Genomic DNA, 57,671 nt, shown 5'->3' with positions numbered 1-57,671 from the left:
TCCTTGCGCAGAAAAGAGAAAGAGACCGCATGGGAACTGGGATTTGGATCCCAGAAATGGTACTGCGTGGAGCGCTTGGTTGCGCGCAGCATCACGCCAGAGCAAAGAAATGGCGGCGCCGACGGGTTGGCCCGACACATCGTAATCAGGTTGTTATATGCCTCCGTCAAATAGGCTGCTATTTGCGCCCCGGTTGCGAAAGGCACTCGGCTTTGAGGGGGGGGCGGCTCATGAGTTGCACACCCGGCAAAAAGCAATGCAATCAGTACCCACGAAAATATCTTCATTACTGTGATGCCCCCCGATCACTGGACTTTTAAAATCGATGGCTGCTCTTGGCCTGATTTAAAGAACCATTGGTCTCTGATGGATGTGAATGTTTTAGGCCTTGTCACCCTAATCAAGATCAGGATTTTTCACACCTGTCGGAAATGACAGTCACCCTCGTTTATTCAATACGTATTTGAGATTAAAACCGTCCAGCTTATTTCCGCACTTGGCTGCAAACAAACGTTCGAAAAATCGACACGGAGGGAACATCAGCCTGTCACGCAGGTCGGTTACACCCGTGACCGAGCGCTACCGCACGACGGAAGCGTGCAAAAACGCGACATTTTTTGTTGATCTCGGGCCCCTCACGCCCTAAAGTTCGCGCCGAACGTCCATGCTGGAAACGATCCATCCGGCTCAAGTACTGACGACGAGACAGCAAGGCCAAGGGCTGCGACCCCAGATCGTTTGAGCGTAGCGAGCGCAGGCAAGACAAGGCGGAAAAGGCGAGGAAGCGGAGTTTACTGGTTGTAAATGAGCACTCCGAGCCTCTTCCCAACGCAGTATTGCCAGGCGCAGTAGCTCTCGAACGATCTGAATGGCCTTTTTGCTTTCGGCGCCATTGCCTTGGGAAGTAGGCGAACCAAAGTGGGGATACGGAGGACGTTCATTTGCACCCATTGATTACTAACGTTTGCCAGTAGGAGCTCCCAGGTATGTCGATCCAGGTCGAAGACTATTTCGCGCGCGAAACCTTTCAGAAAATGAAGGCGTTCGCCGACAAACAGGAAACCCCGTTCGTGGTGATTGACACCGCGATGATCGCCCAGGCCTATGATGACCTGCGCGCCGGTTTCGAATTCGCCAAGGTCTACTACGCGGTCAAGGCCAACCCGGCCGTCGAGATCATCGACCTGCTCAAAGAGAAAGGCTCGAGTTTCGACATCGCTTCGATCTACGAGCTGGACAAAGTGCTGAGCCGTGGCGTCAGCCCGGACCAGATCAGCTACGGCAACACCATCAAGAAATCCAAGGACATTCGCTACTTCTACGAGAAGGGCGTGCGTCTGTTCGCAACCGACTCGGAAGCCGACCTGCGCAACATCGCCAAGGCCGCACCGGGCGCCAAAGTCTATGTGCGCATCCTGACCGAAGGCTCGACCACCGCCGACTGGCCACTGTCGCGCAAATTCGGCTGCCAGACCGACATGGCCATGGACCTGCTGATCCTCGCCCGTGACCTGGGCCTGGTGCCTTACGGCATCTCGTTCCACGTCGGTTCGCAACAGCGCGACATCAGCGTCTGGGACGCCGCGATCGCCAAGGTCAAAGTGATCTTCGAGCGTCTGAAGGAAGAAGACGGCATCCACCTGAAGCTGATCAACATGGGCGGTGGCTTCCCGGCCAACTACATCACCCGCACCAACAGCCTGGAAACCTACGCCGAAGAAATCATCCGCTTCCTCAAGGAAGACTTCGGTGATGACCTGCCGGAAATCATCCTCGAGCCGGGCCGTTCGCTGATCGCCAACGCCGGCATCCTGGTCAGCGAAGTGGTACTGGTTGCCCGTAAATCCCGCACTGCCGTCGAGCGTTGGGTTTATACCGATGTGGGCAAGTTCTCCGGCCTGATCGAAACCATGGACGAAGCAATCAAGTTCCCGATCTGGACCGAGAAGAAAGGCGAGATGGAAGAAGTCGTGATCGCCGGCCCGACCTGCGACAGCGCCGACATCATGTACGAAAACTACAAGTACGGCCTGCCGCTGAACCTGGCCATTGGTGATCGCCTGTACTGGCTGTCGACCGGTGCGTACACCACCAGTTACAGCGCCGTTGAATTCAATGGTTTTCCGCCGCTGAAATCGTTTTACGTGTAACACGCACAGCGCATAAAAAAACCGTGCCCAGGCACGGTTTTTTTATGCAGCAAGTTCCAAATAACAACAAATAATAAACAACAACAGGTCACACTAAACCCATACCCGCCAGCCAAAAAACAGGCTTACGCTTAGAACTCGAACAACACTTTAAAAGGAACTAAAAGTGCAACCGAGTTCAAACCCGTTCGTCACCACAGACGACATCAGAAAAATCAAAAACTACATATCCGCTGCCAGGACGCTGCCGCGCAGTATCGAAGCTGTGGAAGCGCAACTAAACACCAAGTCCACCGGCATTTCCGGCCTTGAGGTGCTTGACGTTGTCGAACTCAATCACCTGATCATCAATAACGCCAACGCCTGGAACGACATTGAATACTCGATGAAACGCGTGGCTGGAAGTCTGTCGACGTTTTCAGAAGATCTGGAGAATTTCGGTCAGGATATTATCGACGCCATCGTGAGCATGCCGGGCTACATAAACTACCTGGGCACCATCGACTCGCTGTCCGAGGAAGAGATCGCCAGTCTCCCGCCATTGGAGATCGGCAAGACCGAGAAGAACCGTTTCGGCTCCATTCAAGAATCGCTGGCGTTCATTGCAAGGTCGATCGGAGAGAAAAAACTCAGCAGCCAGGACGTCAGCGAACGCCTGAAATACTTCAAGAGCGACCTTAACGACAAGGTTGCCATCGGTATTGGTGAAAAACTGCGACTGGCCAGTGATGCGCAAATCAACCGACAGCTCACCGAGCTGAATGCCGCCATTGATCAGGCCCAAAAAAGCATTGATGAAAAGACCAGGGAAACCGAGCCGAACTTTTTCGAACATATCCTTGGCTTTATCGTTGGTTACAGAGGCGGTTCATCGACCTGGTACCAGCACCTCGAACTTCAGCAGAAAATCCACTTGCGCCCTCTGATTGATCAACGAGATTTATTGGTCGAGCAGGTCAAGCAAAAGAACATCCTCGCGGGCTCGCTCATGGAGTTCCAGACGGGATTGAACAGCATGTCGATTTATGTAGAGGGTGCCATCCAAAGCACCTCGCAACTTGAAACGCTGTGGATCTCCATTACGGACTACATCAACGCCTCGCAAAACAAATTAATGGGGATCAACGAATTCCTGACCCTGAGAAGTTTCGTCTCGAGTTTGAAAGTTGTTCTTAAGAACTGGAAGACCGTTCAAACCAACTCGGAACAACTTATCAAAGCATTCGACTGACTCGATCATTTCAATCAAGAAGAAATCATCATGACAAAAATTTCCTATGTCGTTCCCGACCTTGGCCGCATTCAAGAAAGCCGTGAGGCTATTCGTTTTCAGGCAATCATTGGCTCCGCCAATCTGTATATCAAAGCCTTGAGCGATGAACTGGTTCGTTTGAATGCAGCCATCAGCGAACTGGATCTTGTCGCTGCCAACACCATCGCATCGGCAATGACAGCGCTGGACACGGATGATCTGAACGAAAACCTGCAGGCACTGGCCATCCTCAATCAACGTGAGTCGAACAGTCAGGCTGAGCATGCACGCAAGCTCTATTCGCAAATCGTCGAGCAACTGATCACACTGTGCACCGTACAAATGACAACGCTGCATTCGTCGCTGCACGACAGCGTCTTCACTGTTGAGAGCATTGCCATCAGTAACAACCGTTTCAGGCTCGAAGAGCTGGCGAACGCCAGAGTCAACCTGGATCGGGAATACCAAACCGAGACAGTCCCGCTGACTGAATTGAAAGCCGACGAGGCGGTGCTGAATCTTGCGATTGCCGAGTTTGAAAAGCTGACATTCATCGACCGGATCAAACCCTTGCTCGAGCAACTGGCGGCAATGATCGGCAACAGGCCCAAGTCGCCTGCAGCTGCAGCACTCGAAGCCGGGCTGATCGTCGCCAACAAGTTTCTGGACGAGGCCAACGAGCTGATCAAATACAAGGATCTGATCGAAGCACGACGAATCATCCAGACGCGCCTCGTGCAACGGGAAGAACGCCTGGCCTCCCTGGAGAAACAATTGCGCGACAACGACGACAAGACTCGCCAGTTGAACGACACCCAGAAAGTCGTGCCACACCAACAAGCCTACGTCAGAGAGACACGCAAATTATCGGATGCCTTCTCCGCGTTTCTTGACGCCCTCACGGCTACGCTCCATGAAGACATTCTGCTGCGTGGCGAACGAGTGCTCGAACACAGCCAGGCCCTGCGCAGTTACCTGATTCCCCTTAAAAGCCGCTGGTTGCGCGGCTGATCGATCACTCCAGCCCTTCATGGTCGATGAAGGGCTGGAGACTCGGTCTCGAGTGCACAGAGGCGTTGACGATAAGCTCCCCCCATGGCGCGGATCTTTGCGTGCGGGGAAGCGAGCAGCGCCTCGCTGGCAACCCTCAAGAAATTCATATTGCCGTGAACCAGCGCTTTATCTAGCCAGTGCAGGGCATCGGTGATTCGCCCAGCTTCGGCCAGAATCGCTGCATGGCTGAACTGACCACGAAAATCCCCGCCCTCGGCTGAACGCCGATACCAGTCGTGAGCCGCTGCCAGGTCTTGGCGGCACACCTGCCCCTCCTCCAGATAACGCCCCAACAGGTTCATCGACTTGGCGTGGCCAGCCTCGGCAGCGCGCCGGTACAAGTCCAGCGCCTGAAGATGATCTGCCGCCACTCCTCGCCCGGTGGCCAGCAGGTTGGCGAAGTTGTACATCGCCCAATCCAGGCCGGCTCGAGCGGCGATTCGATAGTGCCCTGCCGCAGCCGAGGCATCCGCGGCACAGCCCCAGCCATGTTCATGACAACGACCGAGCATGTTGCGCGCCATCAGATGACCCTGCCCCGCGGCGATTTCAAACCAGCGCAAGGCCAGCGGCTGATCCTGAGCGATCCCGTGACCGTCCAGAAGAATCTGCCCCAGCAGCGCCTGAGCTTCCAGCACGCCCTCACCTGCTGCGATAAGAATCGCCTGAGCTGCACGGGCCGGGCTTTCTTCGAGCATGCCCTTGAGACGTTCGCCGTCGAGGACTTCTTCGCGGCGCAAACGAAAGTCCGCCACTTACACCTCGACCCAGCGGCGCAGCAAGTTGTGATAAGTGCCGGTAAGGCGGATCAGCGAAGGGTGATCGGGCATGTCCTGAGTCAGTTGCTGGATCGCACCGTCCATCTCGAACAGCAAGGCACGCTGGCTGTCTTCGCGCACCAGGCTTTGAGTCCAGAAGAACGAGGCATAACGCGCGCCGCGAGTCACCGCGTTGACCTTGTGCAGGCTGGTGCCGGGGTACAGCACCATGTCGCCGGCAGGCAGTTTTACCCGTTGAGTGCCGAAGGTGTCCTGGATTTCCAGCTCGCCGCCGTCGTAGTCCTCGGGCTCGCTGAAGAACAGCGTGGCCGACAGATCCGTGCGTACCCGCTCGATGCTGCCCTTGGGCTGGCGCACGGCATTGTCGATGTGAAAATCGAAACTGCCGCCCGCCGTGTAGCAGTTGAGTAACGGCGGAAATACTTTGTGTGGCAGCGCGGCAGACATGAACAGCGGATTTTTCCACAGGCGCTCCAGCATCGCCGCGCCGATTTCCTTGGCCAGTGGATGGCCTTCCGGCAATTGCAGATTGTGCTTGGCCTTGGCCGACTGATAGCCGGCAGTGATCTTGCCATCGGCCCAGTCGGCCTGCTCCAGCGCCTCGCGAATGCGCTGCACTTCGTCTTTCTCGAACAGCGCGGGGATGTGCAGCAACATGGCGAAGTCACCGGATGACAAAGGGATGCCAATGGTATTGATTCTTATTGACTGTGTAAAACCCGCTAGACGAATGAACCGGCAAAAACCGTAAGGTTAAATTGTAAAGAATGTAAATTTGTCGCGAATAGTAATGTTTCGCAATTGATACGAATACCTGTTTACCCTATATTCCGCCGCCTCAAATCCTTGGGGAGGGGAATAAAAATGGCACGTCAACCCGCACAATTACCGGTCAGTTCACCACGTCTGCTCGCTTCCGCCATCGGCGTGGCAATTACCGCCGGCTCCGCAGGCCACATGGTGTTTGCCGCCGAAAAAACCGACAGCAAGGCTTCCGGCAATGCCATCGCCCTGGACGCTACCGCCATCACCGGCGAAGCTCAGGAGTCAACGTCCTACCAGGTCGAGAAAGCCTCCTCGCCCAAGTACACCGCGCCGCTGGTCGACACGCCGCGCTCGGTCACCGTTATCCCGCAACAAGTTCTGAAAGACACCGGCGTCCTGAACATGCAGGACGCGCTGCGCACCGTGCCGGGCATCACCTTCGGCGCCGGTGAAGGCGGCAACCCGCAGGGCGACCGTCCGTTCATCCGCGGTTTCGACGCCCAGGGCGACACCTACCTCGACGGCGTGCGCGACACCGGCTCCCAGAGCCGCGAGATCTTCGCCGTGGAAAACATCGAAGTCAGCAAGGGTCCGAACTCCGCCATCGGCGGTCGCGGCGCAGCCGGCGGCAGCATCAACCTGGTGAGCAAGAAAGCGCACCTGGGCAACTCGTTCGACGGTGGCTTCACCTGGGGCTCCGACCAGACCCAGCGCTACACGATGGATGGCAACTACCAGTTCAGCGACACCGCTGCCGGCCGTCTGAACCTGATGAGCCACGAAAGCAACGTCGCCGGTCGCGACAAGGTCGATTACGACCGTTGGGGCATCGCGCCGTCGCTGGCCTTCGGTCTGGGCACCGACACCCGAGTCAACCTCGATTACTACCATCTTGAAAGCAACGACACGCCGGACTCGGGCATCCCTTACACGATTCCGGCCGGCGGCTCGGCAGCACGTACCAAGTCCAACCCGGACAAACCGTACGCCGGCGGCGATCACAGCAACTTCTACGGTCTGGACCGCGATTTCCGCAAGGGCCGCACCGACACCGCGACCTTCGCCATCGAGCACGACCTGAGCGACTCGTTGACCATCAAGAACACCCTGCGTCACGGCACCAGCATGCAGGATTACATCCTGACCCAACCGGACGACAGCAAGGGCAACGTCAACAACGGCAGCGTCTGGCGTCGTGCGAACACTCGCGTGAGCAACACCGAGACCACCACCAACCAGACCGACCTGTTCGGCAACTTCTACGTTGCCGGCTTCAAGAACAGCTTCTCCACCGGTGTCGAGTACACCCGTGAGGAAAGCCAGAAGTCTTCGTACAGCGTCAACACCGACACCACGCCGCGCACCTCGGCCGTGACCAACAACTGCAACCCGGGCCTGATCGGCGCTGCCAGCGGCTACAACTGCACCTCGCTGTCGAACCCGACCCCGAACGATCCGTGGAACGGCGCGATCTCGCGCAACTACGCCGGCACCGACACCCAGTCCGATACCTACGCGCTGTATGCGTTCGACACTCTGGAGCTGTCCGAGCAATGGCTGGTGAACATGGGCCTGCGTTACGACCACTTTGAAACCGGCTACAAGACTTACAACAACGCTGGCCGCACCACCTCCAAGGGTTCGGACACCAGCGAGTTCGTCACCGGCCAGTTCGGCGTCGTCTACAAGCCGGCGGAGAACGGCAGCATCTACGCGTCCTACGCCACCTCCGCCACTCCGCCGGGCAACACCCTGGGTGAAGGTCAGGAAGGCAACCCGCTGGGCGGCACGCCGGATCGCAACGGCAACCTGCTCAAGAGCGACATGGAGCCGGAAACCACCAAGAACTACGAAATCGGTACCAAGTGGGACCTGCTGAACGATCGCCTGTCGCTGACCGCCGACATCTTCCGCACCGAGAAAGAAAACGCGCGTGTCCAGGTGGATACCACCTCGTACGAAAACGCCGGCAAGACCCGCGTTCAAGGTATCGAGCTGTCGGCCAGCGGCAAGATCACCGACAAATGGCAGGTGTTCGCCGGTTACGCCTACATGGACAGCGAGCAAGTGGACGGTGGTGACCTGCCGGCCAACAAGGCCAACAACGGTAACGAGCTGCCCAACACGCCGAAACACAGCGCCAGCCTGTGGACCACTTACCAGGTCACGCCGAAGCTGACCATCGGTGGCGGCGCCTTCTACGTGGATGACGTATTCGGCAACGTGGCCAACACCACCCTGGTCGATTCCTACGTTCGCTACGACGCCATGGCGGCGTACAAGCTGAGCAAGAACGTCGACCTGCAACTGAACGTACAGAACCTGACCGACGAGACCTACTACGACAAGGCTTTCTCGACCCACTTCGCCAACCAGGCGGCGGGACGTACGGCATTGCTGAGCACCAACTTCCACTTCTGACAGAAGCCGCAAGCATCGGGCCCCGTTCATTCATTTGAGCGGGGCTTTTGTGCGTAATAAAGAACGTTTCTCGATAGGCCACGGCATAATGCACGCCGTGAACACAACCTCCGAACGGACAAGGCAAGCAACGTGTTGAAGAAAACCCTGTTCCAGTTGCACTGGTTTTTTGGCATCACTGCCGGGCTGGTGCTGGCCCTGATGGGCATCACCGGCGCTGCCTATTCGTTTCAGGACGAAATTCTCAAAGCCCTCAACCCATCCGTGTTGCGGGTGGAGAAACAGGTCGCCGGTGTGCTGCCGCCCGCCGATCTGGTGGCGCACATCGAATCCGCCTCGGGCAAGAAAGTCTCGATGCTCTCGGTCGAAACCGAAAGCGGCAGCGCCGGCCGCGTCTGGTTCACCCCGCCCAAAGGTGAGCGCCGGGGCGAGATGCGCTACTTCGATCCCTACACCGCCGAGTTCAAGGGCGAGGCCACTGGCCAGGACTTCTTCGGCCTGATGCTGCAACTGCACCGGTTCCTCGCCATGGGCGACACCGGGCGCAACATCACCGGTGCCTGCACCCTGATGCTGCTGTTCTTCTGTCTGTCCGGCCTGTACCTGCGCTGGCCCCGCCAGTGGCGCAGCTGGCGCGTGTGGCTGACCCTCGACTGGAAGAAAAAGGGCCGCAGCTTCAACTGGGATCTGCACTCGGTGTTCGGCACCTGGTGCATGCTGGTGTACCTGTTGCTGGCACTGACCGGACTGTCCTGGTCCTACGAGTGGTACAACAAAGGCCTGACCAAACTGCTTTCCGATGCGCCGCAAAACGAGCGTGTACGCGGCGGTCGTGGCCCGGCGCCTGAAGGTCCGGCGCCGACTGCCGATTACGCCGCGATGTGGGTCAGCATCTACAGCGCCGCGGGTCCGGGCCTGGCCTCCTACAACATCCGCATGCCACCAGTGGCCGGCCAACCGGCGACCGTGTTTTATCTGCTCGACAGCTCGCCCCATGACCGCGCGCTGAACCAGATCACCCTCGACCCGGCCACCGGCGTCGTCAAACGCGTCGAGCGCTACGCCGAGAAAAGCTTCAAGGCGCAATTGCTGACCAGCATTTACGCGCTGCACGTTGGCAGTTATTTCGGTCTGGTCGGGCGGATCATCGTCACCGTCGCAGCCGTCTTGATGCCACTGTTCTTCATCACCGGCTGGCTGTTGTACCTGGATCGCCGACGCAAGAAAAAGCAGATCAAGGATGCGCGCAAAGGCCTCGACCAACCGGCTGGCGATACCCCCGCGTGGCTGATCGGCTTCGCCAGCCAGAGCGGTTTTGCCGAGCAACTGGCGTGGCAGACCGCCGGCCAATTGCAGGCCGCCGGATTGCCGGTGAAGGTGCAGCCGCTGGCGAATGTCAGCGAGCAGGATCTGCGCGAGTCGAACAACGCGCTGTTCGTGGTCAGTACCTTCGGCGACGGCGAAGCGCCGGACAGCGCGCGCGGTTTCGAACGCAAAGTGCTGAACAACGCCTCGACCCTCGACAGCCTCAACTACGCCGTACTCGGCCTCGGCGACCGTCAGTATCAACACTTCTGCGGCTTCGCCCGGCGCTTGCATCAATGGCTGAGCGAGCACGGCGGCAAGACCCTGTTCGCGCCGGTGGAAGTCGACAGCGGCGATCCTTACGCCCTGCGTCACTGGCAGACACAGCTGGGCCACATCACCGGACAAGCGCCGGTCGACACCTGGCAGGCGCCGAGCTACGAGAACTGGACGCTGGTGCGCCGCGAGCTGATGAACCCGGACAGCGCCGGCGCACCGGTCTATCTGCTGGGTCTGACCGCGCCGACCTCCCGCAGTTGGCTGGCCGGCGATCTGGTGGAAGTGCTGCCGCGCAACTGCCCGTGGGCGATCGAGCATTTCCTCGACGGTCTCGGCATCCGTGGCGAAACCAGCGTCAAGGTCAACGGCCTGCAGGAGCCGCTGGAAGTGGCCCTCGCCAGCCGCCAATTGCCCGAGCACCGCGCCCATCTGGTCGGCCTGCACGCCCAGGCGCTGGTGGATGCGATGGTGCCGCTGGCCATGCGCGAATACTCGATCGCCTCGATTGCCGCCGACGGCGTGCTGGAGCTGATCGTGCGTCAGGAACAGCATGCCGACGGCAGCCTCGGCATCGGCTCCGGCTGGCTGACCGAGCATGCGCAGATCGGCGGCAGCATCAGCCTGCGGGTGCGCCGCAACAGCGGTTTCCATCTGCCGAACGCGCCGGTGCCGATGATCCTGCTGGGCAATGGCACCGGTCTTGCCGGGCTGCGCAGTTTGCTCAAGGCGCGGATCGCGGACAACCAGCAGCGTCACTGGCTGTTGTTTGGCGAACGCAATCGCGAGCACGATTTCCTCTGCCGCGCAGAGCTGGAAGAGTGGTTGATCAACGGTGATCTGGAACGCCTCGATCTGGCGTTCTCGCGGGATCAGGCCGAGAAGATTTACGTGCAGGACCGCCTGCGCGAATCGGCCGGCGAGCTGAAGAAATGGCTGGCGGACGGTGCGGTGATCTACATCTGCGGCAGCCTTCAAGGCATGGCGTCAGGGGTGGATCAGGTGCTCAATGAAGTGCTGGGCGCCGCCGAAGTCGAACGCTTGATCGAACAGGGTCGCTATCGCCGCGACGTTTACTGATTCACCTTGGGCAACTGTGGGAGCAACCCTGCTCCCACAGATTCAACACTGGATTCAGACGGGCTGCAGTTTCTGCTCAAACACCGCCACACCCTCCAGATCCCGCAACACCACGCTCATCTCCCCACTCTGCCCCTCGATGTTCACCTCGCCGAAAAACTGAAAACCGGCAAACGGTGAAGCGTTCTGCGTCGGTGGAGCTTTCTGAAACACCACTTGCGGGCCGAAGGTCTTGTCCAGCGGATTGGGTCCGAAACTGCCGGCGTTCAACGGCCCTGCGACAAACTCCCAGAACGGTTCGAAATCCTGGAACGCCGCGCGATCCGGGTGATAGTGATGCGCCGCGCAGTAATGCACGTCCGCCGTCAGGAACACGAAATTGCGCACCTGCTGCGCGCGCAAGAAGCCCAGCAGCTCGGCGATTTCCAGCTCACGTCCCTGGGCCGGGCCGGGGTCGCCGTTAGCCACTGCTTCCCAGCGCGCAACCCCGGGACTGACCTCGCCATCCGGCACGCCGAGACCGATCGGCATGTCGGCGGCAATCACTTTCCACTGGGCTTTCGAGGCCTTCAATCCACGCTTGAGCCAGTTCAGTTGCTCGCGTCCGAGGAACGGTTTTTCCGCCCCGAGATTGTCGTCGTTGGCCCCGCGATAACTGCGCATGTCGAGCACGAACACATCGAGCATCGGCCCGTAACTCAGCTTGCGATAAATCCGCCCGCCGCCATCGGCGGCCTGTAAACGCATCGGCGCATATTCGAGCCAGGCCTGACGTGCGCGGCCGACCAGAGTGTGGATATTTTTTTCCTGATAGCGCTCGTCGAGCTGTTTGCCCGGCGACCAGTTGTTGACCACTTCATGGTCATCCCACTGCCAGATCTGCGGCACTTCGGCGTTGAAGCGACGGACGTTTTCGTCCATCAGGTTATAGCGGTAATTGCCGCGATAATCGTCGAGGGTCTGGGCGACCTTGCTCTTGGCCTCCGTGGTGAGGTTGCGCCAGATCCGGCCACCCTCAGTGGTCAGTTGCGCCGGCACCGGGCCGTCGGCGTAGATGGTGTCACCGCTGTGGATAAAGAAGTCCGGCAAGCGCATGCGCATGGCTTCGTAGATGCGCATGCCGCCGATATCGGGGTTGATGCCGAAGCCCTGGCCGACGGTGTCGCCGCTCCAGACAAAACGGATATTGCGCCGCGCCGTCGGGGCACTGCGCAAATGGCCGAGCCACGGTTCGCTGGAAACACCGGTGCGGGCGTCCTTGAAATACACGCGGTAGAAAATCGCCTGATCGACGGGCAACCCGGTGAGTTCGACGCGGGCGGTGAAATCGCTGCGGGCATCGGCCAGCGCCGAGACCACCCGGCGCGGGTGGCGGAACTGGCTGCGGGTGTCCCACTCCACCACCATCTGCGCCGGGCGGTCGGCGCGGCTCCAGATCATCGCCCGGTCGCCCTGCAGGTCGCCGGATTGCACGCCGTCAGTGAGTTGCGGTCGATCCTTGACCGACGCGATCACGGCCGGCGCCAGCCCCGGCATCAGCAGTCCGGCGCCGACGGCTTGCATCACGCGCCGGCGACCGGGATTGAAATCGCTCATGGTGTTCTCCCTGAAAAAAGGAAAACTTAAGCACCGCTAGATGAAAAGGGTGTGACACCTCACGCCTTCGCCGGCTCCAGCGCCAGTTCCAAGGCTTCCGGCCGCTTGACCAGCGCATACACCACGGCCGTCAGCAGACTGCCCGCGACAATCGCCAGCAGGTACAGCAGCGCATGGTTGATCGCGTTCGGAATCGCCAGCACGAACAGGCCACCGTGGGGCGCCATCAGTTTGCAGCCGAAATACATCGACAGCGCACCGGTCAGCGCACCGCCGGCGATGCTTGCCGGGATCACCCGCAACGGGTCTTTCGCGGCAAACGGAATCGCCCCTTCAGAGATGAAACACAACCCGAGCACCAGTGCCGCTTTACCGGCTTCGCGCTCGGTCTGGGCAAACTTGCGCCGAGCGATGAACGTGGCGATGCCCAGACCGATCGGCGGCACCATGCCGGCGGCCATGGTCGCGGCCATCGGTGCGTAACTCTGCGAGGCCAGCAGCCCCACCGAAAACGCATAAGCGGCCTTGTTGATCGGCCCGCCGAGGTCGACGCACATCATGCCGCCCAGCAGCACACCGAGCAGGATCGCGTTGGTGGTGCCCATGCTGTCGAGGAAATGGGTCAGCGCCGCGAGCATCCCGGCCACCGGTTTGCCGACCACATAAATCATCACCAGACCGGTGAACAGGCTGGCGAACAACGGGATGATCAGAATCGGTTTCAGCGCCTCCAGACTTTGCGGCAGCACCACATACCGACTGATCGCCTTGGCCGCGTAGCCTGCGATAAACCCGGCAACGATCCCGCCGATGAAGCCGGCGCCCAGGGTGCTCGCCAGCAAACCGCCGATCATGCCCGGCGCGAGACCGGGGCGGTCAGCAATCGACCAGGCGATGTAACCGGCCAACAGCGGCACCATCAATTTGAACGCGGTCTCGCCACCGATCTGCATCAGCGCCGCCGCCAGCGTGCCTTCCTCCTTGAACGCGGTGATGCCGAAGACGAACGACAAGGCGATCATCAGACCGCCCGCCACCACCATCGGCAACATGAACGACACACCGGTCAGCAGGTGTTTGTAGACGCCGCTTTTCTCTTGTTTGGCCGGGGCCTTGCCGTCGCCGGCAGCGTTTTCCACGACACCTTCGGCCAGGGCCTTTTTCAGCGTGGCTTCGGATTGCTTCAACGCAATCCCGGTGCCGCAGCGGTAGATTTTCTTGCCGGCGAAACGCTCGGTGGCGACTTCAATGTCAGCCGCCAGCAGCACCACGTCTGCCTCGGCAATCGCGGCTGCGCTCAGCGGATTTCGCGCGCCGACCGAGCCCTGGGTTTCGACTTGCAAGTCGTAGCCCAGACGCTTGGCGGCTTGCTGCAGGGCTTCGGCGGCCATGAAGGTGTGGGCGACGCCGGTCGGGCAGGCGGTGACGGCAACCAGACGCGGCACATTGGCGCTGGCAGCCACGGGCGGTGCTTCGGCAGCGATGTAAACCTCGGCCTCGACGGCGCCACGCCGCAGCACCTCCTCGACATCCTGCAGGGCTTGCGCCGGCGCGATCCGAAAGACTTTCTTGCCGATGAACCGGGTCATGTCCACCGATCCCGTGGCCACCAGCAACACCCACTCGGCGGCCTCGATGGTGGCCGCCGACAACTCGCGTTCCGGGTGCGCGGCATCCACCACTTCGACGCTGGTGCTCCAGCCCTGACGCTGGGCCGCGGCATCCAGCAACCGGGCGCACAGCACACTGGTGACCATGCCGTTCGGGCAGGCCGTGACAATGGCTAACTTCATGACAAACCCTCTTATTGTTCTGTCAGGGGGCGCACACGCACGCCCTGTTCGAGCCGCGTCAGTTGCGCAGCATCGTGAATACCGAAACCGATCTGGGTCACCGCCTGCGCCGCAATCGCGGTGGCCGTGCGCAGAGTCTGTTCCGGCGTGTCGGCGCTGAGCAGACCGTGGAGCATGCCGGCGAGCAACGAATCGCCGGCGCCGACCGTGCTGGCCACGCTGACTTTCGGCGGCGTCGCATGCAGCGCCGAGCCGACGCTGAACCAGTTCACCCCTTCGGCGCCGTGGGAAATCACCACATGCTCGATGCCCTGCGCGTGCAAACGATCGGCCGCTTCAGCCTGAGACGCATGGGACAGCACTTCACAGCCCAGCGCTTCGGCCAGCTCTTCGGTATTCGGCTTGATCAGCCACGGACCGGCCTTGAGCGCTGCGCGCAAGGCGTCGCCACTGGTGTCCAGGGCGACTTTCAGGCCCAGCGCCTTCAAGCGCTCGACCAACTCGCGCAGCCACTGCGCACTGACCCCGCGCGGCAAACTGCCGGCGACCACCACCGCGTCATGCCCCGGCGCAATCTGCACCAGTCGATCCAGCAACGCTTGCTGCGCCACTACACCGACCACCGGCCCCGGGCCGTTGATGTCGGTGATCCGTCCGTCCTGCTCCGCGACTTTGATGTTGCTGCGGGTCTCGCCGGGCACCCGGATAAACGCATCGGCGAAACCGCGTTTGCCGAACAGGTTTTCGAAGGCCTGCAGATTGTCTTCGCCGAGAAAGCCGCTGACCGTCAGTTGATGACCGAGGTCGGCCAGTACTTGCGCGACGTTGACGCCCTTGCCGGCGGCGTGGGTGTGCATCTCGTCACTGCGGTTGACCTGACCGGCCTCCAGGCGTGGCAACTGCACCGTGAGGTCCAGCGCCGGGTTGAGGGTCAGGGTAAGAATCTTGGCCATTACAGGGCCTCCACTAATGCGCGCACTTCGTTGGCGCTGCCCACGGCCAGGGCTTGTTGAGCAAGGGTTTGCGTCTGGGTCAGGCTGAGTTCGCGGATGCGTGCCTTGACCTCGGCGATGCTGCGCCCGGACACACTCAGTTCATCCACACCGAGGCCGACCAGCACCGGCACCGCCAGCGGATCCGCCGCCAGCTCGCCGCACACACCGACCCATTTGCCGTGGGCATGGGCCGCGCGCACGGTGATGTCGATCAGTTGCAGCACCGCCGGGTGCAGGCCGTCAGCCTGGGCGGACAGGGTCGGATGACCACGGTCGATGGCCAGCGTGTACTGGGTCAGGTCATTGGTGCCGACGCTGAAGAAGTCGACCTCTTTGGCCAGCACCGGCGCCAGCAACGCGGCGGACGGCACTTCGATCATGATCCCCAGTTGCAGGTCGGCGACCGGGATTTCCAGACGCAGGCGTTCGGTCATGTCGCGGGCCTGACGCCATTCTTCGACACTGCCGACCATCGGGAACATGATCCGCAATGGACGGTTGTCCGCCGAACGCAGCAAGGCGCGCAGCTGCGCTTCCATGATCTGCGGACGCTGCAAGGTCAGGCGAATCCCGCGCACGCCGAGGAAGGGGTTTTCTTCCTTGGCGATCGGCCAATACGGCAGCGGTTTGTCGCCACCGACATCGAGGGTGCGCACCACCAGCGGCCGACCGGCGAGGCCGTCGAGGACGCGGCGGTATTCGGCTTCCTGAGTCGCCTCGTCCGGCGCTTGCGGGTGGGCCATGAAAATCAGCTCGGTGCGCAGCAGGCCGATGCCTTCGGCGCCCTGCTCCACCGCGCTGATGACGCCAGCGCTTTCACCGATGTTGGCGAACACTTCCACGGCGTGGCCGTCGCGGGTGTGCGCCGGTTGATGGCGTTGTTCGGCGGCGGCTTTCAGGCGTTGTTCGCGGCTTTCGCGCTCTTCGCTGGCGCGTTGCAGGGTCGCGGCATCCGCGTCCACATGCAGGCGACCGCGCTGGCCATCGAGCAGCAACGGCGTACCCGGTTCCAGCAGTAACACCGCAGCGCCCGCACCGACCAGCGCCGGAATCCCCAGCGCACGGGCCACGATGGCGCTGTGAGCGGTGGCGCCGCCACGGGCGGTGAGAATCCCGGCGACCCGCGCCGGATCCAGACGCGCGACGTCGGACGGGCCGACCTCATCCATCACCAGAATGTACGGCTGCTCAGGCTCGGCGGGCGTCTGCACGCCACACAGCTGCGCCAGCACCCGGCGACCAATGTCGCGCAGGTCGGCGGCGCGTTCGGCGAGTAGCGCATCCTGCAACGCTTCCTGTTGTTTCGCGGCGGCCTCGATCACAGCCATCCACGCCGCTTCGGCGCTTTCACCCTGCTTGAGGCGGGTGTCGACTTCGTCGGTGAGCTCCGGGTCGTCGAGCATTTCCTGGTGGGTGATGAAAATCTCGCGGATCGCCTTGGCCTTGCTGCGTTCGATCAGGCCCTGAATGTCCTGACGCACGTCGGCCAGCGCTTGCTTGAGACGCTCACGCTCGATGGCGGCGGACTCACCGCGCAACGGGTAATCGATGGCTTGCTGGACCTGAATGTGCGCCGGGCCGATGGCGATGCCGGGTGCTGCGGGGATCGCTTGCAGCAGGCTGCCGGAGGCCGGGGCAATGACGACTTCGGCTATATCGGTGATCACTTCGGGTTGCTGGCTGACGGCCGGCAGCGGTTCGACCTCTTCGCCGAGGCCTTCTTCGATGGCGGCGAGCAAGGCCGGCAACGCATCGGCGGCAATGCTCGGCTCGGCGATGATTTCCAGCACCTGCCCGCGACGGGCGCCGAGGCTCAGCAGTTTGCTCAAACTCTTCACCGATACGGCGCTGTCCTGACCGTCGACAATGCGCACACGGATTTCGCCGTCAAAACTTTTCGCCAGTTGCGCGAGGATCTTCGCCGGCCGCGCATGCAGACCATGGGCGTTGGCCAGTGCGATACGTGCGCTTGGCCAATCGGCCGGCAATTCGCCGCCGAGCACTTCGAGGACCTTGCGGCTGCTGGTGGCGCGGCCCAGTTCATGGCCGCGACCCTCGATCAGCAACGCGCACAAACGCTCGAGCAACGCTTGATGCGCTTCACCGAGGCTGGCCAGACAGAACAGACCGCTGAGCGGCTGGCCGAGGTAACGCATCGGTTTGTCCGGCGTGACAAACGCCAGGCCCGGACGCTTCACGGTCTGCTCGCTGTGCAACCACCACAGTCCATCGCCCAGCGGCAGCGCTTCGACCTGCTGCAATACGCCGGCGAAACCGTTGCTCACGCAATCGGCCTGACGCAGCAGACGCGCACCGCGCCAGACCAGTTCTTCGAAATCGTCGGCGGAGACCCCGAGGCCGATCATCTGCGCATCCAGCGCCAGTTCCTGCGGCGCGCCTTGCAGCAGTTTCAACAATGCTTCGGGCGAACTGGCGCGGCGCAGGGCCTGGCCCAGATCGGTCTCGCCGAGGGCGCGGGTCAGCAGTTGCAGCAGGCGCAGGTGTTCGTCGGATTTGGCGGCGATGCCGATGGCCAGATAGACGATCTGACCATCGCCCCAGTCCACGCCGTCGGGAAACTGCATCAAGCGTACGCCGGTAGCGAACACCTGATCGCGGGTTTCGGGCGTGCCGTGGGGGATCGCAATGCCTTGGCCGAGGAAGGTCGAGCCCTGGGCCTCCCGGGCCTGCAGGCCGGCGAGGTATCCGTCGGCGACCAGACCATCGGCGACCAGATGACTGGCCAGCAATTGCAAAGCGGCGGGTTTATCCACAGCCGACTGGCTCATGGATATCTGCTCTACAGTGAGCTCGAGCATGCGATCTCCTTTTTGGCGTCAGGTAACGCCAGGTATTGTTTTTGAATGGTTTCAGCTTAGGCGCTTCTCGACTTCCCTTTCAGGAGGCCGTTTTGGCGGTTTCGCGGCAGAACCGGCCAAAGGCGTCTAAAACGTAGAAAATACGCTTGCTGAAACGTTTAATCTAGATTGATCGGCACGTTACTCGATAATGTCCCATCCTTGAAGTCCAACTTGTCGGATGCGCTGAGACAATGGTCGCCTGCCTGAATCGGGTAGGATTGGCGAAAATGTCGCGGCATGCTCGAAAAAACAAGGAAATCCCGGGTTGAAACTCAGTGATATCGCGCGGTTGGCCGGAGTGTCCGTGACCACCGCCAGCTACGTCATCAACGGCAAGGCCGAACAGCAACGCATCAGCAACGCCACCGTCGAGCGGGTGCGGGCGGTGGTCGATCTGCACGGCTTTACCCCCAATCCACAGGCGGCCGGGCTGCGCAGTCGGCACACCCGAACCCTGGGTTTTATCCTGCCGGATCTGGAAAACCCCAGCTACGCGCGGATCGCCAAACTGTTGGAACAAGGCGCCCGGGCACGCGGCTATCAGCTGCTGATCGCCAGCTCCGACGATGCACCGGACAGCGAACGGCAACTGCTGCAACTGTTCCGCGCCCGGCGTTGCGATGCGTTGATCGTCGCCAGTTGCCTGCCGGCCGGTGACGACAGTTATCGCCAGTTGCAGGCCAAGGGTCTGCCGATCATTGCCATCGACCGGGTGATGGATGCCGAACACTTCTGCTCGGTGGTCAGCGATGACCGCGAAGCCAGCCTGCACCTGACCGAAAGCCTGCTCGACCCGCAACCCAAGCAGATCGTGTTGCTGGGCGCGCGTCCGGAACTGAGCATCAGCCAGGAACGGGCGGCCGGGTTCAAACAAGCCTTGGCCGGGTTCAAGGGCGAGGTGCTGATCGAGCACGCCGACTCCTTCAGCCGCGAATGCGGCAAGCAATTGATGGAAGAACTCCTGCAACGCCTCGGGCATTTGCCGGATGCGCTGGTGACCACCTCCTACGTGTTACTGCAGGGCGTGTTCGATGCGCTGCACGACTTCCCGCTCAAGTCACGCCCGCTGCGCCTCGGCACGTTCGGTGATACCCAGTTGCTCGATTTCCTGCCGTTGCCGGTCAACGCCATGGCCCAGCAGCACCAGTTGATCGCCGACAAGGCGCTGGAACTGGCGCTGGCGGCGGTCGAGCAATCGGACTACCAGCCTGGCGTGCAAGCCATCGCCCGGACTTTCAAGCAGCGTATTCACCGGGACTGAGCCGTGGAGCTGATCGACAGCCACACCCATCTGGACTTCCCCGACTTCGACGCCGACCGTGCGGCGTTGCTCACCGAAAGCCGCGCCCTCGGCGTGCGGCGAATGGTCGTGTTGGGTGTCTACGAGGGAAACTGGCAACGGGTGTGGGATCTGGTGCAAAGCGATGCCGATTTGTACGCGGCCTTCGGATTGCACCCGGTCTATCTCGAGCAGCATCGGCCTGAAGACTTGCATGCACTGGGCGATTGGCTGACACGGTTAACGGGTCATCGACAACTGTGCGCGGTCGGCGAAATCGGCCTGGATTACTTCATCGAAACCCTCGACCGCGAACGCCAGCAGGTGCTGTTCGAAGCGCAGCTGCAACTGGCGGCGGACTTCGAGTTGCCGGCGCTGATCCATGTGCGGCGCAGCCATGCAGCGGTGATTGCCACGCTCAAGCGCTTCAAGCTCAGGCGCGCCGGGATCATTCACGCCTTTGCCGGTAGCCGTGAGGAAGCGCGGGAATACATCAAGCTCGGATTCAAACTCGGCCTTGGCGGTGCGCCAACCTGGCCGCAGGCGTTGCGCATGCACCGGGTGCTGGCCGACTTGCCGCTGGATTCGGTGGTGCTGGAAACCGACTCACCGGACATGGCGCCCGCCATGTTCCCCGGCATGCGCAATACACCGGCGCATCTGCCGGCGATCTGCGACTCACTGGCCACTTTGATGAACATCAGTGCGCAACAACTCGCTGCCGCCAGTACCGCCAACAGCTGCGAGGTGTTCGGCTGGTAGTCAGTCGGCGTGGGCCTTGGCCGCGTCGAGAATCAGCGTCAGGTGCTGGCGCTGCCGGGCATAACGAATCACCGCGAAGTACACGAAAATCGCGATCAGCGATCCGTTCAGCTGCTCGGTGACGCTGAGCAGACCCACCCATTCCATCACCAGGGCCACCAGCAGCGCGGTGCACACCGTCACCAGCGCACTGGCGCGCAGCAGGCCGAGTGAATCGAGCGAACGGAAACGTTTGATCTGCTTGGGGCAACGCAATTCCAGGCTTTTCTGGCAATGGGCACAGGTGAACGCTTCGTGGATCGAAATGGCATTCAGCTGCCAGGGCTTGAGCACCAGCGTGGTCTGGCAGTGGGCGCAGCGGCCCTGGACGCCCAGAGTTGCGACAGACATATGCGATCTCCTCCAAGTGGTCAAAGAACTGAGCTTGGTTCATTGAGGCCGAAAAACCAGCGCCTGGAGGAAAACAGGATTGGGCTTACAGATGTAGGCAAAAAAGTACTACAAGCCATTCCGAAAAAACCTGCCTCACAAGAGGCAGGTCAATTCAAACCCGGAACGCGCTGATCAACTGCTTCAACTCGACCACCTGCGCCGACAACGCACGGCTGGCATCTTCGGTCTGATGCGCACCTTCTGCGGTGCGCTCGCCGGCACGGTTGATCTCGACGATGTTCTGGTCGATGTCGTGGGCGACGGCGGTCTGCTGCTCGACGGCGGCGGCGATCTGCTGGTTCTGGTCGACGATCATGCCGACAGCGCCGAGGATGTTTTCCAGCGCCTGTTGTACCTTTTCCGACTGCCCCACCGTGCCGTTGGCCATCTGATGGCTGACGCCCATGGCCTTCACTGCCGCACCGACGCCACCGTGGAGCTTGGCGATCATCTGCTCGATTTCCTCGGTCGATTGCTGGGTGCGTTTGGCCAGCGTCCGGACTTCGTCGGCGACCACGGCAAAACCGCGCCCCTGCTCACCGGCCCGCGCGGCCTCGATCGCGGCGTTGAGCGCCAGCAGGTTGGTTTGTTCAGCGATGCTCTTGATCACCTCCAGGACGCGGCTGATCGCCTGGCTGTCGCTGGCCAACTGGTTGATCACCAACACCGATTGATCGATCTCGCTCGCCAGGGCCGCGATGCTGCCCTGCTGCGATTCCACCAGCCCGCGACCATTGATGGTTTCGTCGTTCACGCTGTGGGCGCTGCTGACTGCTGCCGCCGCACTGCGTGCCACCTCCAGCGACGTCGCCGACATCTGGTTCATCGCGGTGGCCACCTGCTCGATCTGCGTGCGTTGCCCGGCGACCGCCTGATTGCTTTGTGCCGAGACGTTTTCCACCTGCCCCGCCTGCCGCTCGACCTCGCCAACGGTGTGGCCGACCCGTTCGATCAGGTCGTGGATTTTCCGCACCGTACCGTTGAACACTTCGCCCAACTCGCCGAGTTCATCGCGGCTATTGGCGTGAAAATTCACTGTCATGTCGCCCGCCGCCACCTTGTCCATCATGGCGCCGAGGTTTTTCAGGGTGGCGCGGGTCGAGGCGTAGAAGCCGCCGTAGAGATAGAAAATCAGCACGAACACCACCGACAGCGCCACCGCTTGCAGCACCATGTGCGTGCGGTTTTGCCCCAGGCGTTGCTGCAATTGGGTGTCGAGGAACTTCAGGGTGGCGTCATTGAGCTGATAGGTCTGGTCCATCAACCCGGTCACCTGGTCATAAAACCCCTGCCATGGCGCGTCGAGGGTTTCGGCCATCACCACTTGTTCTTCGATCAGTGTGCCGGCCTGTTTCAGCGACGCCTTGCTGGCATCGGCCGGGGCGCTCAGGGAATCACCGGCGGCTTTGCTCGAACCCAGCGCGTCCTGCAATTTCAGGCCATATTCGGCCTGCAGTTTTTCGATCTGCACCAGCAACTCGTCGAACCGGGTGCTCGACGAACTGTTGAGAAAGCCCTGGCCCAATGAATACGAGCCCATCGCCCGGCCTTCGCCCAAAGCCTGGGTGATGGCCGGCGTGATCGCGGTGATCAACTCACTGAGCTGGCGTATGTCGCTCTGGTTGTCGCGACTCAATCCGGCCTGACTGGCCACGATCTGGCTGAAAATCTGCGCATTGCCCAGCAATTTGCCGATCAGCGCACTTTTGCTTTGCAGGGAGTTTTCCGCTTGCTGGACCTTGAACGCGGCGATCATTTCATCGCGCTTGGTCTCGAAAAACTTGATCTGCTCCGGATCCTCGGTCATCGGCGTCAGCCCTTGCAGGCGCGCCAGAACGTTTTGTTCAAGACCGGTGATCTGCGCCTCGACATTGCCGGCCTTGCCGGACTGGCCGAGGGTGACATCGATCTGCACCAGATTGTTGAGGGTTTCCAGATCCCGGCGCAGCGTCAGGCTGCTGCCCAGCAGGTCGAGGCTCTGCAGCTCCACCCGGGTGCCCTGGAATTCGCGATAGGAATCGCGCACCAGATAGAAATTGGTCACCAGCATCGGCACCAGGAACAGCACGCTGATCAGGCTGAACTTCATGCCGAAGCTCAAGCGATTCATCAGCGAGACGGCGGGATAGAGCAAGCTCTTCACTGGAAGTCTCCCTTGGTTTTTTCTTGTTTTTATTGGCAGGCGCGGGGCGACAGCAGATAGCCACTATCGGGCGCTATCTCTGTATAGCTCAAATCGAAGGGAGGTTTTGTAACTTAAGGTTAACGAGGGGGATTGCCCCCCCTCGTCAAAGGAACGGCCTACGCCAGTACCGTCCACAGGGCAAATCCGGCATACCACAGCACCGCCGCCCGCAGCAGCAGTTCCCACAGGCAGTCGAGGGTGTTGATGCCTTCGGAGCCGACAGCGGCCGGCGGGATTTCCCCGGCCGCCAGCCCGACCTTGTTGATCAGTTGCTCGGCGCTGATGTTCCAGTTCAGCAGCTCGTGCAGCATCACCCGACTGACCGCGACGAAATTGCCGACCAGGGCAAGACTCCCCGCCAGCAGGCGCACCGGCACCCAGTCGAAGGCGTGGCGCAGTTGCCCGGCCCGTTCAGCCACCGCCGGGTTCTGGGCGTTTTCCTCCGCCAGCGCCAGCAAGCGATAGCTCAGTGCCGCCACCGGACCGAGCAGGAAGTACCAGAAAATCACCGCAAAAAAGCTCTGGTAGGCCTGCCACAACAGATGCCGTTGCACTTGCTCCAGCAATTGTTCGCCGCTTTCGGCGCAGATGTTCAGATCACGCTTGGCCACGTGGGCGGCGGCCTGCAGGTCTTCACGGCGCCAGGCGTCGCGAAACGGCCCGAGCTCGCCGAGCAGGTCACCCCGCCCCAGGCTGTAAATCACCACCAGCAAATGCACCGGCAATGCCAGCAGACCATAGGCTACCGGCTCCAGCACCACCAGCAGCAACCCCAGCAATGCCACCGGCAACAGCACCAGGATGGTCAGCACCAGCCAAGGCTGTTTCGCCAGTCCGCCGGCTTCAAGCTTGTGCAGTTCGCGGATCCATCCGCCATCGCGTTGCACCCGTTGGCGCAGAGCCGAGAACTTCTCGATCCATACCGCCAGCAGTAACACCAGAAAACTCATTGTCCTTCCTCTTGTGCCAGGGCGGCGCGGTAGCGTGCCCAGTCGAATGCGGGTCCGGGGTCGGTCTTGCGTCCGGGGGCGATGTCACTGTGTCCGCAGATGCGCTCGACAGTGATCGCCGGGAACGCCGCCTGTATCTGCCGGGTCAACGCGGTTAGCGCCCGGTACTGCGCGTCAGTGAACGGCAGATCATCGGTGCCTTCCAGCTCGATGCCCACGGAAAAATCGTTACAGGTTTCCCGTCCTTCGAACACTGAAACGCCGGCATGCCAGGCGCGCTCAAGACAGGAGACAAACTGGGTGACCTTGCCGTCACGTTCGATCAGAAAATGCGCCGACACGCGCAGGTCGGCGATTCCCGCAAAGTAGGGATGTTCCGTGACATCCAGACGGTTCTGGAAAAATTCCTGGACCTTGCCGGTGGCGAACTGCGCCGGTGGCAGGCTGATGTTGTGGATGACCAACAGGGAGACTTCGCCCGCCGGGCGTTCATTGAAGTTGGGCGAAGGGCAGACTTGCACCCCGTGACACCACCCGTTTGCGGGATCCAACTGCATACCGATTCCTTCAACGCCGACTGTGTTGGCGACCAGTATGCCGTGATCGGCCCCCGGCGCGCGATCACTTGCCGCGATTGAGCCGCCGCAGATTGCCGAGCACCGACTCCAGTGCCCGGTCGAACAGCAAGGTGTCGTCCAGTGCTCGCACCGCACCGCGACGAAACGCCAGGGCCAGTTCCGTGCGGTCGCGCTCCAGCACTTTCATCCCGGTACGGTCAACGAACACGTACTTGCCGGTAGCCTCGATGATCGCCGCCAGCTTGCAGCGCAGGGTGTGTTCTTCGTCTTCCTCGAACGCCACCCAACTGCCCAGGCGCAACTGATCGACCTGGCGTAAACCCGCATCGTCGGCTGGCAAACGCGCTGGCGGGCGTGGTTTGAGACCGTCGTCGGCCATCTGCAAGACAATCGCCTGCGACACTTCGATCATTTCCGGCAGCGCGATTTGATCCGGTGCGCTGGACGGTTCCAGCAGCCGCACATGCAGCGCTTCCAGTTCACTGAAAAAGCCGCTGGTGGCAAACGGATCGAAGGCCGAACTGCTCAGGCCGTCGCGCAATGACTTGAGCAACCCCGGTACCAGCGCCAGCAGGCGCAGACCCGCTGCGGCGTCGTCGTGGCGCTGCACGCTCCAGATCAATTGCTCCATGGTCTGCACGTCGGCGTGCCATTCGGCGGACTGATCGCCGTGCTTGAGGCAGGTCAGCAGCAACACCTTGCTCCAGGCGTCTTGCACGAAGGTCACCACCGACAGTGGCAGGACCTTGCCCAGCAAGGCCTGGTTCAACGCCTGCTCGACCCGCTGGCGGGCCAGTTCGGTTTTCGCCCGGCCCTCTTCGGCATCGCGCAAACGCTGTTCAAGCAATTCGCTGCGGCGGCGCTCGTCACTGGTGAACGCGAGGAAATCCGCCAGCAACTCGGAAAAAATCGCCGGGTCATCGACAAAATCCGTCAGCAAGCGCTGCACCACCTGCTCAATGCGCAGGTACAGGCTGTCGCGCGCATTGCCGTCGCACTCGCCCCAGCCCATCGCCGCCTCGGCGATTTCATTGAGCAGGCGGCGCGCCGGATGACTGCTGCGACTGAAGAAGCTTTTGTCGATCACCGCGACCTTCAACATCGGGATCTGCAACCGTGCAATCAGCGCCTTGAGCGAATCCGGCAGGTTGCGATCATCAAGGATGCAGTCGAAGACCATGGCCACCAGGTTGATCACGTCCTCGTCCGCCCCGCCGACGATTCGTGATTTGCCGCTGCGCACGCTGACCCGGGTCAGCAACTGTTCAAGCTGATGGCGCAGATCGAAGTCGTCCTGCATCGACAGCGCCGGCACGTATTGCTGCAGGTGCGAGAGCAGGCGCAGCAGGTCGCGGGTGGAAATTGGCTGGGCGGGAGCGCTGGGCTCAAGGGTCGGCGCAACGGTGCCGCGCACGTGCAGCAGCAGTTCCTGCAACGCGGCGAAGACTTCCTGCACCGCCGCGTCCGCCTGGGGTTTATCGATGCCCTCGAATTCGCTCTGCACGCTGGCCACAGCCTGATCGATGGCGCGACGGGCCGGTGCGGGCTTGAGCTCGGGCAACACGCCCGTGGCAATCAGCAGCTGATTGGCTTCGGCGTAGAGTTGATCGGTATCGGCCAGCACATAGCGCTCGAACAGTTTGAGCAGGATCAGTTTGACCTTGATCTCCACTCCCAGATTGCGCCCGGCCTGCAGGAAGTACTCGCAAAGCATCGCCGGGCCCAGCGGATTGTAGTGATCGTCCAGGGTCTTGCCCAACAGCGCATTGAATCGCGCGGTCAGTTGATCCAGGGCGAACCCGTCGCGATTCAGTACGCGGCCGACCATGGTTTGGACCGCGACGTTGCGCTCCATGTCATCGGTGCGTGCTGTCGTGTCGTCACACTGCAAGGCATGAGAGAGGACAGTGGGGACGGGATCGAATTGAGTGAGGCCGACAAAAGCTTCGAAGAACTGCTCGAGAAAACCGCGCTCGATGTGCTTGCGCTTGAGGCGCAGGTCGCGCATGGCCTCGAAAAAGATGTTCTGTTCGACGTCGTTACGCGCCCGGTCGGCCATTTCGAAAAGCGTGTCGTCGGCGTTATCGAACAGCTCCTGTAAACCGTTGCGCAGGCGCTGGGCAGCCTTGTCGCGAACCTGAAGCAGAATCACAGGCAGGCGGGCGAGCGGCGAGTGAGTCGCCTGATCGGCAGTGGCCTTGTGCAGAGGCACTACATTCCCGTCGTTGTGCATCCCAGCCTCCTGAAACGGTGATTCGCAGACGTCAAAGTCATGGCGTCAAATGCAAGGCGGATTATCTTGCAAAAGATGTCCCCGGCGCCAGAGCCGTCAGGGTTTCCCCTATACGCCAACACCTTCCAGTGACCACGGCAAAATCGGGTTTACTCAAAGAAAATCGACCGGATGCAGCGCTGCGTGGCGGTTCTCGCCTTGGGTTGGCCGACGCCATGCCCCTATAATCGGGCCACTTAGTTTGTGGAGCCCGTTATGCCGAATCTACGTCTCGCCGATTTGACCGCCGAAATCGAAGCCAACGTGCGCCGTGCGTTGCTCGAAGACATCGGCAGCGGCGACATCACCGCGCAACTGATCCCGGCCGAACGCCTGGCCAAAGCCACCATCATCACCCGCGACGCCGCCGTCATCAGCGGCACGGCCTGGGTCGATGCGGTGTTCCGCCAGCTCGATCCACGGGTGGCGGTGCACTGGCAGGTGCGCGATGGCGAACGGGTTTCGCCCAATCAGCCGCTGTTTCATCTGGAAGGCCCGGCCCGTTCACTGCTGACCGGTGAGCGCAGCGCTCTGAACTTCCTGCAATTGCTGTCGGGCGTGGCGACCCGTGCGCAGTATCTGGCGGATTTCGTCGCCGAGACCTCGGTGAAACTGCTCGACACCCGCAAGACCCTGCCGGGCCTGCGTCTGGCGCAGAAATACGCGGTCACCTGCGGTGGCTGCCATAACCATCGGATCGGTCTCTACGACGCGTTCCTGATCAAGGAAAACCACATCGCTGCCAGCGGTGGCATTGCGCAGGCCATCGCCGCTGCGCACAAGATCGCCCCGGGCAAACCGGTGGAAATCGAAGTGGAAAGTCTGGAAGAGCTGAAGGAGGCGCTGGCCGCCGGTGCCGACATCATCATGCTCGACGAACTGAGCCTCGATGACATGCGCGAAGCCGTACGCCTGAACGCCGGCAAGGCAAAACTGGAAGCCAGTGGCGGCATCAACGAAAGCACGCTGCTGCCGATCGCACAGACCGGGGTGGACTACATCTCGATCGGCGCGATGACCAAGGACGTCAAGGCCGTGGACCTGTCGATGCGCCTGAGCATCTGAGGCCATCGGGCAATAAAAAACGCCAGCCCTCTCGAGGCTGGCGTTTTTGTTTCAGACCACCAGATTGTTCATCTCGCAGTATTCATCCCACTCGACGCCCAACACTTCGGCCGCTTCCTTGTGCAGTTCCAGGCGCTTGGCCTCGAACTCCTCAGGGGTGCTGGTGTACTTGAGGGTCAACTCCCACGGCTGCAGGCCCTGGGCTTCGGCTTCATCTTCGAACGCCCACTGGATCTGGTCTTTCTGATCATCGGGACTCAGGTCCTTGATCTCGTCCATCAGCTGGGGCGCATCAAGCTTGTACTTTTCCAGCGCTTGTTCGTGGCGTTGCTCTTGGGTCAATTCAGTCATGGCGTTCTCGCTGATCATAGGAATGGAAGATGGATGTGGATCATCAAGGATCTCTCTGACGCGGACTGTCCGGCCTTCGGAACCATTCGGGATCATCTGAAAACTGCTGGGCGATGCTCATGCAGACAACGAATATAGGACGTTTGGCGAGCGAATTACACGGGACTTTACATCTCTCCCACAAAAAGTTGACCGGGGGAACATAAACCGGATTTCGCAGGGGGAGCAGGAAGAAGGGAAAGCGAAATGGTGCCCGAGACAGGAATCGAACCTGCGACCTTCGCGTTACGAGTGCGCTGCTCTACCGGCTGAGCTACACGGGCGGTCGGCTAAACCTAGCACTGGTCTTGCAGGTCGGCAACTTCGCCGAATGACTCGATGTTTCACGGACAAAAAAATACCCCGCCGTTTCACGGCGGGGTATTTTCATTGCGCTGCAACTGCGGGGTGATTAAACGCCCGAAGCCTTGGCAGCGGCCACGTCTTTGATGGACAGCTTGATACGGCCGCGGTTGTCCACGTCCAGTACCAGCACTTCCACTTCCTGGCCTTCTTTCAGGATGTCGGTCACTTTCTCTACGCGAGCGTCACTCAGCATCGAGATGTGAACCAGACCGTCCTTGCCCGGCAGGATGTTGACGAATGCGCCGAAGTCGACGATGCGCTCAACCTTGCCGACGTAGATCTTGCCGATCTCGGCCTCTGCGGTGATCCCCAGAACGCGCTGACGTGCTGCTTCAGCCGCTTCCTTGGTTTCGCCGAAGATCTTGATCGAGCCATCGTCTTCGATGTCGATCGAAGCCTTGGTTTCTTCGCAGATCGCACGGATGGTCGCGCCACCTTTACCGATAACGTCACGGATCTTGTCGGTGTCGATCTTCATCGCGATCATGGTCGGCGCGTTGGCCGACAGTTCGGTACGCGACTGGCCGATGATCTGGTTCATCTGGCCGAGGATGTTCAGGCGCGCTTCCAGGGCCTGGCCCAGAGCGATTTCCATGATCTCTTCGGTGATGCCCTTGATCTTGATGTCCATCTGCAGCGCGGTCACACCTTTGGCGGTACCGGCCACTTTGAAGTCCATGTCGCCCAGGTGGTCTTCGTCACCCAGGATGTCGGTCAGGACAGCGAACTTCTCGCCTTCTTTAACCAGACCCATGGCGATACCGGCAACCGGTGCCTTCATCGGAACGCCAGCGTCCATCAGGGCCAGGGAAGCGCCGCAAACGGAAGCCATCGAGCTCGAACCGTTGGATTCGGTGATTTCCGATACCACGCGGATGGTGTACGGGAACACGTCAGCGGCTGGCAGCATGGCCGAAACCGAACGACGGGCCAGACGGCCGTGACCGATTTCGCGACGACCGGCGCCCCCCATGCGACCACACTCGCCCACCGAGAACGGAGGGAAGTTGTAGTGCAGCATGAACGGGTCTTTTTTCTCGCCTTCCAGGGTGTCCAGTAGTTGCGCGTCGCGGGCGGTACCCAGCGTTGCGACGACCAGAGCCTGGGTTTCACCACGGGTGAACAGCGCCGAACCGTGAGTCTTCGGCAGTACGCCGACTTCGATGTTCAGCGGACGTACGGTACGGGTGTCGCGACCGTCGATACGTGGCTTGCCGTTTACGATGTTCTCGCGAACGGTGCGGTATTCGATTTCGCCGAAAGCGGCTTTGACGTCGGCAGCCGAAGGCTGGCCTTCTTCACCGGAGAGCTTGGCAACCACCTGGTCACGCAGCTCGCCCAGACGCGCGTAGCGGTCGGCCTTGATGGTGATGGTGTAAGCCTGGGAGATCGCTTCGCCGAACTCGGAACGGATAGCGGCCAGCAGCTCGGTGGCTTCTGGAGCAGGTGCCCAGGTCCAGGTTGGCTTGGCAGCTTCGGCAGCCAGTTCTTTAACGGCGTTGATCACGACCTGGAACTCGTCGTGAGCAAACAGTACTGCGCCCAGCATCTGGTCTTCGGTCAGCTCTTTGGCTTCCGATTCAACCATCAGTACGGCGTCCGAAGTACCGGCAACGACCATGTCCAGGCTCGAAGCAGCTTGCTGCTCGTAGGTCGGGTTCAGCAGGTAGCCGGTGCTTTCGTGGAAAGCAACGCGAGCGGCGCCGATCGGACCGTCGAACGGAATGCCGGAGATCGCCAGGGCAGCCGAGGTACCGATCATCGCAGCGATGTCCGGATCGGTTTTCTTGCTGGTGGAAACGACGGTGCAGACAACCTGCACTTCGTTCATGAAACCTTCAGGGAAGAGTGGACGGATCGGACGGTCGATCAGTCGGGAAGTCAGGGTTTCTTTCTCGGAAGGACGGCCTTCACGCTTGAAGAAACCGCCAGGGATCTTGCCGGCAGCGTAGGTCTTTTCCTGGTAGTGAACGGACAGAGGGAAAAAGCCCTTGCCCGGATCGGCTTGCTTGGCACCGACTACGGTCACCAATACGCTGACGTCATCGTCAACGGTGACCAATACTGCGCCGGAGGCCTGACGGGCGATACGGCCAGTCTCGAGGGTAACGGTCGACTGACCGAACTGGAATTTTTTGATTACCGGGTTCACGGTGTCCTACCTTCTTTGTGGCTCTTGGGGGAACTGGTTTCTTGCGAAATTCTTGGGCAATGCCGGGAATCGGCCCGACGCCTGTCCAGGGTAAAACGTGTATCCAGATAAAACTTGAGGCTGGGAGCCTGCCGGACGCCGGCGGAAACCCGCTGACGTCTGACAGACAACCAACCTCATAGCGCAATCGCTGATTAGCGACGCAGACCCAGGCGAGCGATCAGAGCGCTGTAACGGCTCACGTCCTTGCCTTTCAGGTAGTCCAGCAGCTTGCGACGCTGGTTAACCATGCGGATCAGACCACGACGGGAGTGGTGGTCTTTACCGTTGGCCTTGAAGTGACCTTGCAGTTTGTTGATGTTGGCGGTCAGCAGTGCAACTTGCACTTCTGGCGAACCAGTGTCACCAACAGCTTGCTGGTAGTCGGCAACGATTTGAGCTTTTTCTTGAACGTCGAGAGCCATGAGGCAATCCTTTTATCAGGAAACCGTTTCAAAAACAGTTTCAACAGGCCAGGGACAAATCCCTGTATCTATAAATGAGTAGTGACCGTGCCTGTTGACAGCCACACTCGCCGGCCTGCTGTTACACAGACCGGTTTCCGGTCATTCTGACCGAATCAGTCGACGCGGCGCGATGCGCCCGTCTTCGCTCACTTCACCGATACCGATGAAGCGACCATTGTGATCCTGTACCCGCACCATGCCGAACTTCGGAGCATCCGGAGCACGTACCGGCTGGCCGTTGAGCCAGTAGAACGCGCTCGCTTCCGAGAACTGCAGCAACGGCCAATCCTGCAGGCCGCTGTCCGATGGCATCAGGAAGCGGTCGACCGCTTCGTTGCCGCCTTCGGCATGTACCGCTTCCAGCTCTTCGAGGGTCACGGTCTGCGCCAGGGTGAAAGGCCCGGCCTGAGTACGACGCAGCTCAGCGACGTACGCACCACAACCGAGTTGCTCACCGATATCCTCCACCAGGGTGCGAATATAGGTGCCCTTGCTGCAATCCACCGCAAGGCGCGCAGTATCGCCTTCGAAGGCCAGCAATTCCAAGCGCGCAATAGTAACAGAACGCGGTTCGCGCTCCACTACTTCGCCTGCACGGGCCAACTTGTACAGCGGCTGGCCATCACGCTTGAGAGCCGAGTACATCGGCGGTATCTGACTGATTTGCCCACGAAATTTCGGCAGAACCGCTTCAATGTCGGCCTGACCAACGGTCACCGGACGCTCCTGCAAAACCTCGCCTTCGGCGTCCGCCGTCGTGGTGGTCTTGCCCAGTTGCGCCAGGGTTTCGTAACCCTTGTCGGAATCGAGCAGGTATTGCGAGAACTTGGTGGCCTCGCCAAAGCACAGCGGCAGTACGCCGGTGGCCAGGGGATCGAGACTGCCGGTGTGACCGGCCTTCTCGGCATTGAGCAGCCAGCGAACCTTCTGCAACGCGGCGTTGGAGGTGAACCCCAGCGGCTTGTCGAGCAGGATGATGCCGCTGACGTTACGACGGATACGTTTGACCTGAGCCACCGAGTTACTCCTTGGTGTCTTCGGGTGCTGCCGCAGCCACGTGCTGATTGTCTTCAGCCACGGCGCGCTCGATCAGGGCCGACAGGTGCGCGCCCCGCACGACGCTTTCGTCGTAGTGGAAGTGCAATTGCGGCACGCTGCGCAGCTTCATTTCGCGAGCCAGCTGCATGCGCAGGAAACCGGCGGCTGCATTGAGCACCTTGATGCTTTGTGCGATGTCTTCGGCGTTGTCCTGCCCCATCACGGTGATGAAGATCTTCGCGTGACCGACGTCACGGCTGACTTCCACAGCAGTAATGGTGACCAGGCCGACGCGCGGATCTTTGACTTCACGACGGATCAGTTGGGCCAGCTCACGCTGCATCTGATCGCCGATACGTTGGGTACGGCTGTATTCTTTTGCCATGATTTGTTACCTGTTACCGCCCTGCGGTGAAACCCGCAAGGTCTGAAAGCGGCAAACGCCCGGCCTGACAAAAGCCAGACCGGGCGTTGCGTTTAGAGTCCTGACGTCGTGCCGCGCACTTGCATGCGGCGGCCCGACGTGGCCCTTGAAGTGCGCGAGTCAGAGGCTGCGAGCAACCTGAACCTTCTCGAAGACTTCGATCTTGTCGCCGACTTTGACGTCGTTGTAGCTCTTCACGCCGATACCGCATTCCATGCCGGCACGTACTTCGGAAGCGTCATCCTTGAAGCGGCGCAGGGATTCCAGCTCGCCTTCGAAGATCACGATGTCTTCACGCAGTACACGGATCGGACGGTTACGGTGCACAACACCTTCGATCACCATGCAACCAGCGATCGCGCCGAACTTAGGCGAACGGAATACGTCACGGACTTCGGCCACACCGAGGATGTTCTCGCGAACGTCGCTGCCAAGCATACCGGTCAGGGCTTTCTTGACGTCTTCGATGATGTCGTAGATCACGTTGTAGTAACGCATGTCCAGACCTTCCTGCTCGACAATCTTCCGTGCGCCAGCATCGGCACGCACGTTGAAACCGAACAGTACAGCGTTGGAAGCCAGTGCCAGGTTGGCATCGGACTCGGTGATACCACCGACGCCGCCACCGACCACGCGCACTTGCACTTCGTCGTTGCCCAGGCCATTCAGAGCGCCCTGCAAGGCTTCCAGCGAACCACGGACGTCGGATTTGAGGACGATGTTGAGCGTCTTCTTCTCTTCCTGACCCATGCTTTCGAAGATGTTTTCCAGCTTACCGGCGTGAGCGCGAGCCAGTTTGACTTCGCGGAACTTGCCTTGACGGAACAGAGCCACTTCACGGGCTTTCTTCTCGTCGGCAACCACGCTCATCTCGTCGCCAGCGTCAGGCGTACCGTCCAGACCGAGGATCTCGACCGGAATGGCCGGGCCCGCTTCCTTGATCGGCTTGCCGTTCTCGTCGAGCATGGCGCGCACGCGGCCATAGTTCGAGCCGACCAGCACCATGTCACCTTGACGCAGCGTACCGTCCTGAACCAGAACGGTCGCCACCGGGCCACGGCCCTTGTCGAGACGCGATTCAACCACAACACCACGACCAGGAGCCGAAGGAGTGGCGGTCAGTTCGAGAACTTCAGCCTGCAGCAATACGGCTTCAAGCAGTTCGTCGACGCCGGTACCCATCTTCGCCGAAACCGGAACGAATGGAGTGTCGCCACCCCAGTCTTCAGAAGTCACGCCGTGGGCCGACAATTCGCTGCGGATGCGATCGAGATCTGCACCAGGCTTGTCGATCTTGTTCACCGCAACCACCAGCGGAACGCCGGCAGCCTGAGCGTGCTGAACCGCTTCGATGGTTTGTGGCATCACGCCGTCGTCCGCTGCAACCACCAGGATCACGATGTCGGTCGCCTTGGCACCACGGGCACGCATGGCGGTAAACGCGGCATGACCCGGGGTGTCGAGGAAGGTGACCATGCCGCGTTCGGTTTCAACGTGGTATGCACCGATGTGCTGGGTGATACCGCCGGCTTCGCCAGCAGCCACCTTGGCACGACGGATGTAGTCGAGCAGCGAGGTCTTACCGTGGTCAACGTGACCCATTACGGTAACAACCGGCGCACGAGGAACCGCTTCACCTTCAAACTTCAGGGATTCGGCGAGGGAATCTTCCAGGGCGGTGTCGCTGACCAGGGTCACTTTGTGGCCCAGTTCTTCGGCTACCAGTTGAGCAGTTTCCTGATCAAGCACTTGGTTGATGGTCGCTGGTGTACCCAGTTTGAACATGAACTTGATGATTTCGGCAGCCTTGACCGACATCTGCTGGGCGAGATCGCCAACAGTGATGGTTTCGCCGATCTTCACTTCACGCACGACAGGGCCGGTCGGGCTCTGGAAACCGTGGGCGTTGCGTTTCTTCAGCTTGGCCTTGCCGCGACCGCCGCGACGGAAGCCATCGCTTTCTTCGTCGGTCGTGCGTGGCGCCACACGTGGAGCCGGAGCCTTTTCCTTGACCGATGCGCGATGCGGAGCGTTTTTGCGCTCGCCATCACCACCGCCACGACGGTTGTTGTCGTCAGCACGTGGTTTGTCCGGACGGCGCTGTTCGTCACGCTTGCGAGTGTCGGCAGCTGGCGCAGCAGCCACAACCGGCGCGGCTTCGCGCACTGGTTCGGCCACTGGCGCAGGAGCCGCGACAGCTTCGGCAGGAGCGGACGCCGCAGCAGGCTGGCGACGCGCTTCTTCTTCGGCGCGAACGCGGGCTTCTTCTTCAGCCTTCTGACGGGCAGCATTTTCTACTGCGCGACGTTCATCCAGTTCACGCTTGCGCTCGGCTTCGATTTCTTCCGGGCTGCGCTGTACGAAAACTTTCTTCTTGCGGACTTCAACGCTGATGCTTTTGCTGCCAGCCACACGCAGGGTGCTGGTGGTTTTACGCTGCAGCGTGATCTTGCGTGGTTCTTCCACTTTCGCCTTGTGGCTGCTTTTCAAGTGGGTCAGCAGGGATTGCTTCTCACTGTCAGTCACATTTTCTTCGGCGGCGGTGTGCGGCAGACCTGCCTCACGCATCTGCTGCAACAGGCGCTCTACCGGTGTTTTGACCTCATCGGCCAGTTGTTTCACCGTGACTTGCGTCATGCACTTCTCTCCTCAGGCCGCGCCTAATTACTCGAACCAGTGGGCTCGGGCGGCCATGATCAACTTGCCGGCACGATCATCGTCAATGCCGTCGATGTCGAGCAGATCGTCAATAGACTGCTCGGCCAGGTCTTCGCGGGTAATTACGCCGCGCACCGCCAGTTCCATCGCCAAATCCTTGTCCATACCCTCAAGCGAGAGCAGGTCTTCGGCCGGATGGGCGTCTGCCAGCTTTTCCTCAGTAGCGATGGCTTTGGTCAACAAGCGATCCTTGGCACGAGCACGAAGCTCGTTGACGATGTCTTCGTCAAAGCCGTCGATGTTGAGCATTTCTTCCAACGGTACGTAGGCAATCTCTTCCAGGCTGGTGAAGCCTTCGTCTACCAGCACCTGAGCCAGTTCTTCGTCGACTTCCAGCTCGTCGATGAAGTTGCGCAGGATGTCGCCGGTTTCCGCTTGTTGCTTAGCCTGGATGTCCGATTCGGTCATCACGTTCAGGGTCCAGCCAGTCAGCTGGCTCGCCAGACGCACGTTCTGACCACCGCGACCGATGGCCTGAGCCAGATTGTCCGCGCCAACGGCGATGTCCATGGCATGGGCATCTTCGTCAACGATGATGGCCGCCACTTCTGCCGGCGACATGGCATTGATCACGAACTGTGCCGGGTTGTCGTCCCACAGGACGATGTCGACACGTTCGCCACCCAACTCACCCGACACGGCCTGGACGCGCGAACCGCGCATACCGATGCACGCGCCCTGCGGGTCGATGCGTTTGTCCTTGGAGCGGACAGCGATCTTGGCACGCGAACCCGGATCACGGGATGCGGCCATGACTTCAATCAGGCCTTCAGCAATTTCCGGCACCTCGATACGAAACAGCTCGATCAGCATTTCCGGCGCGGTACGCGACAGGATCAACTGAGGGCCACGGTTCTCGGTGCGGATTTCCTTGAGCAGCGCACGCAGGCGCACGCCAACACGGAAGGTTTCGCGAGAAATGATGTCTTCACGGGCGAGCAACGCTTCAGCGTTATTACCCAGGTCGACGATCACGTTGTCGCGGGTCACTTTTTTCACGGTGCCGGAGATGATTTCTCCCAGGCGCTCGCGATAGGCGTCAACCACTTGTGCACGCTCGGCTTCGCGCACTTTCTGCACGATGACCTGCTTGGCGGTCTGTGCAGCGATGCGGCCGAACTCGATGGACTCGATCTTTTCTTCAACAACGTCGCCAACCTTGGCGCCAGGGTGCGTTTCAGCAACCTTGCTCGGCCAGGTTTCGATGGCCGGATCATCGAGATCATTCTCTTCGACGACCGTCCAGCGACGGAAAGTTTCGTAAGAACCGGTGTGGCGGTTGATTTCCACACGCAGATCAACTTCGTCTTCAAAACGCTTTTTGGTAGCAGTGGCCAGAGCCAGCTCCAGCGCTTCAAAAATTACGCTTGCCGGTACACCCTTTTCATTGGATACCGACTCAACAACCAGCAGTACTTCTTTGCTCATCGTACGCCTCGCCTTTCGCAAGCCATTGGATCCGCGGGATCCGCGTCTCAGTCAAAACTGGGAATAATGTTGGCCTTGTCGATCATATCGATCGGCAACAGGAATTCATGGTCATCTACCTGCACCACGACGTCCTGCTCTTCTACACCGCGCAGAAGGCCCTGAAAGTTGCGTCGACCTTCAAAAGGCGAGCGCAGCTTGATCTTCACTTGTTCACCGACATATTTGGCAAACTGCTCAAGAGTGAACAGTGGGCGTTCCATGCCTGGCGAGGAAACTTCAAGGGTGTATTCAACGGAGATCGGATCTTCAACATCCAGCACACCGCTGATCTGACGGCTGACGATGGCACAATCGTCCACCAGTACGCCGCCTTCCTTATCGATATAAACGCGCAACATTGAGTGACGACCTTGAGCCGAAAACTCAATACCCCAGCATTCATAGCCCAGGGCCACGACCACCGGGGCCAGCAAGGCCTGCAACTCTTCTAGCTTGCTCGACACCTGAACCCCCTCGTGCATGTATGTGCATGCTATGCAAAATAAAAAAATGGGCGAAACGCCCATCCTTGAAACGCCGTCGAACAGCGGCGTTGAAAGTGTCCAGCTAACAAAAAGCCCCTTAAAAGGGGCTCCTTAAACTGGTTGCGGGGGCCGGATTTGAACCGACGACCTTCGGGTTATGAGCCCGACGAGCTACCAGACTGCTCCACCCCGCGACAAAGCTGGGGCGGAAGTATACGACCGATCCCTTATAGGGTCAATGCAACCTTCCACCTGCAAGAAAGCCCGCAACAGCGGGCTCTCCTGACTAATTGGTACCGAGAAGGGGACTCGAACCCCTACACCCTATGGGCACAACCACCTCAAGGTTGCGTGTCTACCAATTCCACCACCTCGGCAATACTACGTTTGAAACCCTTCTTACTTCTGCTCTTGAGCTGGAGGCACGTCAGTCGCTGGAGTAGCCGACTTTTGCTCTTGAAGCACCGGGACATCATCAGAAGCCGGTTGTTGCTTTGGAACTTCCAACACTGCCGGATCTGGAAGACCTGCCTGAGTCAGCTGATGAGCTTTCTCTTTAGCAAAGTATCCTAACCCCAAGCTGGTTATGAAGAAACCGGCGGCAAGTATAGCAGTAAACTTACTAAGAAAGGTAGAGGAACCTTGGCTTCCGAATACAGTATTTGAAGCACCTGCACCGAAAGACGCGCCAGCGTCCGCACCTTTACCCTGCTGCAGCAAAACCAGAGCAACTACGCCCAATGCACCCAGCAGATGAAAAACGACTACGACTGTTTCCAGCATTTTTTCAGTTTCCCGCGGCGCGACAAATCGCACCGAACTCATCTGCATTCAGGGAAGCTCCACCAATGAGCCCCCCATCGATATCCGGCATGCCGAACAGTTCGACCGCATTGGCCGCCTTCACGCTGCCGCCGTATAGAAGCCGCACACCTCGTGCCACTTCAGAATTCTCTGCCGCCACCTGCTCGCGAATGGCCTTATGCACATCCTGAGCCTGTTGCGGCGTTGCAGTCAGTCCAGTACCAATCGCCCAGACCGGCTCGTAAGCGATCACTGCATTGGCAAAAGCACCGACACCCAGCTCTTCTATGATGCTGCCCAGCTGACGCCCGACAACTTCAAGAGTTTTTCCAGCTTCACGTTGCTCCAGGGTTTCCCCTACACACAACACCGGAATCAAGCCACATGCCTGCGCCGCTGCGAACTTGCGGTTCAGCATTCCGTCCCGCTCACCCATGATCTGGCGGCGCTCGGAGTGCCCGACAAGCACCAGGGAACAACCTGCATCCACCAACTGACTCGGCGCAATCTCGCCCGTCAACGCACCTTGCATGGATTCCACCGCAGAGTTCTGCGCACCGACCGAAATCGATTTGCCTTTCAAGCCATCAATCACTTGATTGATATACAAGCAAGGCGGGAACACCGCGACATCAACACCGCTTGGCAAGGCCAGATGACGAAGGCCGTTGATCAGCTCAGCGACGCTGGCGCGGGTACCGTGCATCTTCCAGTTACCAGCTACCATAGGGCGACGCATGCTGTACCTCGTCGGTCAAAGTGGGCGCAGATGTTACCCAACACAATCATGGCTGGCAAGCCGAATCAGGCAGAAACTTCAGTTACCAGTTTTGCCAGTTCTTCGGCATAGCCACGAACCTGGATTTCGTCCTCGCCTTCGACCATCACACGCACCAGAGGCTCTGTCCCGGACTTACGCAAAAGCACACGCCCGCGCCCCGCCATCGCCTGGGTTACGCGCGCGCTCGCCTCCTTGACAGCCGGGTGCTCCAGCGGACTGTCGCCACCGCCGAAGCGCACGTTGATCAGCACCTGAGGACACTTACGCAGGGCCTGACGAGTTTGCGCCAGACCTTCGTTGCGTGTTTTCAGTGCCATCAGCACCTGCAACGCCGCAATGATCGCATCGCCAGTCGTCGTGTGGTTGAAGCAAACGACATGTCCGGAGTTCTCGCCCCCGACCAGCCAATCGCGCTCCAGCAACTCGGCAATCACATAGCGATCGCCGACATTTGCACGCACAAAAGGAATACCCAGATCCGCCAGAGCCAACTCCAGACCCAAATTGCTCATCAGCGTACCGACAACACCGCCCTGCAATTTGCCTCGCTCATGCAGATCGCGCGCAATGATGAAAATCAGCTCGTCACCATCGACTATCGCACCGGTGTGATCGACCATCAGCACTCGGTCGCCATCGCCATCGAAGGCGATACCCAGATCGGCATGCTCGGACAACACCGCCGCCTGCAATTGCCCCATATGCGTGGAGCCACAGTTGTCATTGATGTTCAGCCCGTTAGGCTGAGCCGACAGAACGACGACCTCGGCACCCAGCTCACGGAAAACACTCGGGGCGACCTTGTAAGTGGCACCGTGCGCACAGTCGATGACAATCTTCAGGCCGGAGAAATTGGTACCGGTCGGCACGGAGCTCTTGCAGAACTCGATATAGCGACCGGAAGCATCATTGATTCGCGACACTTTGCCAATCTTGCTCGACTCGACGACAGTCATTGGCGTATCGAGCAATTCTTCAATCATCAGCTCCAGCTCATCGGGAAGCTTGGTGCCCTTGCCGGAGAAAAACTTGATGCCGTTATCGTCATGCGGATTGTGCGACGCGCTGATCACGATCCCGGCCTCAGCCTGGAAGGTACGCGACAGGTAGGCGATAGCTGGAGTCGGCATCGGGCCGAGCAGCATTACATCGGCGCCGGCAGATGTCAGGCCAGCCTCAAGTGCCGATTCGAACATGTAGCCGGAAATCCGCGTGTCTTTACCGACCAGCACCTTGCAGGCACCCATTTTGCGGAAGGCCATACCGGCAGCCCAGCCGAGCTTGAGCATGAAGTCCGGAGTGATCGGATACTCCCCGACGCGCCCACGAATGCCGTCGGTACCAAAATATTTCTTGCTCATAAGTGCTCCATCATTCTTATTCGGCTGATTCCACGGCTGCGAGCATGCGCACCACATCCACCGTTTCTGCCACATCATGGACGCGCAATATACGCGCGCCTTTCACCGATGCCAGTGCAGCCAGTGCCAAACCGCCATACAGACGCTCACCCACCGGGCGATTCAATGCATAGCCGATCATGCTTTTGCGCGAAACGCCCACCAACAGTGGTCGCCCCAACGCATGCAGGGCCTCCATATGCTTGAACAAGCTTAGATTGTGCTGCGGGGTTTTGGCGAAGCCGAAGCCCGGATCAAGAATGATTCGCTCGGCCGGAATGCCTGCCACTTCGCATTGAGCCATGCGTTCGGCAAGAAACTCACCCACTTCCCGGGTAACATCCTGATAACGCGGATCATCCTGCATATCGCCAGGTTCGCCGAGCATATGCATCAGACACACCGGCAGCCCCGTGGCTGCGGCCGCATCAAGCGCACCGTCCCGCCGTAGCGAGCGAACGTCGTTGATCAAGCCGGCACCCAACCGTGCCGTTTCGCGCATGACCGCCGGAGTGGACGTATCGACCGATATGACCACATCGAGTTCGCGGTTGATCAGCTCGACGACGGGCGCGACACGCTCCAACTCCTCCAATGGAGAAACCGCCCGCGCACCTGGCCGGGTCGATTCGCCCCCCACATCAATCAGCGTCGCGCCTGCGGCGACCATGGCTTCAGCATGACGCAAAGCCGCATCGAGCTGACTGTATCGGCCACCGTCCGAAAAAGAATCGGGCGTGACATTGAGAATGCCCATGACATGCGTCCGGGCCAAATCAAGAACCCGGCTGCCGCAAGGCAACCGGGTCAGGGACTGTACAGAAGTCATTTCAAACCTTAAACGTCGGCAGCCGGACCGCCAATCGGTGTTTCCGGACGCTCGCCCTGAATGACAGGTGGCGTGCCAGTACCGGTACCGCCCGACCAGTCGCGAGGCTCGCGAGGTGTGCGACCGGCCATGATGTCGTCGATCTGCTCGGCATCGATCGTCTCGTACTTCATCAGGGCATCCGCCATGGCATCGAGCTTGTCGCGGTTATCCGTGAGGATCTGCTTGGCGGTGCCGTAGCACTGATCGATGATGCTGCGCACTTCGGAGTCGATCAGCTTGGCTGTCTCGCCAGAGAAGCTGGCATTCTGACCGCCACCGCCGCGACCGAGGAATACTTCACCCTCTTCTTCGGCATACATCAACGGACCGAGTTTTTCCGACAGCCCCCACTTGGTCACCATATTCCGCGCAATCTGACTCGCACGCATGATGTCGTTGGAAGCCCCGGTGGTCACGCCGTCAAAGCCCAATGTCATCTCTTCAGCAATACGGCCGCCGTACAGCGAGCAGATCTGGCTGATCAGCGCACGCTTGGACAGGCTGTAGCGATCTTCTTCCGGCAGGAACATGGTCACGCCCAGCGCACGACCGCGCGGGATGATCGAGACCTTGTAGACCGGATCGTGCTCGGGTACGACGCGCCCCACAATGGCATGGCCTGCTTCGTGATAAGCGGTGTTCTGCTTTTCCTTCTCGGACATGACCATGGATTTGCGCTCGGCGCCCATCATGATCTTGTCTTTGGCCAGTTCGAATTCTTTCATTTCGACGATGCGCTTGCCGGCACGGGCAGCGAACAGCGACGCCTCGTTCACCAGGTTCGCCAGATCGGCACCGGAGAAACCCGGGGTACCACGTGCGATAACGGCCGGAGCAACGTCGTCACCCATTGGCACTTTACGCATGTGAACCTTGAGGATCTGCTCGCGACCACGGATGTCCGGCAGGCCAACCACCACCTGACGGTCGAAACGACCAGGACGCAGCAACGCCGGGTCCAGCACATCAGGACGGTTGGTTGCGGCGATGACGATGATGCCGTCATTCATTTCGAAACCGTCCATCTCGACCAGCAACTGGTTGAGAGTCTGTTCACGCTCGTCGTGACCGCCACCCATACCGGCGCCACGATGGCGACCAACGGCATCGATCTCGTCGATGAAGATAATGCATGGTGCGTGCTTCTTGGCCTGCTCGAACATGTCGCGAACGCGACTGGCACCGACACCGACGAACATTTCGACGAAGTCCGAACCGGAAATGGTGAAGAACGGCACTTTTGCTTCGCCGGCAATCGCCTTGGCCAGCAACGTTTTACCGGTACCCGGAGGACCGACCATCAGCACGCCGCGGGGAATGCGGCCGCCCAGACGCTGGAACTTGCCCGGATCACGGAGGAACTCGACCAGCTCACCCACTTCTTCCTTGGCTTCGTCACAACCGGCAACGTCAGCCAGGGTGGTTTTCACCTGATCTTCCGACAGCAGACGAGCCTTGCTCTTGCCGAAGCTCATCGGTCCGCCCTTGCCGCCCGCGCCGCCCTGCATCTGGCGCATGAAGAACATGAACACCGCGATGATCACGAGGATCGGAAAGCTGGCTACCAGAAGCTGGGTCCAGATACTTTGCTGTTCAGGCTGCTTGCCTTCGACCACAACGTGGTTGTCGACCAGGTCACCGATCAGGCCATTGTCCTGGATTGCCGGACGAATGGTCTTGAAGCTGTCGCCATCGTTGCGTTTGCCGGTAATCACGTAACCGTCGACGGCCACGCGCTCGACCTTGCCATCCTTGACCTGCTGGATGAAGTCGGAATAGTTGAGGGTCTGCGGCTCGTTAGGGCTGGAGAAGTTGTTCATCACCGTCACCAGGACTGCCGCGATGATCAACCACAGGATCAGATTCTTTGCCATATCGTTCAATTAACTACCCTCTGAAGCAAGCTCCGCTACTGGCGCGCGCTTCGCATGATATTCACCGGCCTAACTTACTACATTACCTACAGCTCTGGCAGGCGCCGTCTGTAACCCTTTGTGAAACACTTTCTACACAATATTCGCTTATGCGCGCGGGGCGAAATACGAAAAACCTATCACCCCACCAAAAAACCTCGCTTTACTCGCTACGACTGCGATAGCCCCAAGCCAGCATATATTGCTCGCGAGAGCTGCCACGAGAGGAATCCGGCTTGATCATCTGGATCTTGTCGAACTTCTTGCGAGCGTCCTTCAGGTAGGTATCGAACCCCTCGCCCTGAAAAATCTTGATCAGGAAATTACCGCCCGGCTTGAGTATCCGCTCCGCCAGATCAAGCGCCAGCTCACAAAGAAACATGGCTTTTGGCATGTCCACTTCAGGCGTACCACTCATATTGGGGGCCATATCGGAAATCACAAGGTCCACCTGCGAATTACCTACGGCCTCAAGGATCCGGGCGAGCACTTCGTCCTGAGTGAAGTCGCCCTGGATGAAAGTCACGTCCGGAATACTGTCCATTTCCAGGATGTCCGAAGCGATCAGACGCCCCTGGCCACCGATCAGCCGACTGGTGACCTGAGACCAGCCGCCAGGCGCCGCGCCCAGATCGACGACGCTCATGCCCGGACGGATCAGTTTGTATTTTTCCTGGACCTCCAGAAGCTTGTAACTCGCACGCGAACGGTAACCGTCCTTCTGCGCCTGCTTCACATAGGGATCATTGACATGTCTTTTCAGCCAACCAAGGCTTGTCTTGGAACGCGCCATTGGGCACCTCGTTGATTAGGGTCGTGATTAATTGGGCGGATCCACGAGCCCTCGGGTAAAATGGCCGCCATTTTACAGAATCCAGACGAAAGGGTCAGATTATGCCGCTCACTCCAGAGCAGAAGAAACAGTACAAATCCATTGGCCACCACCTGAAGCCAGTTTTGACGGTGGCTGACAACGGTTTGACTGAAGGTGTTTTAGCCGAACTCGAACGCGCATTGGCAGATCACGAACTGATCAAGATCAAGCTCAACATCCTCGATCGCGAGGCGCGTCTGGCGTCCGTTGCAGAGCTGTGCAAGGTCGGCAAGGCCGATCTGGTTCAAGTCATCGGCAAGATGGCACTGATTTACCGCAAGAACTTCAGCGTCAACAAGCAGCTGTCGAACGTCCATCGCTTCAAGTGATGGCAAGGGTCAAGGGTGTGCTTCGCGCACCCTGCCACTCCATCCAGGCACCGGCTGCAATACCAGCACCAGCCCGGAAAAACCCAACACAAGAAAGCTGAACACCTGCCAGCGCTGCGCATCCGGCCAGCCGACACGTACTGCGACAAACATCGCACACGCATACAACGCCATCAGCAACACCTGCCCGCGGAAATCCCGCCATAGACTGACAAGGCCCTCGGCCTGTACCAGCACCAAAGCCTGAAATATCACGCACGCGACGGCAAAACCCACTACCGCCACTTCAAACGTACTTGCAACTTCATCGATCAGCAGCGGTGCCAGGCCGATCTGACCCAGCACCGGCCGCAGACCGAGATGTACCAGCCACAGGCCACCGACCCACAACATCTGGGCCAGTTGCCAGAGCATCGCGCCCGCATGCAGCGGGCGCCCGCCCTCAGATGTGACGGACTTCGACAATCTCGTACTCGATATCGCCACCTGGCGTTTTCACAACGACCGTATCGCCCTCTTCCTTGGCAATCAAGGCGCGAGCGATCGGCGAGCCGACCGAAATCTTGCCGAGCTTGATGTCCGCCTCGTCCTCACCCACGATCTGGTAAGTGACGCTTTCATCAGTCTCGACGTTGGCGATTTCGACGGTGGTGCCGAAAATCACCTTGCCGGTGTGCGGAATGGTCGTTACGTCGATGATCACCGCGTTCTGCATGCGACCTTCGATGTCACGGATCCGCGCCTCTACCATGCCCTGCTGTTCGCGGGCGGCATGGTATTCGGCGTTTTCTTTCAAGTCACCCAACTCGCGGGCCGTACCGATGTCCTGGCTAAGCTTCGGACGAACGACCTTGGTCAGGTGAGCGTGCTCTTCTTCCAGGGCGCGAGCGCCCTGAACAGTCATTGGGTACTTGGTTATGCTCATGCCTTCAATCCTGCGTGTAGATCCTGCAAGCGGCGTACGGTCTTCTCGGGACCGAACTTCAGCGCTTCACAGATAGCTTCGCCAGCAGCAATGGTGGTGGTGCAGTAAATCTTGTGCTGCAAGGCGTTACGGCGAATGGAATAGGAATCGGCGATCGACTGGCGACCTTCGGTGGTGTTGATGATCAGGGTGACTTCGTCATTCTTGATCATGTCGACCACGTGCGGACGACCCTCGGTCACCTTGTTCACGCGACGCACTTTCAGACCTGCGGCTTCGATCAGCTTGGCGGTGCCGGCAGTGGCGACGACTTCGAAGCCCAAGTTGATCAGATCACGGGCCACGCCTGCAACCAGAGGCTTGTCATCGTCGCGCACACTGATGAATGCAGTACCGCCGGTCGGCAGCACTTCGCTGGCGCCCATCTGGGCTTTGGCAAAGGCTTCGCCGAAGGTATCGCCGACGCCCATCACCTCACCGGTGGACTTCATCTCTGGGCCGAGGATAGGGTCAACGCCAGGGAATTTGGCGAACGGGAACACCGCCTCTTTCACACTGTAGAAATTCGGAATGATTTCCTTGGTGAAGCCGATTTCCTTCAAGGTTTTACCGGCCATCACGCGAGCCGCGACCATCGCCAGGGAAATACCGATGCACTTCGACACGAACGGTACGGTACGGGAAGCACGCGGGTTGACTTCGATGACGTAGATGTCTTCGCCCTGCAGCGCCAACTGAACGTTCATCAGGCCGACCACGCCCAGCTCCAGGGCCATTTTCTTGACCTGTTCGCGCATTTCGTCCTGGATGTGCGCCGGCAGCGAGTAGGGAGGCAGCGAACACGCAGAGTCACCGGAGTGAACGCCCGCCTGTTCGATGTGCTGCATGATCGCGCCGATCACCACGTCCTTGCCGTCGCAGACCGCATCCACGTCCATCTCGATGGCGCAGTTGAGGAAGTGGTCGAGCAGCACCGGGCTGTCGTTCGACACTTGCACCGCGTCACGCAGGTAACGCTTGAGTTCTTCTTCCTTGTAGACGATTTCCATCGCCCGGCCGCCCAGTACGTAGGACGGACGCACCACCAGCGGGTAACCGATCTTCGCGGCAGCGCGAACGGCTTCGTCTTCGCTGCGCACAGTAGCGTTTGGCGGCTGACGCAGGTTCAGGCGCTCGACCATCTGCTGGAAGCGCTCACGGTCTTCGGCGCGGTCGATGGCGTCAGGGCTGGTGCCGATGATCGGCACGCCGGCTGCTTCCAGGGCGCGAGCCAGCTTCAGAGGCGTCTGGCCGCCGTACTGGACGATCACGCCTTTCGGCTTCTCGACGCGGCAGATTTCCAGCACGTCTTCCAGGGTCACCGGCTCGAAGTACAGACGGTCGGAAGTGTCGTAGTCAGTGGAAACGGTTTCCGGGTTGCAGTTGACCATGATGGTCTCGTACCCGTCATCGCGCAGCGCCAGTGCCGCGTGTACGCAGCAGTAGTCGAACTCGATGCCCTGACCGATACGGTTCGGGCCACCGCCAAGGATGATGATCTTGTCGCGACCGGACGGCGCGGCTTCACACTCTTCCTCGTAGGTCGAATACAGGTAGGCCGTGTCGGTGGCGAACTCGGCCGCGCAGGTGTCGACGCGCTTGTAGACCGGGAACACTTCCAGCTTGTGGCGGTGCGTGCGCAGGTTCTTCTCGGTGACACCCAGCAGCTTGGCCAGACGCTGGTCGGAGAAACCCTTGCGCTTGAGCTTGTACATCAGATCGCGGTCGATAGCGGACAGACCGAGGGTCTTGACCTTCTCTTCGTCCTTGATCAGATCTTCGATCTGTACCAGGAACCATGGATCGATCATGTTCATGCCGAAGATTTCTTCGACGGTCATGCCGGCGCGGAAAGCGTCCGCCACGTACCAGATACGCTCGGCACCCGGTACGGTCAGTTCGCGTTTGAGCACGCTCATGCTTTCCGGATTGCTCAGGTCGACCTTCTCGTCCAGACCGCAAACGCCCACTTCCAGACCGCGCAGGGCTTTCTGCAGGGATTCCTGGAAGGTACGGCCGATGGCCATGACTTCACCGACCGACTTCATCTGAGTGGTCAGGCGCGCGTCAGCGTTGGCGAATTTCTCGAACGCGAAGCGCGGCAGCTTGGTCACGACGTAGTCGATGGACGGCTCGAAAGACGCCGGCGTACGGCCGCCGGTGATGTCGTTCTGCAGTTCGTCGAGGGTGTAACCGACGGCCAGCTTGGCCGCGATCTTGGCGATCGGGAAACCGGTGGCTTTCGAGGCCAGAGCCGACGAGCGGGATACACGCGGGTTCATCTCGATCACGACCATACGGCCGGTGTCCGGGCAGATACCAAACTGCACGTTGGAACCGCCGGTCTCGACGCCGATCTCGCGCAGTACCGCCAGCGAGGCGTTACGCAGGATCTGGTATTCCTTGTCGGTCAGGGTCTGGGCTGGAGCAACAGTGATCGAGTCACCGGTGTGCACGCCCATCGGGTCGAAGTTTTCGATCGAGCAGACGATGATGCAGTTGTCCTTTTTGTCGCGGACAACTTCCATTTCATATTCTTTCCAGCCGATCAGCGATTCGTCGATCAGCAGTTCCTTGGTTGGCGACAGGTCCAGACCACGGGCGCAGATTTCTTCGAACTCTTCACGGTTGTAGGCGATACCGCCACCGGTGCCGCCCATGGTGAAGGACGGACGGATGATGCACGGGAAGCCCAGGCGCTCAAGCACCGCGTTGGCTTCTTCCATGCTGTGGGCGATACCGGAACGCGGGCATTCCAGGCCGATGGCTTTCATCGCCTTGTCGAAACGCGAGCGGTCTTCAGCCTTGTCGATGGTGTCGGCGTTGGCACCGATCATCTCAACGCCAAACTTCTCCAGAACGCCTTCGCGCTCCAGGTCCAGGGCACAGTTCAGCGCAGTCTGGCCGCCCATGGTTGGCAGCACTGCATCCGGACGCTCTTTTTCGATGATCTTGGCAACGGTCTGCCACTTGATCGGCTCGATGTAGGTGGCGTCGGCCATGTCCGGGTCGGTCATGATGGTGGCCGGGTTGGAGTTCACCAGGATGACGCGGTAACCCTCTTCGCGCAGGGCTTTGCAAGCCTGGGCGCCGGAGTAGTCGAATTCGCAGGCCTGGCCGATAACGATCGGGCCAGCGCCGAGAATCAGGATGCTTTTAATGTCTGTACGTTTTGGCATGGGTTTGTCACTCAAATCCGCAGGTCAGTCGGCAAGCCGTCTTGATCGATTTCTGAAGTCCCGAGGGGGCCGCCGGTTCCGGGGCCGCCCTCGAGGGGCTTCTCGCTACAGTCTCAAGGCGAGCGCTTAGCGTCGCTTGGCCATCTCGTTGATGAAGCGGTCAAACAGGGGGGCCACATCGTTCGGGCCCGGGCTCGCTTCAGGGTGACCCTGGAAGCTGAACGCGCTCTTGTCGGTGCGCTCGATACCTTGCAGGGTGCCGTCGAACAGCGATTTGTGAATCGCGCGGACGTTGGCTGGCAGGGTTTCTTCGTCAACCGCGAAACCGTGGTTCTGGCTGGTGATCATCACGACGCCAGTGTCCAGATCCTGAACCGGGTGGTTGGCACCGTGGTGGCCGTGGCCCATTTTCAGGGTCTTGGCGCCGGAGGCCAGAGCCAGCAGCTGGTGACCCAGGCAGATGCCGAAGACCGGAATCTCGGTTTCCAGCACTTCCTTGATCGCCTTGATCGCGTAGTCGCAAGGCTCCGGATCACCAGGGCCGTTGGACAGGAACACGCCGTCCGGCTTCAGGGCCAGTACGTCGGCAGCCGGGGTTTGCGCCGGCACCACGGTCACGCGGCAGCCGCGCTCGACCAGCATGCGCAGGATGTTGACCTTGACGCCGTAGTCGTAGGCAACCACGTGGTATGGCAGCTCGGAGGCTTCGATGGTCGCGTGGCTGTCGGTTTTCAGATCCCAGACAGTGGAGCGCCATTCGTATTGGGTCTTGGTGCTGACGACTTTCGCCAAGTCCATGCCCTTCAGGCCCGGGAAGCCTTGCGCCGCGGCGATGGCCGCTTCTTCGGAGAGGTTGTCGCCGGCCATGATGCAGCCGTTCTGTGCGCCTTTTTCACGCAGGATGCGGGTCAGACGACGAGTGTCGATACCGGCGATCGCCACAACATTGTTGGCTTTCAGGTAATCGGACAGGGACATCGTGTTACGCCAGTTGCTCGCTACCAGCGGCAGGTCACGGATGACCAGGCCAGCTGACCAGACGCGATCGGACTCGGCGTCTTCCGGCGTGGTGCCGGTGTTGCCGATGTGCGGGTAAGTCAGAGTAACGATCTGTTGGGCGTAGGAAGGATCGGTAAGGATTTCCTGATAGCCGGTCATTGCGGTGTTGAACACCACCTCACCAACGGTCTGACCGTCGGCTCCAATGGCTTCGCCGCGAAAAATGCTGCCATCAGCAAGGGCGAGTATGGCTGGCTTAGTCAAGAAGACCTCCCGTAAATAACGCATGAAAGGGCAATCGCAGGTTGTAAAAAAGCGGAGTGACGTATGGACACGTCACCCCGCTTGTTCACTGAATTATTCTGCGCGCTTTTAGTGGACACACTAAAGCTGTAGCTTACAGAAAAAGGGTTTTTTGGTCTACCGCCAATGAGCCCGAAAGGCCGGAGAATGCGACAGGGCGTCGCTCAGCGGATTGAAACCGGCAAAAACAGGGCGTTTGTGCCGGCTTCAGAACATCTCAATGCAGGTCGAGCACGTCCTGCATGTCATACAAACCAGGCTCACGAGCATCCAGCCACAAGGCTGCACGCACCGCGCCCTTGGCGAACGTCATGCGACTCGAAGCCTTGTGGGTAATCTCCAGGCGCTCGCCCTCGCAGGCAAACAGCACCGTGTGATCACCCACCACATCACCACCGCGAACAGTGGCAAAACCGATGGTTTCACGCTCACGGGCGCCGGTGTGACCTTCACGGCCATAGACCGCGACCTTCTGCAGATCACGATCCAGCGCATGGGCGATCACCTCACCCATGCGCAGGGCCGTACCCGACGGCGCATCGATCTTGTGCCGATGATGAGCCTCAATGATTTCGATGTCCGCATCATCCGCCAACACCCGAGCAGCCATGTCGAGCAACTTCAGCGACAGGTTGACGCCGACACTGAAGTTGGCGGCGAACACGATTGGAATATCCTTGCCCGCCTCGGCCAGCAACTGCTTCTGCGCAGCATCCAGCCCGGTCGTGCCGATGACCATCGCCTTGCCGGCCTTGCGGCAGAAGGCCAGGTTTTTCAGCATGACTTCCGGCAGAGTGAAGTCGATCAATACATCAAATTCCTCCGCCACCGACTCCAGGTTTCCGGACAGCGGCACGCCGATTCGACCGAGCGAAGCCAGCTCACCGGCATCCACACCGATCAGCGTACTGCCAGGGCGGACAATCGCGGCCGTCAAACCGGTCAGCGGCGCGCGCTGCTGCACCGCCTCGACCAGAATCTTGCCCATGCGCCCGGCAGCGCCCATCACAGCTATACGTCGCATGCCGACTCCTTACAGATCGCCGAAGAAGCGCTTCACACCGTCAAACCAACCGGTGGCTTTCGGGGAGTGACTGTTGTCGTCCGCCAGGGAGCTGCGGAATTCTTCCAACAGCTCACGCTGACGACGGTTCAGATTGACCGGCGTTTCGACGGTCACACGGCACATCAGGTCGCCCGCACCACCGCCACGCACCGGCGCAACGCCCTTGCCGCGTATGCGGAACTGCTTGCCGGTCTGAGTTCCTTCCGGAATCTTCAGCTTCACGCGACCGTCGAGGGTCGGAACTTCCAGCTCGCCGCCCATGGCTGCGTCGACGAAACTGATCGGCACTTCGCAGAACAGATGCTTGCCGTCACGCTGGAAGATGTCGTGCTCGCGGACGTTGATCACCACGTACAGGTCGCCAGTCGGGCCACCCTGAGTGCCCGCCTCGCCTTCGCCGGACAGACGAATGCGGTCACCGGTGTCGACACCGGCCGGCACTTTGACGGAGAGGGTTTTGTATTCTTCAACGCGACCGTCACCGTGGCAGGAGTCGCACGGATCGGAAATGATCTTGCCCTGGCCATGGCAGCGCGGGCAGGTCTGCTGCACCGAGAAGAAACCTTGCTGCATGCGCACCTGACCGATGCCGCCGCAAGTCGGGCAAGTCGATGGCGACGAGCCTTTCTTGGCACCCGAACCATCGCATGGTTTGCAGTTGACCAGTGTCGGAACGCGGATATTCACGGTGGTACCGCGCACCGCCTCTTCCAGGTTCAGCTCCAGGGTGTAACGCAAATCGCTGCCGCGCTGGGCGCCGCCACGGGAACCGCCGCGACCGCCACCGAAGAAGTCACTGAAGACATCACCGAAGATGTCGGAGAAGTTCTGACCGCCGAAGCCTGCACCGCCGCCGCCCATGCTCGGGTCGACGCCGGCATGACCGTACTGATCGTACGCCGCACGCTTGCTGGAGTCGGACAGCACTTCGTAGGCTTCGTTGGCCTCTTTGAACAGATCCTCCGACGCCTTGTCACCGGGATTACGGTCCGGGTGGTGCTTCATCGCCAGACGGCGATAGGCCTTTTTCAGGTCTGCTTCGCTTGAGCCGCGCTCAACACCCAACACTTCGTAATAGTCACGCTTAGCCATAAGTTCTTCATACTCTTGAGGACGTTCGGCAAACCCCTCCTGAGCTTCGCCAAACTCGTTGAGCCCCAATACAGGCCCGGACCCAACTCACGTCAATTCAACGATCCTGGTCTTTGGTTCATGCGGTATTTGCGGCGCGAAAAGCAGGAGCATTTCCGACCATACCGCCAGCATTCGAGCCTTGTCGCATGCTGTAAAAATTCGCGTATTCCAGATACGCCAACGCGGGAGCAAGCTCCCGCGCGGCGACATCCTACCAGTCACCGCCGCAAGGCAGTCAACCGGGCGACCAACAACTTACTTGTGGTCTTTGACTTCTTCGAACTCGGCATCGACAACATCGTCAGCCTTTTCAGCCTTCTCGTCGTGCGGTGCCGCGCCTTCAGCAGGCTGAGCCTGTTCGGCGTACATCTTCTGGGCAACCGGCGCAGAGACTTTCGACAGCTCTTCAACCTTGGCATCAATGGCAGCCTTGTCATCGCCTTTGACGGCCGCTTCCAGGGCAACCACAGCCGCTTCGATTGCAGTCTTCTCTTCTGCAGTCACTTTGTCGCCAGCGTCAGCGATCATCTTGCGAGTCGAGTGAACCAGTGCATCACCCTGGTTACGGGCAGCGGCCAGCTCTTCGAACTTGCGGTCTTCCTCGGCGTTCAGCTCGGCGTCGCGCACCATCTTCTGGATTTCTTCATCCGACAGACCGGAGTTGGCCTTGATGGTGATCTTCTGCTCTTTGCCAGTCGCCTTGTCCTTCGCACCGACGTGCAGGATGCCGTTGGCGTCGATGTCGAAGGTCACTTCGATCTGCGGCACGCCACGTGGAGCAGGTGGAATGTCAGCCAGGTCGAACTTGCCCAGGGACTTGTTCTGTGCGGCTTGCTTGCGCTCACCTTGCAGGACGTGAATGGTCACCGCGCCCTGGTTGTCGTCGGCCGTCGAGAACACTTGCGATTTCTTGGTAGGAATCGTGGTGTTTTTCTCGATCAGCGCGGTCATCACGCCACCCATGGTTTCGATACCCAGGGTCAGCGGGCTGACGTCGAGCAGCAGAACGTCTTTCACGTCACCGGCCAGAACGGCACCCTGGATGGCAGCACCCATGGCAACAGCTTCGTCCGGGTTCACGTCTTTACGTGCTTCTTTACCGAAGAAATCGGTAACTGCCTTCTGCACCAGCGGCATACGAGTCTGACCACCAACCAGAATCACGTCATCAATTTTGCTGGCGTCGATACCGGCGTCCTTCAGAGCAATACGGCACGGCTCGATGGTACGGTTCACCAGATCTTCGACCAGCGACTCGAGCTTGGCACGAGAGATCTTCACGTTCAGGTGCTTAGGACCCGTCGCATCTGCTGTGATGTACGGCAGGTTGACGTCGGTCGACTGAGAAGAAGACAGCTCGATCTTGGCTTTCTCAGCGGCTTCTTTCAGACGCTGCAGGGCCAGAGGGTCGTTCTTCAGGTCCATGCCGGACTCTTTCTTGAACTCGTCGACGAGGTAGTCGATCAGGCGCATGTCAAAGTCTTCGCCGCCCAGGAAGGTGTCACCGTTGGTGGCCAGTACTTCGAACTGGTGCTCGCCGTCAACTTCAGCGATTTCGATCACGGAAACGTCGAAGGTACCACCACCCAGGTCGTAAACGATCACGGTGTGATCGCCCTTGGCCTTGTCCATGCCATAAGCCAGAGCGGCTGCGGTTGGTTCGTTGATGATACGTTTTACGTCCAGACCGGCGATGCGGCCAGCATCTTTAGTTGCCTGACGCTGACTGTCGTTGAAGTAGGCCGGAACGGTGATCACCGCTTCGGTCACCGCTTCGCCGAGGTAGTCTTCGGCGGTCTTCTTCATCTTCTTCAGGACTTCGGCGCTGATTTGCGGCGGAGCCATCTGCTTGCCGGAGGCCTCGACCCAAGCGTCACCATTGTTGGCCTTGACGATTTTGTAAGGCACCAGCTTGATGTCTTTCTGTACAACGTCTTCTTCGAAGCGGCGACCAATCAGACGCTTCACTGCGAAAAGGGTGTTGTGCGGGTTGGTCACAGCCTGACGCTTGGCGGACTGACCGACCAGGATTTCACCATCATTGGCGTAAGCAATGATCGACGGCGTGGTACGCGCGCCTTCAGCGTTCTCAATGACTTTGGCTACGCCGTTTTCCAGCACGGAGACGCAGGAGTTGGTAGTCCCCAGGTCGATACCGATAATTTTGCCCATGTTCACTCTCCCGAAACTTTGGATTTTTTTGCCGCAGCAGTGGTGGCTAACTGCGGTAATACTTAAACGCTTGACTTCTAAATGGGGGCCTTGCGGCTAATTTCAAGCCTTCTCGTCAATCGAAGGCGAAACTGGCGCCGGCGCCTTGCTGACCACGACCATCGCCGGGCGCAACAGGCGACCGTTGAGCTGATAGCCCTTCTGGAACACCTTCAGAATGCTGTTCGGCTCCAGGTCAGCACTTTCCTGCATGGCCATCGCCTGATGCTCTACGGCGTTGAAAGGTTCACCTTCCTGCGGGCTTACAGCGACAAGCTGATAACGCGCGAGGGTGTCGTGAAACATTTTCAGGGTGAGCTCGATGCCTTCACGCATCGGACGGATGCTCTCGTCATCCGGGCTCGACAGCTCAAGGCCGCGCTCCAGGCTGTCGACGATCGGCAGCAGGTCGCCGGCGAATTTTTCCAGCGCAAACTTGTGCGCCTTTTCGACATCCTGCTCGGCACGGCGGCGGACGTTCTGCAGATCGGCAGCTACGCGCAGCGATTGATCCTGCGCGGCGGCCAATTGCTCTTCGAGCACTTGTACACGGGTCGCCAGGTCATCACCCGAAGCCTCGGGCGCCTGATTGGCTTCTGGATTTTGCGTATCTACTGTCTGTTCGTCAGCCATAGAATTCTCCTTTCAATATCGTCCGCGAGTTCGGTTCGCGCTTCTGCCCCGGTATATGGGGCCGCAAAATCAGGCTTCAAGGGCTGACAACGATTAACCCTACAAAAAAGTGCTGCATTGTCATTCCCTGGCGCGACAAGCATTTGATCGGATCATCCTCATCGAACCAGGCAAGGGCATTGTCAGCCCGAAACAAAACACTGTATAAATAACCAGACCTGAAGCCTGGGAGCGGCCTTTATGCTGGTGCACCTGTCCGTACACAACTACGCCATCGTTGAACATCTCGATCTCGAACTCGATCGCGGCATGAGCGTGATTACCGGGGAAACCGGCGCCGGCAAATCGATCATGCTCGATGCCCTGGGCCTGACGCTCGGTGATCGCGCCGACAGCGGCGTGGTGCGACCGGGCGCCGACAAGGCCGACATCCTGGCGACCTTCGATCTGGCCGACATCCCCGAGGCCAGCGCCTGGCTGGCAGAACGCGACCTGGAAATCGACGGCCCGTGCATCCTGCGCCGGGTCATCACTTCCGAAGGTCGTTCACGCGGCTATATAAATGGCACGCCCTGCCCGCTCGGCGACCTCAAGGCGCTCGGCGAGCTGCTGATCGATATCCACAGTCAGCACGAACACCAATCCCTGCTCAAGACTGACACCCATCGACGCCTGCTCGACGAGTACGCTGGGGCCACCGATCTGGCGCGCCAGGTTCACCTAGCTGCCCAGCGCTGGCGCCAGACCCGCCAGGAGCTGGAACGCCTTTCCAACTCCGGCGACGAACAGCGAGCGCGCCATCAACTGCTCAGCTACCAGCTCGAAGAACTGGAAAACCTCGGCCTCGGCGAAAACGAACTGGAAGAGCTGGAGCAGGAACACAAGAACCTGACCAACGCCGAAACGCTGCTCGGGATTTGCCGACAAGTGGTCGAACAGTGCAGTGAAAGCGATTCCGGCAACGTGCTGAATGCCCTGACGGCCAGCCTCAATCGGCTGTCGAGCGTGAACAACTCGGTCGGCGCGCTGGGTGAGGCGAGCAGCCTGCTGACCAGTGCGCAGATCCAGGTCGAAGAAGCCGTCGGTGAACTCAATCGCTTTCTCGACAACTTCGATGCCGATCCGGCGCGCCTGCAATATCTGGAAGAACGTCTGGATTCCATCTACACACTGGCACGCAAACACCGCATACAGCCGACGGAATTGGCAGAGATGCAGCAGAAGCTGCTCGACGAAATCGAAGCGCTGGACGCCAACGATGAATCCATCGAACGCCTCGCCGAAGAACTCGCGTCCTATGCCCGCCACTATCAGGAAAAGGCTCGGGAACTGAGCGAGCTGCGTCACCAGGCAGCCGGCAGCCTGGCAAGCGCGGTGGAGCAGGAGATCCAGCGCCTGGGCATGCCCGGTGGTCGCTTCACCATCGAATTGCGCCCCAACAACAGCAACGAACTGCAACCCAATGGCCTGGAACAAGTCGAGCTGCTGGTCAGCGCCAACCCGGGTCAACCCTTGAAGGCGCTGGCCAAAGTGGCGTCCGGCGGTGAGCTGTCACGGATCAGCCTGGCAATCCAGGTGATTACCGCCCAGACCTCTCGCGTACCGACGCTGGTGTTCGACGAAGTGGACGTGGGCATTGGCGGTCCTACGGCCGAAATCGTCGGCCAATTGTTGCGTCGCCTCGGGGATCGCGGACAGGTACTGACGGTTACACACTTGCCGCAAGTCGCGGCTCAGGGGCATCAACATCTGTTCGTGCATAAGGTGCGCGGTGAACAGGCGACTCACACGGCCGTTTCGAAACTGAGCAAGAATGACCGTATAGAAGAAGTCGCGCGGATGCTTGGCGGCATCGATCTGACCAAAGAGTCCTTGGCGCACGCAAAAAAGATGGTCGTTACCGCAAAGGTTTAAGCACAGCAGAAAGCACGAAGGCGACCCTTGGGTCGCCTTCGCTCGTTTCGCGAACCTGAAATTCGCGCAACATCTTACTTTTTCTTGCGTACGTACAGCACCAGATTGTGATCCACCAAATCGACACCGTGCTCCTCGGCGATTGCCTTCTGGAGCTTTTCGATTTCCGGGCTGACAAATTCAACCACCTCACCGGTTTCCACGTTGACCATGTGGTCGTGGTGGCCACCGTCGGCCAATTCGAATACCGCGTGGCCGCCGTCGAAGTTGTGACGGACCACGAGGCCAGCCGCTTCGAACTGGGTCAGAACACGGTAGACCGTGGCCAGACCGACATCCTCGCCAGCTTCCATCAACGCCTTGTAGACGTCCTCGGCACTCATGTGACGCTGCTCTGTAGAGTCGAGCATTTGCAGGATCTTGACCCGTGGCAGGGTCACTTTGAGGCCGGCTTTGCGTAGTTCGCTATTTTCAACCATGGTCAGCTTTCTCGCGATGCTGCTTCGCAGCTTCTCTTAATGCGGGTATGATCGGCGTTTACGTTGTCCCAGCCAAGATAGTGGAAGTCGCCCACCGATGCAAAACACCAAGCTCTTGCTAACCAGTTTCACCTTTGTGGGACTGCTCGCACTCGCCGGTTGTTCATTCCCCGGGGTTTACAAAATCGACATCCAGCAGGGCAATGTCGTCACGCAGGACATGATAGACCAGTTACGCCCCGGAATGACCCGGCCGCAAGTACGGTTTATCATGGGCAACCCTCTGCTTGCCGACACGTTCCATGCCAACCGCTGGGATTATCTGTACAGCCTGCAACCGGGTGGCGGTGAACGCCAACAGGAACGCATGAGTGTCATTTTCGACTCGAATGACCGCCTTGTCAGTCTGTCCGGTGACT

The 57,671-nt window shown here is 59.8% G+C and carries 46 protein-coding genes, 3 tRNA genes and 1 pseudogene (2 of these 50 only partly in view); 11 read left to right on the top strand and 39 right to left on the bottom strand.

Annotated features, from left to right (window positions below; genetic code table 11):
• Window positions 1–287 carry the 5' portion of a hypothetical protein gene (locus ACKJSM_RS22220; RefSeq protein ID WP_410238859.1) on the bottom strand. It extends 592 nt beyond the left edge of the window, so only the first 287 of its 879 coding nucleotides appear in the window; it begins with the start codon at window positions 285–287; its stop codon lies beyond the left edge, outside the window.
• Window positions 288–986: 699 nt separating this feature from the next.
• On the opposite strand from ACKJSM_RS22220, the gene ACKJSM_RS22215 reads away from it, so the two are divergent.
• The 3 genes from ACKJSM_RS22215 to ACKJSM_RS22205 all read left to right on the top strand — a co-directional run bounded on the left by ACKJSM_RS22215 (window position 987) and on the right by ACKJSM_RS22205 (window position 4,413).
• Window positions 987–2,150, top strand: a complete 1,164-nt coding sequence (locus ACKJSM_RS22215; RefSeq protein ID WP_039769212.1) for a type III PLP-dependent enzyme — start codon at window positions 987–989, stop codon at window positions 2,148–2,150.
• A 166-nt stretch (window positions 2,151–2,316) separates the two neighbouring features.
• Window positions 2,317–3,381 carry an alpha-xenorhabdolysin family binary toxin subunit A gene (locus ACKJSM_RS22210; protein ID WP_410238858.1) on the top strand — a complete coding sequence of 355 codons (1,065 nt, stop codon included), beginning with the start codon at window positions 2,317–2,319 and terminating at the stop codon, window positions 3,379–3,381.
• A gap of 30 nt (window positions 3,382–3,411) precedes the next feature.
• Window positions 3,412–4,413: an alpha-xenorhabdolysin family binary toxin subunit B gene (locus ACKJSM_RS22205; RefSeq protein ID WP_410238857.1), complete on the top strand. Its 1,002-nt coding sequence runs from the start codon at window positions 3,412–3,414 to the stop codon at window positions 4,411–4,413.
• A gap of 17 nt (window positions 4,414–4,430) precedes the next feature.
• Here ACKJSM_RS22205 and ACKJSM_RS22200 read toward each other — a convergent pair whose 3' ends face one another.
• Both ACKJSM_RS22200 and ACKJSM_RS22195 read right to left on the bottom strand, forming a co-directional pair.
• Complete coding sequence (locus ACKJSM_RS22200; RefSeq protein WP_236181475.1) at window positions 4,431–5,210, bottom strand: tetratricopeptide repeat protein; 780 nt, start codon at window positions 5,208–5,210, stop codon at window positions 4,431–4,433.
• Entirely contained in the window at window positions 5,211–5,891 is a 681-nt protein-coding gene (locus ACKJSM_RS22195; protein WP_039769208.1) for a Fe2+-dependent dioxygenase, read from the bottom strand.
• A gap of 207 nt (window positions 5,892–6,098) precedes the next feature.
• Between ACKJSM_RS22195 and ACKJSM_RS22190 the strand changes: the two genes are divergently transcribed.
• Together ACKJSM_RS22190 and ACKJSM_RS22185 are read left to right on the top strand one after the other, a co-directional pair.
• The gene (locus ACKJSM_RS22190; RefSeq protein ID WP_410238855.1) at window positions 6,099–8,420 is read left to right on the top strand and encodes a TonB-dependent receptor; all 2,322 of its coding nucleotides are present in this window, start codon (window positions 6,099–6,101) and stop codon (window positions 8,418–8,420) included.
• A gap of 132 nt (window positions 8,421–8,552) precedes the next feature.
• Window positions 8,553–11,081 (top strand): PepSY domain-containing protein, encoded by a 2,529-nt coding sequence (locus ACKJSM_RS22185; protein ID WP_410238854.1) that lies wholly within the window; start codon window positions 8,553–8,555, stop codon window positions 11,079–11,081.
• Between the two features lie 54 nt (window positions 11,082–11,135).
• On the opposite strand, the gene ACKJSM_RS22180 is transcribed toward ACKJSM_RS22185, so the two are convergent.
• The 4 genes from ACKJSM_RS22180 to ptsP are packed head-to-tail and all read right to left on the bottom strand — an operon-like array spanning window position 11,136 to window position 18,284.
• Window positions 11,136–12,677 carry an alkaline phosphatase D family protein gene (locus tag ACKJSM_RS22180; RefSeq protein WP_410238852.1) on the bottom strand — a complete coding sequence of 514 codons (1,542 nt, stop codon included), beginning with the start codon at window positions 12,675–12,677 and terminating at the stop codon, window positions 11,136–11,138.
• Window positions 12,678–12,736: 59 nt separating this feature from the next.
• Window positions 12,737–14,470 (bottom strand): PTS fructose-like transporter subunit IIB, encoded by a 1,734-nt coding sequence (locus ACKJSM_RS22175; RefSeq protein ID WP_410238851.1) that lies wholly within the window; start codon window positions 14,468–14,470, stop codon window positions 12,737–12,739.
• Between the two features lie 11 nt (window positions 14,471–14,481).
• Window positions 14,482–15,423 carry a 1-phosphofructokinase gene (gene pfkB, locus ACKJSM_RS22170; protein WP_236181470.1) on the bottom strand — a complete coding sequence of 314 codons (942 nt, stop codon included), beginning with the start codon at window positions 15,421–15,423 and terminating at the stop codon, window positions 14,482–14,484.
• Window positions 15,423–18,284, bottom strand: a complete 2,862-nt coding sequence (gene ptsP, locus ACKJSM_RS22165) for a phosphoenolpyruvate--protein phosphotransferase (protein ID WP_410238850.1) — start codon at window positions 18,282–18,284, stop codon at window positions 15,423–15,425. Before ptsP ends, pfkB begins: the two co-directional genes overlap by 1 nt.
• Before the next feature lie 307 nt (window positions 18,285–18,591).
• Between ptsP and cra the strand changes: the two genes are divergently transcribed.
• The gene (gene cra, locus ACKJSM_RS22160; RefSeq protein ID WP_236181468.1) at window positions 18,592–19,587 is read left to right on the top strand and encodes a catabolite repressor/activator; all 996 of its coding nucleotides are present in this window, start codon (window positions 18,592–18,594) and stop codon (window positions 19,585–19,587) included.
• Between the two features lie 3 nt (window positions 19,588–19,590).
• The gene (locus tag ACKJSM_RS22155; RefSeq protein ID WP_410238849.1) at window positions 19,591–20,367 is read left to right on the top strand and encodes a TatD family hydrolase; all 777 of its coding nucleotides are present in this window, start codon (window positions 19,591–19,593) and stop codon (window positions 20,365–20,367) included.
• Here ACKJSM_RS22155 and ACKJSM_RS22150 read toward each other — a convergent pair whose 3' ends face one another.
• From ACKJSM_RS22150 to ACKJSM_RS22125, 6 genes and pseudogenes are all read right to left on the bottom strand, one after another.
• Complete coding sequence (locus ACKJSM_RS22150) at window positions 20,368–20,757, bottom strand: hypothetical protein (RefSeq protein WP_011332417.1); 390 nt, start codon at window positions 20,755–20,757, stop codon at window positions 20,368–20,370.
• A gap of 154 nt (window positions 20,758–20,911) precedes the next feature.
• Window positions 20,912–21,616 carry a methyl-accepting chemotaxis protein gene (locus ACKJSM_RS22145; RefSeq protein WP_371917332.1) on the bottom strand — a complete coding sequence of 235 codons (705 nt, stop codon included), beginning with the start codon at window positions 21,614–21,616 and terminating at the stop codon, window positions 20,912–20,914.
• A gap of 153 nt (window positions 21,617–21,769) precedes the next feature.
• A pseudogene (locus tag ACKJSM_RS22140) lies at window positions 21,770–21,973 on the bottom strand (HAMP domain-containing protein); the annotation flags it as partial.
• A 1,127-nt stretch (window positions 21,974–23,100) separates the two neighbouring features.
• On the bottom strand, window positions 23,101–23,934 hold the full coding sequence (gene ampE, locus ACKJSM_RS22135) for a regulatory signaling modulator protein AmpE (RefSeq protein WP_410238848.1): 834 nt from the start codon (window positions 23,932–23,934) through the stop codon (window positions 23,101–23,103).
• Complete coding sequence (ampD, locus tag ACKJSM_RS22130) at window positions 23,931–24,491, bottom strand: 1,6-anhydro-N-acetylmuramyl-L-alanine amidase AmpD (RefSeq protein WP_410238846.1); 561 nt, start codon at window positions 24,489–24,491, stop codon at window positions 23,931–23,933. The genes ampE and ampD overlap by 4 nt, the downstream gene beginning before the upstream one ends.
• A 64-nt stretch (window positions 24,492–24,555) precedes the next feature.
• Complete coding sequence (locus tag ACKJSM_RS22125; RefSeq protein WP_410238845.1) at window positions 24,556–26,745, bottom strand: DUF1631 domain-containing protein; 2,190 nt, start codon at window positions 26,743–26,745, stop codon at window positions 24,556–24,558.
• Window positions 26,746–27,000: 255 nt separating this feature from the next.
• Between ACKJSM_RS22125 and nadC the strand changes: the two genes are divergently transcribed.
• Window positions 27,001–27,849 (top strand): carboxylating nicotinate-nucleotide diphosphorylase, encoded by an 849-nt coding sequence (nadC, locus tag ACKJSM_RS22120; RefSeq protein ID WP_236181462.1) that lies wholly within the window; start codon window positions 27,001–27,003, stop codon window positions 27,847–27,849.
• 51 nt (window positions 27,850–27,900) lie between these two features.
• Here nadC and ACKJSM_RS22115 read toward each other — a convergent pair whose 3' ends face one another.
• From ACKJSM_RS22115 to rlmE, 17 genes are all read right to left on the bottom strand, one after another.
• Window positions 27,901–28,200: a DUF6388 family protein gene (locus tag ACKJSM_RS22115; protein ID WP_236181461.1), complete on the bottom strand. Its 300-nt coding sequence runs from the start codon at window positions 28,198–28,200 to the stop codon at window positions 27,901–27,903.
• Window positions 28,201–28,447: 247 nt separating this feature from the next.
• Window positions 28,448–28,523: transfer RNA gene (locus ACKJSM_RS22110), tRNA-Thr, on the bottom strand.
• A gap of 128 nt (window positions 28,524–28,651) precedes the next feature.
• Window positions 28,652–30,757 (bottom strand): polyribonucleotide nucleotidyltransferase, encoded by a 2,106-nt coding sequence (pnp, locus tag ACKJSM_RS22105; protein WP_011332410.1) that lies wholly within the window; start codon window positions 30,755–30,757, stop codon window positions 28,652–28,654.
• Window positions 30,758–30,951: 194 nt separating this feature from the next.
• Complete coding sequence (gene rpsO, locus ACKJSM_RS22100; protein ID WP_011332409.1) at window positions 30,952–31,221, bottom strand: 30S ribosomal protein S15; 270 nt, start codon at window positions 31,219–31,221, stop codon at window positions 30,952–30,954.
• A 141-nt stretch (window positions 31,222–31,362) separates the two neighbouring features.
• Window positions 31,363–32,280, bottom strand: a complete 918-nt coding sequence (gene truB, locus ACKJSM_RS22095; protein ID WP_007953739.1) for a tRNA pseudouridine(55) synthase TruB — start codon at window positions 32,278–32,280, stop codon at window positions 31,363–31,365.
• Between the two features lie 4 nt (window positions 32,281–32,284).
• Entirely contained in the window at window positions 32,285–32,686 is a 402-nt protein-coding gene (gene rbfA / locus ACKJSM_RS22090) for a 30S ribosome-binding factor RbfA (protein ID WP_230735372.1), read from the bottom strand.
• A gap of 159 nt (window positions 32,687–32,845) precedes the next feature.
• Window positions 32,846–35,362: a translation initiation factor IF-2 gene (gene infB / locus ACKJSM_RS22085; protein ID WP_236181460.1), complete on the bottom strand. Its 2,517-nt coding sequence runs from the start codon at window positions 35,360–35,362 to the stop codon at window positions 32,846–32,848.
• Window positions 35,363–35,389: 27 nt separating this feature from the next.
• Window positions 35,390–36,871 (bottom strand): transcription termination factor NusA, encoded by a 1,482-nt coding sequence (gene nusA / locus ACKJSM_RS22080; protein WP_003221546.1) that lies wholly within the window; start codon window positions 36,869–36,871, stop codon window positions 35,390–35,392.
• Between the two features lie 47 nt (window positions 36,872–36,918).
• Window positions 36,919–37,377: a ribosome maturation factor RimP gene (gene rimP / locus ACKJSM_RS22075; RefSeq protein WP_039769696.1), complete on the bottom strand. Its 459-nt coding sequence runs from the start codon at window positions 37,375–37,377 to the stop codon at window positions 36,919–36,921.
• Between the two features lie 138 nt (window positions 37,378–37,515).
• A tRNA-Met gene (locus tag ACKJSM_RS22070) sits at window positions 37,516–37,592 on the bottom strand.
• 97 nt (window positions 37,593–37,689) lie between these two features.
• Window positions 37,690–37,775: transfer RNA gene (locus ACKJSM_RS22065), tRNA-Leu, on the bottom strand.
• Between the two features lie 22 nt (window positions 37,776–37,797).
• On the bottom strand, window positions 37,798–38,181 hold the full coding sequence (gene secG / locus ACKJSM_RS22060; RefSeq protein WP_016771756.1) for a preprotein translocase subunit SecG: 384 nt from the start codon (window positions 38,179–38,181) through the stop codon (window positions 37,798–37,800).
• A 4-nt stretch (window positions 38,182–38,185) separates the two neighbouring features.
• The gene (gene tpiA, locus ACKJSM_RS22055; RefSeq protein WP_236181459.1) at window positions 38,186–38,941 is read right to left on the bottom strand and encodes a triose-phosphate isomerase; all 756 of its coding nucleotides are present in this window, start codon (window positions 38,939–38,941) and stop codon (window positions 38,186–38,188) included.
• Between the two features lie 65 nt (window positions 38,942–39,006).
• Window positions 39,007–40,344, bottom strand: a complete 1,338-nt coding sequence (gene glmM / locus ACKJSM_RS22050) for a phosphoglucosamine mutase (protein ID WP_236181506.1) — start codon at window positions 40,342–40,344, stop codon at window positions 39,007–39,009.
• A gap of 16 nt (window positions 40,345–40,360) precedes the next feature.
• Entirely contained in the window at window positions 40,361–41,212 is an 852-nt protein-coding gene (gene folP, locus ACKJSM_RS22045; RefSeq protein WP_410238843.1) for a dihydropteroate synthase, read from the bottom strand.
• An 8-nt stretch (window positions 41,213–41,220) separates the two neighbouring features.
• Window positions 41,221–43,128, bottom strand: a complete 1,908-nt coding sequence (gene ftsH / locus ACKJSM_RS22040) for an ATP-dependent zinc metalloprotease FtsH (protein ID WP_011332403.1) — start codon at window positions 43,126–43,128, stop codon at window positions 41,221–41,223.
• A gap of 202 nt (window positions 43,129–43,330) precedes the next feature.
• Window positions 43,331–43,960 (bottom strand): 23S rRNA (uridine(2552)-2'-O)-methyltransferase RlmE, encoded by a 630-nt coding sequence (gene rlmE / locus ACKJSM_RS22035; protein WP_410238842.1) that lies wholly within the window; start codon window positions 43,958–43,960, stop codon window positions 43,331–43,333.
• A 101-nt stretch (window positions 43,961–44,061) separates the two neighbouring features.
• Here rlmE and ACKJSM_RS22030 point away from each other — a divergent pair, with 101 nt between their 5' ends.
• Entirely contained in the window at window positions 44,062–44,370 is a 309-nt protein-coding gene (locus ACKJSM_RS22030) for a YhbY family RNA-binding protein (protein ID WP_011332401.1), read from the top strand.
• Between the two features lie 9 nt (window positions 44,371–44,379).
• Here the strand turns inward: ACKJSM_RS22030 and ACKJSM_RS22025 are convergent, their stop codons facing one another.
• From ACKJSM_RS22025 to grpE, 8 genes are all read right to left on the bottom strand, one after another.
• Window positions 44,380–44,784 carry an MFS transporter gene (locus ACKJSM_RS22025; protein WP_410238863.1) on the bottom strand — a complete coding sequence of 135 codons (405 nt, stop codon included), beginning with the start codon at window positions 44,782–44,784 and terminating at the stop codon, window positions 44,380–44,382.
• Window positions 44,785–44,812: 28 nt separating this feature from the next.
• Entirely contained in the window at window positions 44,813–45,289 is a 477-nt protein-coding gene (gene greA / locus ACKJSM_RS22020) for a transcription elongation factor GreA (protein WP_236181504.1), read from the bottom strand.
• 2 nt (window positions 45,290–45,291) lie between these two features.
• The gene (carB, locus tag ACKJSM_RS22015; protein WP_039769162.1) at window positions 45,292–48,513 is read right to left on the bottom strand and encodes a carbamoyl-phosphate synthase large subunit; all 3,222 of its coding nucleotides are present in this window, start codon (window positions 48,511–48,513) and stop codon (window positions 45,292–45,294) included.
• A 126-nt stretch (window positions 48,514–48,639) separates the two neighbouring features.
• Window positions 48,640–49,776: a glutamine-hydrolyzing carbamoyl-phosphate synthase small subunit gene (carA, locus tag ACKJSM_RS22010; protein WP_236181456.1), complete on the bottom strand. Its 1,137-nt coding sequence runs from the start codon at window positions 49,774–49,776 to the stop codon at window positions 48,640–48,642.
• Window positions 49,777–50,032: 256 nt separating this feature from the next.
• Entirely contained in the window at window positions 50,033–50,839 is an 807-nt protein-coding gene (gene dapB / locus ACKJSM_RS22005) for a 4-hydroxy-tetrahydrodipicolinate reductase (protein WP_236181455.1), read from the bottom strand.
• Between the two features lie 9 nt (window positions 50,840–50,848).
• Complete coding sequence (gene dnaJ, locus ACKJSM_RS22000) at window positions 50,849–51,973, bottom strand: molecular chaperone DnaJ (protein ID WP_236181454.1); 1,125 nt, start codon at window positions 51,971–51,973, stop codon at window positions 50,849–50,851.
• A 297-nt stretch (window positions 51,974–52,270) separates the two neighbouring features.
• On the bottom strand, window positions 52,271–54,187 hold the full coding sequence (dnaK, locus tag ACKJSM_RS21995) for a molecular chaperone DnaK (RefSeq protein WP_236181453.1): 1,917 nt from the start codon (window positions 54,185–54,187) through the stop codon (window positions 52,271–52,273).
• Window positions 54,188–54,289: 102 nt separating this feature from the next.
• Window positions 54,290–54,859, bottom strand: coding sequence for a nucleotide exchange factor GrpE (grpE, locus tag ACKJSM_RS21990; protein ID WP_192563470.1), 570 nt, complete (start codon window positions 54,857–54,859; stop codon window positions 54,290–54,292).
• A 240-nt stretch (window positions 54,860–55,099) separates the two neighbouring features.
• Here grpE and recN point away from each other — a divergent pair, with 240 nt between their 5' ends.
• On the top strand, window positions 55,100–56,773 hold the full coding sequence (recN, locus tag ACKJSM_RS21985; protein WP_236181452.1) for a DNA repair protein RecN: 1,674 nt from the start codon (window positions 55,100–55,102) through the stop codon (window positions 56,771–56,773).
• 74 nt (window positions 56,774–56,847) lie between these two features.
• Here recN and fur read toward each other — a convergent pair whose 3' ends face one another.
• Window positions 56,848–57,252, bottom strand: a complete 405-nt coding sequence (gene fur, locus ACKJSM_RS21980; protein WP_003221515.1) for a ferric iron uptake transcriptional regulator — start codon at window positions 57,250–57,252, stop codon at window positions 56,848–56,850.
• A gap of 97 nt (window positions 57,253–57,349) precedes the next feature.
• On the opposite strand from fur, the gene ACKJSM_RS21975 reads away from it, so the two are divergent.
• Window positions 57,350–57,671 carry the 5' portion of an outer membrane protein assembly factor BamE gene (locus ACKJSM_RS21975; protein WP_236181451.1) on the top strand. The gene runs 206 nt beyond the window's last position, so the window shows 322 of its 528 coding nt (coding positions 1–322); its start codon is at window positions 57,350–57,352; the stop codon falls past the right edge of the window.

Source organism: Pseudomonas sp. PHC1 (assembly GCF_046487845.1).
In the GTDB taxonomy this organism is placed as follows: Bacteria; Pseudomonadota; Gammaproteobacteria; order Pseudomonadales; family Pseudomonadaceae; genus Aquipseudomonas; species Aquipseudomonas sputi.
Note: the sequence above shows the minus strand (reverse complement) of the source record. Positions and strands in the feature narration are given on the sequence as shown.

Bases quoted from the DNA above. Each gene is read 5' to 3' on its own strand.
- ACKJSM_RS22215 (WP_039769212.1), top strand. From the start codon at position 987: ATGTCGATCCAGGTCGAAGACTATTTCGCGCGCGAAACCTTTCAGAAA.
- ACKJSM_RS22205 (WP_410238857.1), top strand. From the start codon at position 3,412: ATGACAAAAATTTCCTATGTCGTTCCCGACCTTGGCCGCATTCAAGAA.
- ACKJSM_RS22195 (WP_039769208.1), bottom strand. From the start codon at position 5,891: ATGTTGCTGCACATCCCCGCGCTGTTCGAGAAAGACGAAGTGCAGCGC.
- ACKJSM_RS22190 (WP_410238855.1), top strand. From the start codon at position 6,099: ATGGCACGTCAACCCGCACAATTACCGGTCAGTTCACCACGTCTGCTC.
- ACKJSM_RS22180 (WP_410238852.1), bottom strand. From the start codon at position 12,677: ATGAGCGATTTCAATCCCGGTCGCCGGCGCGTGATGCAAGCCGTCGGC.
- ACKJSM_RS22175 (WP_410238851.1), bottom strand. From the start codon at position 14,470: ATGAAGTTAGCCATTGTCACGGCCTGCCCGAACGGCATGGTCACCAGT.
- pfkB (WP_236181470.1), bottom strand. From the start codon at position 15,423: ATGGCCAAGATTCTTACCCTGACCCTCAACCCGGCGCTGGACCTCACG.
- ptsP (WP_410238850.1), bottom strand. From the start codon at position 18,284: ATGCTCGAGCTCACTGTAGAGCAGATATCCATGAGCCAGTCGGCTGTG.
- ACKJSM_RS22150 (WP_011332417.1), bottom strand. From the start codon at position 20,757: ATGTCTGTCGCAACTCTGGGCGTCCAGGGCCGCTGCGCCCACTGCCAG.
- ACKJSM_RS22145 (WP_371917332.1), bottom strand. From the start codon at position 21,616: ATGTCGGCGACGTCGCTGGAGGTGGCACGCAGTGCGGCGGCAGCAGTC.
- ampE (WP_410238848.1), bottom strand. From the start codon at position 23,934: ATGAGTTTTCTGGTGTTACTGCTGGCGGTATGGATCGAGAAGTTCTCG.
- ampD (WP_410238846.1), bottom strand. From the start codon at position 24,491: ATGCAGTTGGATCCCGCAAACGGGTGGTGTCACGGGGTGCAAGTCTGC.
- ACKJSM_RS22125 (WP_410238845.1), bottom strand. From the start codon at position 26,745: ATGCACAACGACGGGAATGTAGTGCCTCTGCACAAGGCCACTGCCGAT.
- nadC (WP_236181462.1), top strand. From the start codon at position 27,001: ATGCCGAATCTACGTCTCGCCGATTTGACCGCCGAAATCGAAGCCAAC.
- ACKJSM_RS22115 (WP_236181461.1), bottom strand. From the start codon at position 28,200: ATGACTGAATTGACCCAAGAGCAACGCCACGAACAAGCGCTGGAAAAG.
- rpsO (WP_011332409.1), bottom strand. From the start codon at position 31,221: ATGGCTCTCGACGTTCAAGAAAAAGCTCAAATCGTTGCCGACTACCAG.
- rbfA (WP_230735372.1), bottom strand. From the start codon at position 32,686: ATGGCAAAAGAATACAGCCGTACCCAACGTATCGGCGATCAGATGCAG.
- infB (WP_236181460.1), bottom strand. From the start codon at position 35,362: ATGACGCAAGTCACGGTGAAACAACTGGCCGATGAGGTCAAAACACCG.
- nusA (WP_003221546.1), bottom strand. From the start codon at position 36,871: ATGAGCAAAGAAGTACTGCTGGTTGTTGAGTCGGTATCCAATGAAAAG.
- secG (WP_016771756.1), bottom strand. From the start codon at position 38,181: ATGCTGGAAACAGTCGTAGTCGTTTTTCATCTGCTGGGTGCATTGGGC.
- tpiA (WP_236181459.1), bottom strand. From the start codon at position 38,941: ATGCGTCGCCCTATGGTAGCTGGTAACTGGAAGATGCACGGTACCCGC.
- glmM (WP_236181506.1), bottom strand. From the start codon at position 40,344: ATGAGCAAGAAATATTTTGGTACCGACGGCATTCGTGGGCGCGTCGGG.
- folP (WP_410238843.1), bottom strand. From the start codon at position 41,212: ATGACTTCTGTACAGTCCCTGACCCGGTTGCCTTGCGGCAGCCGGGTT.
- ftsH (WP_011332403.1), bottom strand. From the start codon at position 43,128: ATGGCAAAGAATCTGATCCTGTGGTTGATCATCGCGGCAGTCCTGGTG.
- rlmE (WP_410238842.1), bottom strand. From the start codon at position 43,960: ATGGCGCGTTCCAAGACAAGCCTTGGTTGGCTGAAAAGACATGTCAAT.
- ACKJSM_RS22030 (WP_011332401.1), top strand. From the start codon at position 44,062: ATGCCGCTCACTCCAGAGCAGAAGAAACAGTACAAATCCATTGGCCAC.
- ACKJSM_RS22025 (WP_410238863.1), bottom strand. From the start codon at position 44,784: ATGCTCTGGCAACTGGCCCAGATGTTGTGGGTCGGTGGCCTGTGGCTG.
- carB (WP_039769162.1), bottom strand. From the start codon at position 48,513: ATGCCAAAACGTACAGACATTAAAAGCATCCTGATTCTCGGCGCTGGC.
- dapB (WP_236181455.1), bottom strand. From the start codon at position 50,839: ATGCGACGTATAGCTGTGATGGGCGCTGCCGGGCGCATGGGCAAGATT.
- dnaJ (WP_236181454.1), bottom strand. From the start codon at position 51,973: ATGGCTAAGCGTGACTATTACGAAGTGTTGGGTGTTGAGCGCGGCTCA.
- dnaK (WP_236181453.1), bottom strand. From the start codon at position 54,187: ATGGGCAAAATTATCGGTATCGACCTGGGGACTACCAACTCCTGCGTC.
- grpE (WP_192563470.1), bottom strand. From the start codon at position 54,859: ATGGCTGACGAACAGACAGTAGATACGCAAAATCCAGAAGCCAATCAG.
- recN (WP_236181452.1), top strand. From the start codon at position 55,100: ATGCTGGTGCACCTGTCCGTACACAACTACGCCATCGTTGAACATCTC.
- fur (WP_003221515.1), bottom strand. From the start codon at position 57,252: ATGGTTGAAAATAGCGAACTACGCAAAGCCGGCCTCAAAGTGACCCTG.